We start from the raw sequence: 54762 nt of genomic DNA, 5'->3' as shown, positions 1-54762 counted from the left end.
GGGCCAGGGTCACAGGGGGTCGAACGGGCCGGGTCGCGGGGCTGTTCCGGCGGGGAACACGTCTGGGACGTCTACCCCGTTCGCGCAGGTCAGCGGCGAGCCGCGGTGCCCGGGGCCGCGTGGCACAGGGCACTATGGGGTGCGTGGACAGCGACGAACAGATCCAGCTGACGGCGGCCGACCTCGCCGTCCGGACGCTCGGCGAGCTGGCCTACCCCTCCCCCCTCGACGGCGGTCTGCTCGAGCGGGGCGAGTCGGTGCACTACGTGGGCGAGCACGACCGCGTGCTGGTCGACGGCACCCTCGGCATGGCCACCCGCCGGGGTGTCCCGGTCGAGGAGCTGCCCACCTTCGAGCCGGGCGGGCCGCGGCGCCGGCTGTTCTTCGACCCGAAGGGGACCAAGGTCGGCATCGTCACCTGCGGTGGCCTGTGCCCGGGCCTGAACAACGTCATCCGCGGGCTGGTCGGCGAGCTGGCCGAGCACTACGGCGTCCACTCGGTGCTCGGGTTCCGCGACGGCTACCTCGGGCTGACCCCCGACGGCGACGAGCCGGTGGAGCTCACGCCCGAGTCGGTGCGCTGGATCAACCAGCAGGGCGGCACGGTGCTCGGCACGTCCCGCGGCGGCCAGGACCCCAAGGTCATGGTCGAGACGCTGCGGCTGCGGCAGATCGACATCCTGTTCGTCGTCGGGGGCGACGGGTCGCTGCGCGGGGCGCAGGCCATCGCCGACGAGGCCACCCGGCAGGGGCTGCCGATCGCGGTGGTCGGCGTCCCCAAGACCATCGACAACGACATCCCCTGGATCGACCGCAGCTTCGGGTTCCAGACCGCGTTCGGCCGCGCCGCGGAGTCGATCCGCGCGGCGGCCACCGAGGCCCGGTCGCACCGCGGCGGGGTAGGCCTGGTGAAGCTGATGGGCCGGCACTCCGGGTTCATCGCCGCCTACGCCACCCTGGCCAGCGACGACGTCGACCTGGTGCTGATCCCCGAGGTGCCCATGCCGCTGGGCGGGGACCGCGGCGTGCTCGCGCACGTGGAGCGGGTGCTGGCCGAGCAGGGGCACGCGGTGGTCGTGGTCGCCGAGGGCTACGGGCAAGACATGTTCGCCGGCAGCGAGGGCGGCGCGGACGCCTCGGGCAACGCCAAGCTGTTCGACATCGGCAAGAAGCTGCGCGACGAGCTCAGCAGCCACCTGAACAGCAGCGGCATCCCGTTCCAGCTGCGCTACGTCGACCCCGGCTACGCCATCCGCAGCGTCCCGGCCAACAGCCACGACTCGGTGTACTGCACCCGGTTGGCCCAGGCCGCCGTCCACGCCGCGATGGCCGGCCGCACCGCCACGGTGGCCGGGCGGTGGCACGGCCGGTTCGTGAACCTGCCGATCCCGCTGGTCACCCGCTCGCGCAACCAGGTCGACCCGCGCGGCGACCTGTGGCTGTCGGTCCTGGAGGCCACCGGCCAGCCCGTGCACGTCTGACCCTCCCGCGTCCTCGGGGTGGCCCGACCTCCCCCACGGTGGCCGCACCGTTCATCGGCCGGCCACCGTGCAGGATGTCCGGTCACCCCTCAGCCGGGACGGCGAACGGCGTGGCGGACGGCGACGAAGCCGCCGACCTGCCGGGTGGAGAGCAGGTCCAGCGCCAGCGGGACGTCGTCCGGGAGGGCCTTGAGGCCGCGGCCGACGACAGCCGGGGCCAGCAGCAGGTGCACCTCGTCGACCAGGCCGGCACGGAAGGCGTGCGCGGCCAGCGTCGGCCCGTCGACGCTCACGTCGAGCTCGGCGTCGCGCACCAGCGCGGCCACCTCGGCGGGGTCGAACGAGCGCCGCAGCTGCGTGCGCCGGGTGCCGACGGCGTCCAGGGTGGTCGAGAAGACCACCTTGTCCACCCGCTGCCAGTGCGCAGCGAACTCGGCCGAGCCCGCGTCGCCCTCGGCCCAGGAGGGGTCGGTCTCCCAACCCTGCATGAGCTCGTACATCCGCCGGCCGTGCAGGAAGGTCCCGATGCGGGCGGTGTCGGCGTTGACCGCGGCCAACGCCTCCGGGTCGGGGAAGGCGAAGCCGAAGTCGCCGTCGGCGTCGGCGACGAAGCCGTCGAGGGAGCAGATCGCGGAGTAGATCAACCGGGCCACGGGGTGAGCATGGCGGCCGGTCAGGTCCCGGGGAAGAAGAAGGACACCCGGCGCTGGTAGTCCTGGTAGGCGGGGCGGTCACCCATGCGGTCCTCGGTGCGCTTCGCGCCCGTGGCGTAGACGAGGAACCAGCTCATCGCGGCGGGGGCGGGGAACAGCCAGGCGCCGGGGGCGGATGCCGCGCCGGCCAGCCAGGTGCCGTCCCACATGATCGAGTCGCCCAGGTAGTTCGGGTGCCGGGAGACGCTCCACAGCCCGGTGTCCAGGACATCGGGGCGGTCGTCGCGGTCGCGCTGCATGTAGGCCGACTTCTGCCGGTCGGCCACGGCCTCGACCACCGCACCGGTCACCGCGACCGCCACGCCGAGCGGGAACAGCCAGCGGCGGGCCGAGCGGGGCAGCGTGCTGGCCGCGGCCAGCTGGAGCGGGGCGGACACGAGCAGCTGGGCGGCGGCCTGGGTGCCGAACACCTTCGCGAGCACGGTCGGGGTGGAGGCGCCCTCGAGGAACTCGGTGTACCGCTCGTCCTCGGTGTCGGTGCCCCGCAACCGGCGCAGCATGAGCGACTCCAGCCGGACCGCCCAGCCGGTGGTGACGGCGGCCGTCGTCCACCGGCGCACGGGGTCGCCGGTGCCCAGCGCCGCACCGGTCAGCGCCACGGCGGCGAGACCGGGCCCCCAGACGCCGTCGGCGTAGTCCCGGCGGCCCTTCCGCAGGGCCAGCGCGGCCGTGCCCGCCTGCAGCTCGGTCACCACCGCCGCCGACGCACCGACCACCCGACGCAGGTTCGCCCTGTCCACGCTCACCGGGGCGTTCTCCCCCGCCCGGAGCCCGCTCAACCGGCACCAGGTCGAGAGATCGTCCGGGTCACGCGCCGGATGCCGGGGCAGCGGTCGAGGTCGCGGTCGTGGGAGACCTCCTCGCGCAGGACGGTCAGCAGCACCACCCACGACAGCCCGACGACGCCCGCCGCCCAGCGCGCCGGCGAGCCACGCCCTGTCCACGGGGTGGTCGCGGGAGTCCTCGACCACCGCGGAGCAGCGACCAGGAGGCCGATGACCAGCCCGGCCCTGACCCGTACGGCCACCGTCGGGACCGGTCCGCCTCTGGGTCGGAGGTGATCACTGGCGGTGGGGGGTGGGTGCGACGGCCTCCCACCGCCAGTGATCACCTCTCACCCTTCTACGCGGGTGTGGGCACGGGCGTCAGGAACCGCCCGGCGGCCGTCAGGGACGCGTCAAGGACCTGGCGCGCCGGCCGACGCCGGCGCCCACTGGGGGCATGGACTCGCTGATCGTCATCGCCTGGGGCGCTGCGGCGACCCTGGTCAACATCGGGGTCGGCTGCTGGTGCCGCGCCCACGACCAGCGCGCAGCAGGGGTGGCCCGACGTCGCTGACGGTGGCCGGCCGTTGCCCGCTGCGCACACCCGCAGGGATGTGCGGCCACCCCCTGCGGGCCCCCGGGTGGGAGCGGTCAGGGGGTCGGGGCCATGCGGGCTGGTCGGGGCCATGCGGGCTGGTCGGGGCCATGCGGGCTGGTCGGGGCCATGCGGGCCACCTGCAACACGCGACGACGTCGTACCTGGTCGCCGGCTTGGTGGGGTCGGTCACCCGACGCACGTCAGGTCCCACCCGGTCCCATCCCTCCCCGTGCAGGACCATCGCGGCATGGTGGTCACCCACGAGGAGGTGCTGGCCGCGGCCCGGGCGGTGGCGGCCGAGGACGAGGACCGGGCCGGTGTGGCGATGCTGGTCGCCCTGGTCGACCGCACCCGGCCTGCGCCGGGCGTCGTCCCGCGGCCCGCGGACGCCGAGCTGGCCGCTGAGGTCGAGCGCGCGTGGGAGGTGCTGCGTGCCGCCGACCCGGACTCGACGGTGCAGGACGCGCTGGCGGCGCTGGCCCACCTCCGCCTGCGCCCCGGCGGCCCCGGTGGACCCGGCGGCCCCGGCGGACCCGGCGGCCCCGGCATGGGAGCCCATGCACCCGGCGACGAGGCCCGGCACCGGGTGCATGGGCTCCCATGCCCGGGGCGCGGTGGGGCGCTGGCGGCGTGGCGGCCGCACGACACCGACCGGCCCGACCACGGTGCCCGCGACGCCGAGGCCGCCCGGGTCGTGGACGCGGTGCTGCACGGGCGGCACCTGCGGGTGGTCAACTGGCACAACACCCCGGCCTCCCACGCGGGCGAGCTACGCCGCGAGCTGGCCTCTTACGCCCAGCGGTTCTCCCCCGTCACCGAGGCCGACCTGCACGCCGCGCTGGACACCGGCCACTGGGCCGACCCGCGCCCGGGTGTCGTCCCGGCGTTCTTCGACGGCTTCGCCAGCGCCGCGCAGGTGGCCGCACCGCTCTGCGAGGAGCTCGGCCTGGTGGGTTGGTTCTACCCGCCGACGGAGTTCCTCGACTGCCCGCCGGACCAGCAGCGGGCCTTCGCCGCCGCCCACGACCTGGGCGTGCTCGCCGAGGACCTGCCGGGCACCGCCCCCCTCGCGATGACCTGGGACGACCTGGCCGACCTGGCCACCCGGCACGTGGTCTGCGGGCACTCGGCCACCCACGCGAGCTCGGCCTCGGTGCGCACGGCCGCGGACGTCGACCGGCAGGTGCACCGCCCACTGGCGCGGCTCACCGAGGTCATCGGCCGCCGTCCGGCCGGGTGGGCCTGGCTGGGCGGCACCCCGTTCGACCCCGCCGCCCCGGGCGACGCCGCGGTCGCCGCGTCCGGCACCCGCCTGTGGACGTCCAACGCCTCGGTGGAACGGCTGGCCTGACAGCGCAAAGACCGTTCACAAGATCGACTGGTGCCGGGGCGTACCAGGCCGCAGGGTCAGGCGGTGATCAGCGGACGGCTGTCCCGACGAGGGTTCCTGGGCGCGAGCGCGGCCGGCGCCCTGGCCCTGACCGGGTGCGGCACCGGCTTCGCCCTGCAGCGCGGCGACGGCACCGGGAGCACCGAGGGCCGGTTGAGCTTCACGCTGTGGGCCGGGGAGGCCGAGCTGGCCGCGTTCCGCACCGTGGCCGAGCGCTGGACGGCGACCAGCGGCATCCCGGTCGCGTTCAACGTCGTCCCGTTCTCCGAGGCGCTCACCGGCGTCGACGCGAACCTGGCCAGCGACCGCGGGCCGGACCTGTTCCGGGTGACCTACCAGGACATCGGCATCTACGCCGCCGGCGGCGCCCTGCTCGACCTCACCGACCTGCTGCCGGCCGGGTACGTCGACGGGTTCGGCGAGGCGTTCGTGTCGGCGGTGCAGAGCGGGGGCCGGGTGTACGGCGTCCCCCACCACACCGACACCTCCCTGGTGCTCTACGACACCGAGGCCCTGGCCGGGGCCCGCATCCCCGGCAGCCTCGACGAGGCCTGGACGTGGGAGGAGTTCCGCTCCGTCGCCGCGGGGCTGCCCACCGGCGACGCGCAGTTCGCCTTCGGCGTCAACTGGCAGCTGGCCGGGGCCTACCGGTGGCTCAACTGGGTCGACCAGCGCGGGGGCCGGCTGCTGACCGACGACCTCGACGGCCCGGCGATCGACAGCCGCGCGGGCCGCGACGCCCTCGCCTTCACCCAGGCCTTCTTCACCGACGGCCTGGTGCCGCCCACGACGTCGACCAAGGGTTCCTACGTCGACGAGCTGTTCACCACCGGCACCATCGCGATGGTCTTCGCCGGCGACTTCCTGCTGCCGACCATCGACCCGGCGTTCGTCTCGGCCGGGCGCGAGTACGGGGCCACCTTCCTGCCGGCCGACGAGCGGGCCTCGGCCGACCTGGGCGGCAACGCCGTGGTCGCCACCGCCCAGTCGGTGAACCCCGAGGCGGCCGCGGACTTCCTGGCCTTCCTGGCCGACGACGAGCAGCAGGCGCTGTTCTGCGCGCAGGCCACCGTGCTGCCCACCCGCACCGCCCTGCTCGGTGAGCGGCTGGACTACGCCGTGCGCCCCGACCTCATGGAGCTGTTCGTGGAGCAGGCCACCACCATCACCCCGCAGCTGTCGGCCCAGGTGACCGTGCCGCAGTTCAACGCGGTCAACGCCTCGATGGTCGACCGTCTCGAACAGGCGTTCCTGGCCGGCGACGACCCCGGCGAGGTGCTGGCCGCCCTGGCCGAGGACGTCGCCGGGCGGCTCTCGTGACGACGGCGGCGCCGGCCGCGGTCACGGCCCCCGTCCCCGGGGACCCCCCGCCCCGCAGGCGCAGGATCTCCCGCGACACGGTCGCCGCGTGGGGCCTGCTCTCCCCCAACCTCGTCGTCTTCGGCGTCTTCCTCTTCATCCCCCTGCTGGCCACCGTGTGGCTGTCGCTCTACTCGTCCTCGGGCTTCGGCCCGCGCGAGTTCGTCGGCGCCGACAACTACACCGAGCTGTTCGGCGACTCGACCTTCTGGCGCGCCACCGCGAACACCGGCCTGTACGCGCTGCTCACCGTCCCGGTCTCGCTGGCCCTCGGGCTGGGCATCGCGCTGGCGATGAACCGCCCGCTGCGCGGACGAGGGGTGCTGCGGGGCATCTACTACGTGCCCTACGTCATCAGCGGCGTCGTCGTCGCCGTGGCCGGCCGGTGGATCTTCAACGAGAACGTGGGCGTGGTGAACCGGCTGCTGCGCTCGGCCGGCCTGGACGGCGTCCCGTGGCAGAGCGACGCCGTGGGCGCCATGGGCTCGCTGGTGCTCATCAGCATCTGGACCAAGGTCGGCTTCGTCATGGTGGTCTACCTCGCCGGCCTGCAGTCGATCCCCAAGGAGTACCTGGAGGCCGCCCAGACCGACGGCGCCGGCCGGTGGCAGCGGCTGCGGTACGTCGTCGTCCCGCTGCTCAAGCCGACGACGATCTTCCTGGTCGTGCTCGGGGTGATCGAGAGCTTCCAGGTGTTCGACGTCGTCTACGTGCTCACCGGCGGTGGGCCCGGCAACGCCACCGAGATGCTCGTGACCTACGCCTACGCCGAGGGCTTCGACGCCCGACGACAGGGCTACGCGGCGACCATCGGCGTCGTCACCTACCTGTTCATCGCCGTGCTCACCGCACTCTGGTACCGCCGGCAGCGCGCCCAGGAGGCCGACCTGTGAGCACCGCCGTCCGCACCCCGTCGAGGGGTGCCCGCCGATCGCCGCGGGGCGGGGCCGGGTGGGCCTCGTGGCGGGCCGTGGCGCTCGTCGCCGGCGCGCTCGTGATGGTCTTCCCGCTCTACTGGATGGTCATCACCGCGTTCAGCGACCAGGGCGCGCTGACCAGCGGACCGCTGCGGTTCTTCCCGGAGAACCCGACGCTCGACGGCTTCCGGCGGGCCTTCACCCTGCTGCCGTTCGGCCAGTTCTTCGTGAACTCCACCGCGATCGCGCTGGTGGCCATGGCGCTCTCGGTGACGCTCAACCTGCTGGCCGGGTACGTGCTGGCCAAGTACCGGTTCCGCGGCCAGCAGGTCGTGTTCATCATGATCGTGTCGACCCTGATGATCCCGGTGCAGGTCGTCATGGTGCCGCAGTTCCAGCTGGTCGCCGGGCTGGGCTGGATCAACTCGTATTGGGCGGTGATCATCCCGCGGGCGGCCGAGGCGTTCGGCATCTTCCTGTGCCGGCAGTTCATGCTGGGCATCCCCGACGAGGTGCTCGAGGCCGCCCGGCTCGACGGCGCCGGCCACCTGCGCATCTTCTGGTCGGTCGTGCTGCCGATGAGCCGGCCGCTGATCGCCGTCCTGGTGATCCTGACCTTCATGTACCGGTGGAACGAGTTCGCCTGGCCGCTGATCGTCCTCAACGACCAGCAGCTGTTCACCGTGCCGATCGGGCTGTCGTTCCTGCAGGGCGAGTACGGCACCGACTACCCGGCCCTGATGGGCATGGCGCTGCTGTCGACCCTCCCGGTGCTGGTGGTGTTCGCGGTCTTCCAGCGGCAGTTCGTGGAGGGCGTGGCCCGCAGCGGCCTGCGCTGATCAGCGCAGGCGCTCGGGCGCGTGCCGGGTCGGTTCGCGGTACAGCGGGTAGAGCCGGCCGACCGTGCGGTCGACGGCGGCGACGTCGAGCCAGACGGGCCCGCCCAGCCGCTCCGTCGCGTCCGCCGTGAGCCGCACCTGCCGGCGGTGGGGCCCCTCCGCGGGCCCGCGGCCCACGAGCGGTGAGCCCCGGTCGAGCAGCCGGCGGGCCACCCGCTCGCCGATCCGCCCGTAGGACAGCGTCTCCACCTCAAGCCCGGGTACCAGCACCTTCGCCACGTGCACGTCGCCGGCCCGCGCCGGGGCGACGAGCAGGTCGAACCCGGCCAGCCGGTCCCGGTACAGCGCGAGGGTGTCCGCGGGGCCGGCGGCGTCCGAGGTCGGCAGCTCCGCGTAGGGCACCGGGGAGCTGCACCGCCACAGCGGGGCCAGCAGGTCGTCGAGCTCGGGGGTCGTGAGGTCGGCCCAGGACGTCATCGCGGCCAGCGCGCGGGGCTCCTGCGGGCCGAGCGGGGCGGCCAGCTCGGCGGCCAGGTAGCCGGGGTGCAGCTCGCGGACCCGGTCCAGCGGGCCGAAGGCGAACGCCCGCCGGGCGCGCGAGGACGCCAGCTCCAGCACCGCCTTGCGCACCGCCTCGGCCCGGTCGGGGGCGGCGGCCTCGCCGATCGCGCTGAGCACGACCGGCGGGTCGGCCGCCGCGTCGCGGGCCACGGCGTGCACGACGACGGCGAACTCCGTGCTGTCGAGCTTGACCAGGACCTCCAGCCCCGCGGCGGCCAGCTCGGCGAGCAGGGTGGCGGTCTGCGGGTCGTCGATGCCCGTGATGACCCGCCCGGTGTCCAGCGCCCGGAAGTCCACGGTGTCGCCGTCGCGCTGCAGCAGCTCACCGATCCCGTGGGCCACCGCCCGTTCGAGGGTGTCCCCGGCGCCCATGCCGTTGGTGATCGGGGTGACCAGCCAGCCGCCGCCCGGCGGGGGTGCGGCGATGCCGCCGGCGTGCGGGGCGACGAACTCGGCCGGCACCAGCACCTCCTCGCCCGTCGCCCACCGGGTGGTGGGCAGCCAGCGCAGCGGCCGGTCGGGGTCGGCACCGGCCGGCAGCACGAGGGTCAGCGGGTCGGCCACCCGGTCGACGCCCCGCTCGCGCACCAGTTCGGCGTGGGTGGCCGTGCGCGGTTCCACGTGCAGCAACGCGTCGTCGAGCAGCACCTGCTCGGCCAGCTCGCCCCAGGCGCCGGTCGCCGCCGCGCCGACCGAGGCGCCGTACCCCACCCCGTGGCCCGAGCGGGTGCCGTCGGTCGAGCGCCACACCGTGGCGGTGACCGGGACGCCGGTGCGGTCGTACGGGCGCAGGTCGAGCTCGGTGGTCCACCCGGTGGGCAGGGCGGACCGGTAGGCGGCGGACGGGTCGGTCACGACGCCACTGTGCCCGTTGCCGGGGCCACCCGCAGTGGTCCCGGCAACCGGGGGTCAGCGCCGGCGGACCCGGGTGGGGTGGCGGTCGCGCGGGGTGGCCACCGTCGCCGCACAGCTCACTCATCCCGGTGATGTCTCAGCGCTGAGGTATGTCCGCGCGACGAACAGGGCATGGTGGTGTCGGCACTGCACCGAGCGGTGGCCCCCCGGGTCGCCCCGGACGTCGACACGAGCGAAGAGACCAGGAGTTCCGTTGCCCACGTACGTGACCTGCACCGTCGTCGAGACCGACGCGGCGCACGCCTTCGAGCTGGGCATCTCGCTGCGGGTGGACGGCCCGACCGGGACGGCGGTGCGCGAGGACCCCCACGTCCCCGAGGTCTTCTACGTCGAGGGCTGCACCGAGGGACCCGACCTCCCCACCGCGCTCGTCGAGACCGGCACGGCAATCGCCCGCACGGTGGCCGGGTCCGGCCTGCCCGGGGTGGTCGTGGAGGTCACCGTCCTCGACGCCGACGGGGCGCTGACCTGGGTCCCGTCCGCCGACGTCCCCGCCCTCGACGGCACCGGACCCGGCGTCCCCGCGCCCGACGCGCCGGCGGGGGGCACCCCGACGCGCTGACCGCCGTCCGGCCGGCCGTCAGCGGCCGCGCTCGTGCTCGAAGATCAGGCTGGTGTTCGTCGCCGCGACCATCGGCTGGGTCGAGATGCGGTCGGTGACGAAGTCGCGCAGGTGGGCGGTGTCCCGGGCGCGCACGTGCACCACGAAGTCCTCGGCCCCGGCGACGTAGAAGAACTGCGCCACCTCGGGGAGCGCCCGCAGGCCGTCGGCGAACGTGGTCAGCTGATGGCGGGCGCCCGGCCGCAGCCGTACCGACACCAGCGCCTGCAGGGGCGCCCCCAGCACGTCGGGGTCGACCTCGACGGTGAACCGCGTGATCACCCCGTCGGCCACCAGGGCCCGCACCCGGGCCAGGCACGTCGACGGCGACAGGCCCACCGCGGCGGCCAGCTGGTTGTTCGGACGGCGCCCGTCGGCCCGGAGCAGCTCGAGCAGCCGGCGGTCGATGTCGTCGAGCGTTCGGCGACCAGACCCCGTCACGACCGTCCACCGCACACCGTGCGGCTCGGGCGTCGATCTGTGCGCACTTGTTCGTCCCCTCTGGCGGTCTGCCGCAGCCGGTGGCTGGATGGTGCCACCCATCACAGCAGGAGGTCCCCGTGCGCGTCGGCATCCCCACCGAGATCAAGGACAACGAGCAGCGGGTCTCCCTGCAGCCCGACGGCGCCGCCGAGCTGGTGCACCACGGCCACGAGGTGCTGGTGCAGCGGGGCGCCGGAACCGGCTCGCGGTTCGCCGACGAGGAGTACGAGGCCGCCGGCGCGCGCGTCGTCGACGACGTCTTCGACGCGGACCTGGTCGTGAAGGTCAAGGAGCCGGTGCCCGAGGAGTACCACCGCTTCCGGCCCGGCCAGCAGCTGTTCACCTACCTGCACGCCGCCGCCGACCGCTCGCTCACCGACTTCCTCCTCGAGCGACGCATCGACTCCATCGCCTACGAGACCGTGCAGACCGCCGACGGCCGGCTCCCGCTGCTCACGCCGATGAGCGAGGTCGCCGGCCGGATGGCCGTGCAGGCCGCCGCGCACCACCTCGAGAGCCCGGCCGGGGGCGCCGGCGTCCTCCTGGGCGGCGTGCCCGGCACCCCGGCCGCCAAGGTCACCATCATCGGCGGCGGCGTCTCCGGTACCGAGGCGGCCAAGATCGCCGTCGGCATGCGGGCCATCGTGCGGGTCTTCGACACCAACCCCTCGCGGCTGGCGTACCTCTCCGACGTCTTCGACGGCCGGCTGGACCTCGTGCAGCCCAACCGCGCCCGGCTGGCGGCCTACGTCGCCGACTCCGACGTGCTGATCGGCGCCGTGCTCGTCCCGGGCACCAGGGCCCCGAAGCTGGTCAGCCGCCAGATGATCGCCTCGATGCGTCCGGGCAGCGTCGCGGTCGACATCGCCATCGACCAGGGCGGCTGCTTCGAGACCAGCCGGGCCACGACGCACTCGGAGCCCACCTACGTCGAGGAGGGCGTCGTGCACTACTGCGTGGCCAACATCCCCGGCGCGGTCGCCCGCACCTCCACCCTCGCGCTGACCTCGGCGACCCTGCCGTACCTGGTCACCGTCGCCGACCACGGGGTGCGTGGGGCGGCCGCGGCGTCGCCGGTGCTGGCCAGGGGCCTCACCAGCCTGGACGGCGTCCTCACCAGCGAGCCGGTCGCCGCCGCGCACGACCTGCCCTGGACCCCGGTGGCCGACCTACTCGGCTGAGGGCACCCGGCCGAGCGCGACGAGGAAACGGCGCAGCAGCTCGGCCAGCTGCTCGCGCTCGGCCGGGCTCAGCCCGTCGAGCATCCCGTGCTCGGTGTCCAGGTGGTCGGGCAGCGCCGCGTCCAGCGCCGCCCGGCCCGCCGCGGTCAGGGTGACCACCACGGCCCGGCCGTCGGCCTCGCTGCGCTCGCGGGTGATCAGGCCCTTCTCCTCCAGCCGGTCCAGCCGCTGGGTGATCGCACCGCTGGTGACCAGCGCGGTGCGCATGAGCGCGGTCGGCGTCAGCTGGTAGGGCTCCCCCGCCCGGCGCAGGGCGGCCAGGACGTCGAAGGACGGGGCGTCCAGCCCGTGCTTGGCGAAGGTGGCCCGCTGGGCCAGGAACACCTCGCGCTGCAGCTGCGAGATGCGGCCGATGATGCCCATCGGGGAGCAGTCCAGGTCGGGGCGCTCGCGGGCCCACTGGGCCAGGATGACGTCCATGGCGTCGCCGGTCATCGCGTCGCCGGTCACCGCATCGCCGCTCATCGGGGCAGCTGGGCGAGGTGCTGGGCGAGGTGCTGGGCGTAGGTGCGCGGCGCCCGGCCGAGCAGGTCGGTGAGGACCCGCGGGCTGCCGGTGAACCCGTGCGCCCGGTAGTGCTCGAACATGGTGCGCAGGCACCGCCCGGCGTAGCTGTCCTGCTCGGGGGCCCGGGTGTCGACGGCGCGCACCGGCCGGCCCAGGTGCTCGGCCATGGCCGCGGCGACGTCGACCGCGGTGAGCGGCTGCGGTCCGACCGCCTCGAAGGTGCCGCCGTCCAGCCCGTCCGCGGTCAGCAGGACGGCGGCCGCGGCGGCGACGTCGCGCAGGTCGACCAGCGACTGCGCCTGCCGGGTCCCCCAGGCGCTGCGCAGCTCCCCGGTCTCGGCGGCCGTGGCCAGCGCGGCGTCGAGGTTGTCGGCGTAGGCACAGGGCTGCAGCACCCGCCACGGGACCCCGGCGGCGTCGAGCGCCTCCTCGGCCCGGTCCTTGGCCGCGTGGTGGGGCATCGCGCGCAGCTGCGGCCGCAGCACCGAGTGGTAGACCACCCGGCCCACCCCCGCCTCGCGGGCGGCACGGAAGGCGGCCGGCGCGCCGGCGGCCTCGGTGGGCTCGAAGTTGGGCCAGATCAGGTACAGCGCGTCGGCGCCGGCCAGCGGCAACCCCGCCGGGTCACCCACGAGGTCGCCGACCACCACCTCGGCCCCCAGCCCGTCGAGCTCGGGTCGGGGGCGGGCGCTGCCCACCACGGCCCGCACCTGCTCCCCCCGCGCGCGCAGCTCGCGCACCACCGCCGTCCCCGTGCTGCCCCCGGCCGCCGTCACCACGATCACGGCACTACCTCAGCGGTGAGGGACCCTCCCGTCAAGCCTGGTGGCGGACGGCGGTGGTCAGCCGGACGGTCAGGCCCCGCTCGGTCTGCTCGAGGTCGACGTGGTCGCACAGCTTGCGGGCCAACCACAGGCCCATGCCGCCGCGGGACAGGTCGTCGCCGTGCGCAGGCCGGTAGCCCGACAGCGGCCCGGCGAACGTGTGCCCGCCGTCGGAGATCGAGACCACGACCCGCTGGGCCGACGCCCACACCCGGGCCGACACCGGGCGCACCCCGTGCCGGAAGGCGTTGGCGGCGATCTCGCTGGCCGCCATGTGGACGTCCTCGTCGGCGTCCCGGTCACCGAGCCGCCCCTGGAGCGCGGCGCGGAGCGCGTGCCGCAGGGCGGGGAGCGAGGTCGCGTCGTCGACGACCAGGACGGGTTGCTCCTGCTGCACCGGCTCGACCGGGACCCCGAGCGAGGTCACCAGCGCGGCCGGGTCGACGTGACCGGCATTGCCGACCACCTGTCCGTCGACCACCTGCTGGGGGTGGGCCCGCAACGCGGCGTCCAGGAGGTCGGCCGGGGTGCGCCGACGGTCGTAGAGGCACAGGGTGGCCACGGGCGCCTGGCCGAGCACGTGCTCGTAGGCGGCCTCGCTGCGGACCAGCTCGTCCCAGCTCCGCCGGTCGTCGCAGAGGACCTGGCCGACCACCCGCAACCGGCGGCCCTCGGCCTGGGCCCGGGCGACCATGCCCAGCTGCCAGGCGATGCCCTCGGGCCCGCGCGGGGTGGGGCTCCCGACCTCGCAGACCTCGACGCCCGGCAGCGCGGCCCGGACGTGCTCGGCGAACCGGGGCAGGACCGCGGCGACGGTCAGGTCGCCCGCGTCCTCGCCGAGCCGGGCCCAGCCGAGCACGGCGGCGAGGACCGCGTCGTCGTCGACAGGGGTGGCCAGCGCGTGCACCCGCCCGGGAGCCACCGCGCCCACCCGACCTCCTCCGTCCGACCGTGTCCCATGATGGCTCACCCGGTCGGGCACGACGGTTCCGACTCGTGGGGGCGCCGATCGGTCATGCTAGCCCGACCGGTGCGGCAGGTCAGGTCGGACGACGCCCCGCGAGCCGGTCCAGCGCGACGCGGTCCAGCCCGGCGGCCGCCTCGACCTCGGCGACGTCGAGCGCGCCGCAGTCCAGGCCGCGCAGCACCACCGTGGCCAGCGCCTTGGCGGTGGCCGGCTCGTCGAGGACCCCGCCGTCCACGCGGGAGACGTAGGCCGCCAGCCGCGCGCCCGCAGCCGGCAGGGCAGCCCGGAAGAAGGCGTAGGTGGCGGTGTAGCGGGTGACCAGCTGCGCGGGGTGCAGGTCCCAGCCCTGGTAGAAGCCGCGCTGGAGCGCCCGGCGCACCAGCCCGGCGTGCAGCTGCCACGCCGTGTGCACCTGCTCGCGCGAGCCGACCGGCAGCACGTTGGTCGAGCCGTCGACCGCCCGCGCACCGGTGCCGGCGACGGCCACCTGCATCGTCGCCTTGGCGTGGTCGGCGGCCGGGTGGTCGCTGGCCTGGTGCGCGGCGGCGATGCCGAGCGAGGCCGAGTAGTCGTAGGTCCCGTAGTGCAGCCCGCTCACCCGGCCGCGGCCGGCGTGCAGCATCGCGGCGAGGGTGGCTGCACCGTCGGGGCCCAGCACCGCCTGCGGGGTCTCCACCTGCAGCTCGAGGTCCAGGGCCAGGCCGTGCGCCTGCTCGAGGGCGTCGAGCACGGGCAGGAACGCGGCGACCTGCTCGACGGCGGTGACCTTGGGCAGCGTGACCACGGCGCGGCCCCGGCCGGCCAGGCCGCCGAGGAACAGGTCGAGGGAGCGGACGCCGCGGTGGCGGGTGGGTCCTTCGAGCGACTTGGCCCGGGTGCCCCAGAACGGCGGCAGCGTGGGCTCGGCGGCGAGCACGGCGGCCGCCGTCCGCACGTCGTCGTCCTCGCGGTCGGGCGGGCCGCGGTAGCCGTCCTCGCTGTCGACGCGGAGGTCCTCGACCGGCTCGCGGGCCAGCTTCTCGCGCACCCGCGGCAGCACCTGCTCGACCAGGGCCGGGTCGAGCCCGAGGTCGGGCACGCCGTGCTCGTCGAGGGCGGCCAGCGCCTGCTCGCCCCACGCGGCCACCAGGCCGGGGACCACCGCGTCGGCCGGCACGTAGCAGGTGTGCACCGGCTGCCGGCCGGACCGCTCGCCGGGGTAGGCGGCCGTGCGGGCGTCGTCGACCGGGGCCAGCCGCCGGTCGAGCTCGGCGTAGACGTCGTCGTGGAGGCTCATCGGCTGGCATCCTCTCAACCCGTGGACCTCGCCGACTTCAACACCGCCGACGACGAGCAGCTCGCCGGGGCGCTGGTGGCCTGCAACGCGGCGGCCTCCTTCGCCCCCGCCGTCGTCGCCGGCCGGCCGTACGACTCGGTGGACGCCCTGGTCGACTGGGCCGGTGAGGTCTCCCGGGCGCTGCCCTGGGCCGAGGTCGGCGACGCCTTGGCTGCGCATCCCCGCATCGGCGACCGGGTGACCGGCGACTCGGCGGAGGCGTCGTCCTCGCGCCGCGAGCAGGCTTCGATGTCGGGGGCCGCGGACGACGTCCGCGCGGCGATCCTGGCCGGGAACCGGGACTACGAGGCGAAGTTCGACCAGGTCTTCCTCGTGCGGGCCGCCGGCCGCACCCCGGAGGAGCTGCTGGCCGAGCTGCAGCGGCGGCTGGGGCACACCCCCGACCAGGAGCGTCCCGAGGTCGTCGAGCAGCTGGCCCAGATCACCGAGCTGCGCGTGCGGGGGCTGGTCGCATGAGCGTGTCGACGCACGTGCTCGACGCGGTCGCCGGGCGGCCGGCGGCCGGGATGGTGGTGCAGCTGTTCGCCGGCGACGCGCTGCTGGCGGAGGGCGTGACCGACGCCGACGGCCGGTTCCGGCTGGCCGACCGCGACACCGACGCCGGGCCGCACCGGGTGGTGTTCGCCACCGGCGCCTGGTTCGCCGAGCAGGGGCGCGAGACCTTCTACCCCTCGGTCACGCTCGACTTCACCGTCGTCGACGGCGCCGCGCACCACCACGTGCCGCTGCTGCTCTCGCCGTTCGCGTTCTCGACCTACCGCGGCTCCTGACGAGCGGTGCGGGGGAACCTCGCCCTGCGCACTGCGCAACCGACGTTCCACGTGCAACACCACTGACATCCGCATCGGAGAGGGTGCACCCATGGCGATCGTGCTCGGACCCAACCAGTACGGGAAGGCCGAGGTGCGCGTGGTCGCGGTCGACCGCTCCACCCCCCGGCACACCCTCGTGGACCTCAACGTCAGCTCGGCGCTGCGGGGTGACTTCTCCGCGGCGCACCTGACCGGGGACAACGCGCACGTGCTCACCACCGATGCGCAGAAGAACACCGTGTTCGCCTTCGCCCGCGACGGGGTGGCCTCGCCGGAGGCGTTCGCGCTGCGGCTGGCCACCCACTTCGCCGGCTCCTACCCCTGGATCAGCGGCGCTCGGGTGGCCGTGGAGTCCTACGGGTGGGACCGCATCGCCGTCGGCGGCGCCCCGCACGACCACGCGTTCCGCCGGGCCGGTGGTGAGGTGCGCACCGCCGTGGTCACCGCCGACGACGGCGAGCTGCACGTCGTCGCCGGGCTGGCCGACCTCGTCGTGCTCAAGACCACCGGTTCGGAGTTCTGGGGCTTCCCGCGCGACGCCTACACGACCCTGGCCGAGACCCGCGACCGCATCCTGGCCACCGCGGTCACCGCCCGCTGGCGGTACGTGGGCACCGACCTCGACTGGCACGGCACGTACGACACCGTCCGGACGACGCTGCTCGAGGCCTTCGCGTCCACCCACTCGCTGGCCCTGCAGCAGACCCTGCACGCGATGGGCGCCGCCGTGCTGGAGACCGTGCCCGAGGTGGCCGAGGTGCGGCTGTCGATGCCCAACAAGCACCACTTCCTGCAGGACCTCTCCGCGTTCGGCCTCGACAACCCCGACGTCGTCTACCACGCCGACGACCGGCCCTACGGCCTCATCGAGGGCACCGTGCTGCGCGACGACGTCCCGTCCGCCGAGGTCGCCTGGCAGGGGACACCCGGCTTCGTCTGAGGCACCCTTCCCCCGCAGTTGCGATCAGCTGGGTTCACCGGACGCCGTCCTGGTTCACCGACGCCGGTGAACCAGGACGCCCATCGCTGAACCCAGTTGATCCACGCCCGGGCCGGGTGTAACGGTGCGACATGTGCGGGTGGACGTCGCACCCACGCGGCGCCGGAGCACGGAGGTCCCCGATGGACGACGAGCTGGACCGGTTGCTGCGCACCGGCACCCGCCCGGTCCCTACCGGAGACGACGCCCGCTCATTGTCGGACGACGTGTGGGTCCGTATCCGGCTCGGGGTCGCCGACGACACGCCCGCGGACGCCCCGGCCGACCGCCGACTGGTGGCCCGCGACGAGCTGGCGGCTCGACGCCGACGCCGGCCCGCCCGGGTCGCCAGCATCACCCTCGCCGTCGTCCTCGCCGGGGCCGGTACCGCAGCGGCCGCGGACTACCTCTCCACCCGCACCGGCGAGGAGCTGACGGGCTGGGAGCAGGACGCCGGGGGCCGCGGGGAGGTGCTCAACCCGGCCGGCACCGACCGCGCCGAGGTCTTCGACCAGGTGACCGGCGACATCCAGTTCCCACCCGGGTACGAGTCGGCCCGACAGTACGTCCTGGACTTCTACCCCGCCGAGGCCGACTCCCGGGTCACCGAGGGGGTGCTGCGCAGCAACGTGGCACGTGCAGCTGTCTGCTCGTGGGCCGATTCCTGGGTTGCCGCGGAGGACGCCGGTGACGCGGTAGCCCTGAGCGCGGCGACGGCGGTCCTGACCGGTGCGCCAGCGTGGCCGGACATCGTGGCCAACGACTTCCCGAACGCGGAGTACCAGCCCGACGGGAACGGCCGCTCCTACAACGGGTGGGTCCCTCCCCTCGCCGCGGCCGCCAGCGCCGGTGACCGCCAGGCCCTGCTCGACGAGGTCGCCGGCAGCTACGCGTGCAGCCACGAGGTCATCCCGGTCATCGACGCCGACCCCGATTACCCGATGGCCGGCGTCCGATGAGCGACTGGTTCGAGGACCTCTACCGCGAGACCCAGGGGCCGGTGCTGGCCTACCTCGCTCGCCGCGTACCACCGGCGGATGCCGCCGACCTCATGGCCGAGACCTACCTGGTCGCCTGGCGTCGGCGCGCCGATCTGCGATCAGCCAGCGAAGGTCGTCCGTGGTTGTTCGGGGTGGCCCGCCGATTGCTGGCTGAGCACCACCGGCTCCGCCCGGACGCCGTGGCCCTCGACGACGTCGGGGACCCGGCGGCCCCGGCCGACGGCACGTCGGTCGACCACGGGCCAGCCGTCCGTGCTGCGCTGCGGACGCTTGGCCCCGTGGGCCGGGAACTCGTCACGCTCACGGTCTGGGACGGCCTGTCCCCGGCCGAGGCCGCAGCAGTCGTCGGCCTGACCGCAGGCACGGCACGGGTGCGGTTGCACCGGGCTCGGGCCCGACTGGCACGCCACCCCCAGCTGCGCGACCTGCTCGAGGACCCCGCCCCGGCCGAGTCCTCACTCGCGGCAGCAGCGGCTCAGCCGACGTAGCGGGATTCGACGAGCGGCAGCCGGGCCTGCCGCTCGTCGGCGGTGATCAGCACCAGGCCGTGCGCGAGGGCGGTCGCGGCGATCCACAGGTCGTTGCTCGGCCCGCGGCCGGTGGAGCTGCGGATCCTCCCGTAGGCGCTGGCGACCGCGCGGTCGATGCTCAGCACCCCCCGCTCGGCCGCCACCCCGAGGAGCACCGCCAGGCGGCGCGATCGCGCGGTGGGCTCACGTGCGGACAGCACCCCGGCCTCGAGCTCGCCGAGGGTGACGCTGCTGACCGCCCAGCGCCCGCTCACGAACTCGGCGGGCACCGTCAAGGTCGCCCCAGCTACCACGACGCTGGTGTCGAACAGGGCGCTCAGCGCCATGGGTCGACCGCGGCGGCCTCGTCCTCGTCCCGCATCCGCCGCAGCTCGGCCGCCCAGTCGTCGTCCGGGCCGAGGGCGACCAGGGCGGCCCACGTGTCCGCACCGTGACCGATCTCCGCCGGGCGGGGACCGAGCTCGGCAACGGGACGTCCGTCGACCGTGATGGTGAACCGCTCGCCGGCCTCGGCGCGCCGCAGCACGTCGCTGACGTTGTTCCGCAGTTCACGCTGCGGAATGGTGGTCACGTCATCCAGCGTAGGGCTGGCGTAGACGATGCGCTACAACCCTTGGCCGCACGGATGCCGGACCAGGCGCACCCAACGCCGTCCTGGCTCGCCGACGCCGATCCACGCCGCTCAGGCCTCGTCCTGCACCCCTCCCGATCAACACCGAGCAGGTGGGTGCAGGGCGCGCTACGTTCCGGTACGCACCGAGCACCTGGTGCGACGAGCCCGGAGGACCCCGCGCGATGACCAGACCTCCCCGCCGGGCCCGGGCGGTCGACGTCGCCGCGCACGCCGGGGTCTCGGTGGCCACCGTCTCCTTCGTGGTCAACGGCAAGGCCGAGGGCCGGGTCTCCCCCGCCACCCGCCAGCGCGTGCTCGACGCCATCGCCGCGCTCGGCTACGTCACCGACGCCTCGGCCCGCGCCCTGGCCACCGGACGCCGGCGCCAGGTCGCCCTGCTCGCCCACGACATGACCAACCCGTTCACCGCGCAGGTCGCCGCGGGCGCGGCGGCCGGCATCGCCGAGGCCACCGGCGGCACCGGCCACCTGCTGCTCCTGCTGGGCTCCGACGAGAGCGGCCCGGACGTCGAACCGGTGGGTGCGGCCACCGTCGACGGCGTCCTGATCAACTACCCGGGCACCCTGCCCGCCGGCCGACCCGACCTGCCGGTGGTCCACCTCGACGACCCGGCGGCGGGGGGCCACCAGGTGTCGATGGACGTCGAGGTCGGCGCCCGCGAGCTGGCCCGGCACCTCGCCGGCCTCGGCCACCGCCGCGTGCTCCACCTGGGCACGCCGCGACCGTGGTCGACCTTCGCCCAGCGCCGCGACGCCTTCACCGCCGAGCTGCTGGCCCTTGCCCCCGGCGCCGTCGTGCTCGACGACCGCTGCGACATCGACCTGGCCGCCGGGGTGCAGCTGGCCGCCGACCACGCCCAGCGCTGGCTCGCCGACGGCGTCACCGCCGTCGTGGCCGCCACCGACCTGCAGGCCATCGGCGTGCTCGCCGGGCTGGCCGCGGCCGGGGTGCCCGTGCCCGGCCGGTTGTCGGTCGCCGCCTTCGACGACATCCCGTTCGCGGCGGTGGCCACCCCGCCGCTGACCACCGTGGCGCTGCCCGCGCGCGAGCTGGGCCGCCGGGGCGCGGTGCTGCTGGCCGGCGTGATCGCCGGCGACCGCAGCGAGCCCGGCGAGCCGGTGGTGCTGCCGGCCCGGCTCGTGGTGCGCGACAGCACCGGGCCTGCCTGCTAGCGTCCGCGTTAAGCGCTTAACGCCGACGAGGGGGACACCGTGCTGGTCTGCATCGGCGATGTCGTCGAGGACGTCGTCATCTGGACCGCCGCACCCCTGCACCACGGCACCGACAACCCCGGGCGCATCGTGCGCACCCGGGGCGGCAGCGCGGCCAACGTCGCCGTCTTCGCCGCCGCGTGCGGCGCGCCCACCCGGTTCGTCGGCCGGGTGGGCGACGACGCGCTCGGGGAGTCCCTGGCCGCGCAGCTGGCCGCCGACGGCGTCGAGCCCCGGCTGCAGCACGTGGGCCGCACCGGCAGCATCGTCGTCCTGGTGGCGCCCGACGGCGAGCGCACGATGTTCCCCGACCGGGCCGCCGCCGCCGAGCTCGCCGACGTCCCCGCCGCGTGGCTGGCCGGCGCCCGCGTCGTGCACGCCCCCGCGTACTCCCTGCTCGACGGCCCGATCGGCGCCACCACCCGCGGCCTGCTGGCGGCCGCCCGGGCCGCGGGTGCCCTGGTGAGCATCGACGTCTCGTCGGTCGACCTGGTCCGCCGGGTCGGCGCCGACGCCTTCGCCGAGCTGCTGTGCGCGATCGCCCCGGACGTGCTGTTCGCCAACGCCGACGAGGCCGCCGCGCTGGACCTGGATGCGTCGTCCGCCCTCACCGGCACCACGCTGGTGCTCAAGGCCGGGGCACGGCCCGCCGTCGTCCGCACGCCCGACGGCACCCGGCACGAGGTCGCGCCCGAACCGGTCGCCGCCGTCCGCGACACCACCGGCGCCGGCGACGCGTTCGCCGCCGGTTACCTGTCCGCCCTGCTCGACGGCGCGGCACCGCGCGCCGCAGCCCTGGCCGGCCACCGGCTGGCCGCCCGCGTGCTGGCCTCCCCCGGCGCCCGGCTCGTCTGACCCCGCACCCCCACCCCGAGGAGCACCCATGGCCCACCGCACCGAGACCGCCGAGCGCATCGGCCTGGTCGTCGCCGACGAGGTCGCCACCGCCCTGGCCGAGGGCACCCCCGTCGTGGCGATGGAGTCCACGATCTTCTCCAACCTGGGCCTGCCCGCGCCCGGCAACCGCGAGGCCTTCGACCGCTGCGAGGCCGCCGTGCGCGGTGCCGGCGCCGTCCCGGCCGTGACCGCGGTGCTCGACGGCCGGCCGCGGGTGGGCCTGTCGGCCGCCGACGTCGACCGCGTGCTCACCGGCAGCTCCAAGGTGGCTGAGCGCGACGTCCCCGTGGCCATCGCGCAGCGCTGGGCCGAGGGCATGACCACCGTGTCCGCCTCGGTCGCGCTCGCCCACGCCGCCGGCGTCGAGGTGTTCGCCACCGGCGGCATCGGCGGCGTGCACCGCGGCGTCGAGGTCACCGGCGACGTGTCGGCCGACCTCGACGCGCTGGCCAAGCACCCAGTGGTCACCGTGTGCGCCGGCGCCAAGGCCTTCCTCGACCTGCCCCGCACGCTGGAGCACCTCGAGGCCATCGGCGTCCCGGTGCTGGGCTGGCAGCACGACTGGTTCCCGGCCTTCTACTCCCGCTCGGTCGGCCTGGCCATGCCGCACCGCGTCGAGGACGCCGCCACCGTCGCCGGGGTGCTGCGCAACCGCCTGCGCCCCGACAACGGCGTGCTGCTCGCCGTCCCGATTCCCGAGTCGGCCGAGATCCCGGCCGAGGAGATCGAGGCGAAGATGCTGCGCGCGCTGGCCGCCGCCGACGAGGCCGGGGTGCGCGGGCCGAAGGTGACCCCGTTCGTGCTGGCCCGCATCGAGGCCGAGACCGACGGCGAGTCGATCCCCGCGAACCTCGCCCTGGCCGAGAACAACGCGGCGGTCGCCGCCCAGGTGGCGCGCGCGTTGCTGGAGGCCTGACGCCCCCCGGAGCCGCCGTGCGACGCCGAGGACCCGGGATCGGCTGGTTCCGGGTCACCAGCGTCATGCGACGGCCCCGGCGCGCTGGGGGCCAGGATGAGCGGCGTGACCGAGCAGCAGACGGCCCCGCGCGAAGTCCTGACCTACGAGATGTTCGGGACGGCGGGGCGCGACCTCGCCCAGCAGGTGGCCGACGACGGCTTCGAGCCTGACCTCATCCTGGCCATCGCCCGCGGCGGCCTCTTCCTGGGCGGGGCACTGGGCTACGCCCTCGACGTGAAGAACCTGTTCGTCATGAACGTCGAGTTCTACACCGGCGTCGACGAGCGGCTCGAGCTCCCGGTGATGCTGCCGCCCAACCTCGACCGGGTCGACCTCACCGGCGCGAACGTGCTCATCGCCGACGACGTCGCCGACACCGGGAAGACCCTCGAGCTGGTGCGCGACTTCTGCGCCGGCTACGTCGCCGAGGTCCGCTCGGCCGTCGTGTACGAGAAGCCCCGCTCGGTCGTGAAGTGCGACTACGTCTGGAAGCGCACCGACGCCTGGATCGACTTCCCCTGGTCGGTGCAGCCCCCGGTGGTCAACCGCCGCGGCGGCCTCGCGCACTGAACCCTCGCCGGACGTCGACCGTTCTACCGTGTGGTACATGGACTCCGTCGGCATCCGCGAGCTGAAGCAGAACGCGTCCGCGGTCGTGGCCCGGACGGCGAGGGGCGAGTCGGTGACCGTCACCGACCGCGGGCGACCGGTCGCCGCCCTGTCGCCCGTGCCGACCTCGCGGCTCGCCGGGCTGGTGGCCGCCGGGCTCGCCCGTCCCGCTGTCGGTGACCTCGGAGACCTCACCCCGCCGTCCGGGCCGGTGACCACGGCGCTGTCCCGGGCCTTGACCGAGGACCGGTCGGACCGCGCCTACGGCGTCGAGGTGTTCGCCCCGCGCTGACCCCTAGCGGGCCCGCGAGGCCGTCACGGTGAACTTGGGGTCGCGGGAGAGCTGCCGGGTCGGCCCCACCAGCCGCTGCAGGGCGGCGCGGTGCGTCAGGTGCGAGTTGTAGACGGTGATCAGCTCGCCACCCGGGCGCAGCACCCGCCCCGCGGCCTGGAACAACCGCTCGGCGATGCCGGCGTGCACCGTCGTCCCCTGGTGGAAGGGCGGGTTGCACACGACGAGGTCGACGCTGGCCGGCTCGACGCCGGCCAGGGCGTCGTCCCGGGTGACGGTCACGCGGTCGGCGACCCCGTTGCGGACGGCGGTCTCGCGCGCCGAGGCCACGGCGGCCGCCGAGGCGTCCGACGCCAGGACGGCGAACCCCGCGCGGGCGAGCGCGACGGCCAGCACACCGGTGCCGCAGCCGAGGTCGACCGCCGTGCCGGTGCCCTCCTCGGGGAGCTGGCGCAGCAGCGCGCGGGTCCCGATGTCGACCTTGGTGCCGGCGAACGCGGCGCCGTGCGCGGCGACGGTGATGCCGAGGTCGGGGTGCTCGGCGACCCGGGGGAAGGACGACGGGCCCGGGCGCGGCCCGGTGGCCACCAGCACCCGCGACTTCTGCCGGGCCAGCGTCGCGTGCACGTGGTCGAAGAAGTCGGCGAGCACGTCGTTCATGGCGCGGGTCATGTGTTTGACCCGCCCGCCGACGAACAGCGTGACGGAGGGGTCCGCCGCGGCGGCCACGGTCTCGGCGATCTCGCGCAGCGCGTCCAGCGACTTCGGTGCCTGCACCAGCACGACCCGGGCGCCGGTGGCGTCGAGCCCGGGCAGGACCTCGAAGCCCTCGACCCCGGTGCGCTCGGCGTTGGCGGCCAGCGCCAGCTCGGCGACCCGCAGGTCGGTGTGCGCGCGCACCCCGGTGGCCCCGTGCAGCGCGATGGCGCCCAGGGTCAGCGCACCGTGGGTGTCGTCGACGGTCAGGACGCCGTCGGGGTGGACGGCGATGGCCGCGGCGGCCTCGTCCAGCAGCAACCGGTAGGTGGCGTCGACGGCGACCAGGTCGGGTGCCTCGACGTCGGGGAACCGGGTCAGCTGGTCGAAGAAGGGGTCGGGCACCCGACCCACTCTGCCCCACTCCTCCCGGGCTCGGTCGTGAGGAGTGGGGCCCGGAGGGTCCCGCGATCGATCGACGGACGTGCTCGTCGACGCGGGGGGACGGCTCGTGGCCGCGGTGCGGCCCGAAGGGTCACGGTGTGCTCAGACCCCGGTGAGGCCGACCGGGCAGCTCACGCCGGTGCCGTTGACCGGGCAGTAGCCGTTCGGCACCTTGTACAGGTACTGCTGGTGGTAGTCCTCGGCGTAGAAGAACTCGCCCAGCGGCAGGATCTCGGTGGTGATCTCGCCGTAGCCCGCTGCGGTCAGCCGCTGCTGGTAGGCGTCGCGCGAGGCCTCGGCCGCCGTCTTCTGCTCCTCGTCGGCGTAGTAGACCGCCGAGCGGTACTGGGTGCCGACGTCGTTGCCCTGCCGCATGCCCTGGGTGGGGTCGTGCTCCTCCCAGAACTCCTTGAGCAGGACGTCGTAGGAGACGACCGCGGGGTCGAAGACCACCAGCACCACCTCGGTGTGCCCGGTGCGCGCCGAGCAGACCTCCTCGTAGGTGGGGTTGGGGGTGTGGCCGCCCGCGTAGCCCACGGCGGTGGAGTAGACGCCCGCGTGCTGCCAGAAGACCTTCTCCACGCCCCAGAAGCAGCCGGCGCCGAACACCGCGGTCTGCAGGCCCTCGGGGAACGGCGGCCGGATGCGGTTGCCGTTGACCGCGTGCAGCTCGGGGATGTGCGGCAGCTCCTGGGCACGCCCCGGCAGGGCGTCGTCCGCGGTCACCGGCTGGGTCTTGGCGCGGGAGAAGAACATGCCCCGAATGTAGGACCGGTCCGCAACCGCGGGGGTCAGCTGCGCGCGGGGGTGGCCGCCGGCAGCGGCGCGGGCCGGCCGAGCAGGTAGCCCTGGGCGTAGGTGCAGCCCAGCTCGACGAGGGTGGCCAGCTGCTCGGGGGTCTCCACCCCCTCGGCGACGACGTCGAGGGCGAGGCTGCGGGCCAGCTCGACGACGGAGGCCACCAGCGTGGTGGCCGCGCCGCCGCGGGCGAGGTCGGCCACGAAGCTGCGGTCGACCTTGACGACGTCGACCGGCAGGCGGCGCAGGTAGGAGAGGCTGGAGTAGCCGGTGCCGAAGTCGTCGATGGCGATGCGCACGCCGAGGTCGCGCAGCTCCTGCAGCCGGGCGGAGGCGGTGTCCAGGTCGTCGGCGAGCAGGCTCTCGGTCACCTCCAGGACCAACCGGCGGGCCGGCAGCCCGCTGTCGGCCAGCGCGTCGCGCACCGACTGCACGAACCCGGCGTCGGCCAGCTGGACGGCGGAGACGTTGACCGCCACCCGGCTGGGCCCCGGCTGCCCGGCCAGCCCGGCCGCGGCGTCCCGGGTGGCCCGGCGCAGCACCCAGGCGCCGAGCGCGACCACGGTGCCGGTCTGCTCGGCGATGGGCACGAACTGCAGGGGTGCGACGGGGCCGCGGGTGGGGTGCTGCCACCGCACCAGCGCCTCGTACCCGTGCACGTCACCGCCGGGCAGGGTCACGACCGGTTGGTAGTGCACGTGCAGCTGGTCGCCGGCGGCCAGGGCGACGGTCAGGTCCTCGGCGAGGGAGGCCCGGTCGGACGCCGCCTGGGCCATGCCCGGGACGAAGGTCACCACCTTGTCCCGCCCGGTCGCCTTCGCCTGGTACATCGCCAGGTCGGCGTTGCGCAGCAGCAGGTCGGCGTCGCGACGGGCCGCCGAGGAGGTGCTCGCGACCCCGACGCTCGCGGTCACCGTCGCCGGGCGGCCGGTCAGCTGCACCGGGTAGCGGACCGCGGACTGCAGCCGGCGGGCGACCTCGACGGCGCGTTCGACCGGACCGGGCACGAGGACGGCGAACTCGTCGCCGCCCACCCGCACGACCAGGTCGTCGGCGCGCACCCCGGCCCGCAGCCGAGCGGCGACCTCGACCAGCAGGGCGTCGCCCACGACGTGGCCGCGGCTGTCGTTGACCGCCTTGAACCCGTCGAGGTCGACGAAGAGGACGCTCACCGGCGTGCCGGTGCCCAGCACCCGGGCCGTGGCCTCGGCCAGCCGCCGCCGGTTGCCCAACCCGGTGAGGGGGTCGGTGCGGGCGCCGTCCTCGGCCAGCTGCCACGTGCGGTGGTGCACCAGGCAGACCAGCAGGGTCGCCGCGACCGGCAGCAGGTCGTAGAGGTCGAGGTCCCCGGGTCCGAACAGCACGACGCCGAAGTCGACCAAGGCGACGAGGACGGCGGTGGGCACGATGGCCCAGTCCTGGTAGAGCGCGCAGACGGCGATGGCCAGCAGCATCCAGCTGAAGGCCTCCCCCTGCCCGGTGACCGGCACGAGCACCGCGGCGCCCGCGGTGAGCGACAGCGTGGCCAGCACGGTGCGCAGCCGGGCCGGCCAGCTCGCCCGGGTCGCCAGGGCGGCGGGCAGCCCGACGCCGACCAGCACCAGGGAGGCCGCGCCCCGGCCGTGGCCCAGCGCGCCGGTCGCCAGCGCGAGGACGGCGGCCTGCCAGAGGGCGCCGAGCACGATCCAGCGGTGCCGGGCCTCCCACTCCGCCGCGGTCAGCGACGTACCGCTGCGCCATCGGCCGGTGCCCCAGGTCATGGCACCCCATCGGCAACGCCCCGCGCACGTCCGAGCCCAGCCGGTGCTGGTTCACCCCTTGGGGTGCGGGCGAACCGCGCGGCGCCCACCATCGAACGGTGCAGGTGACCGAACCCCAGCTCGAGCGCCACCCCGTCGAGGGCGACACCCGCGGTGTCGCCCTGTTCTGCCACGGCGGCACGGCCGCCAGCCAGGCCCCGCCCAAGGACCGCGCGCTGTCGCTGGTCCGCATGCGGGCCTTCGAGAAGTTCGTGCGGGACGACCTCGCCGGCCGGGGCGTCGAGACCGCGCTGGTGCGCTACCGGGTGGCCGGGTGGAACGGCGACGCCGCCGACGCCTACCAGGACGTGCAGTGGTCGATCGAGCAGCTGCGCGCCGAGCTCGGCAAGGACGTCCCGGTCGTGCTCGTGGGGCACTCGATGGGCGGCCGGGCCGCGCTCAAGGCCGGCGGCGACCCGCAGGTGACGGCGGTGTGCGCGCTGGCCCCGTGGACGCCGCCCGGGGAGCCGGTCATGCAGCTGCGCGGGCAGACGGTGGCGGTCCTGCACGGTTCGGGCGACCGGTGGGTGCCGGCGCGGCTGTCGGCCGACTTCGCCGTCCGCGCCCGGCGAGCCGGGGCGCGGGTGGCCCGGTTCACGATCCCGGGCGGTCACTCGATGCTGCGCCGGGCGCACACCTGGCACACCTTCGCCCGGGACGTCGTGCTCGCCGGCACCGGCCTCGAACCGATGCGGGCCGACGTGGCGAACGCTCTCCAGCTGCCGAGCCCGGAGGGCCTCGCGGTCCCGCTCTGACCCTTCTCAGCGGTACCGGGGGGCGCCCCGACTGCCGAGGAGAAGAAGATGTCCGCCGTGCGCAACCGACCGACCGCCGCCGTCGTGGGATCCGGGGTCTCCGGGCTGACCGCCGCGCACCTGCTGCAGCGCACCCACGACGTCACCCTGTTCGAGACCGACAGCCGGCTGGGCGGGCACGCGCACACCCACGACGTGGAGACCCCGGACCACCGGGTCATCCCGATCGACACCGGGTTCATCGTGCACAACGAGCGCACCTACCCGAACCTGCTCAAGCTCTTCGCCGAGCTCGGGGTGGCCACCCAGCCGACCGAGATGAGCATGTCGATCGTCTGCGAGGGCTGCGGGCTGGAGTACGCCGGTGCCCGCGGGCTGCCCGGGGTCTTCGTCCAGCGCAAGCAGCTGGCCAACCCGGCCTACCTGCGGATGCTCGTCGAGGTGAAGAAGTTCCACCGCCAGGCCCAGCGGCTGGTGGACCTCGCCGGGGGCGACCAGCGGGGCGGCGGCAGCACCGAGTTCGACGGGCTGACCCTCGGGGCGTTCCTGACCCTGGGCGGGTACTCGGAGTACTTCGTCCGGCACTTCATGGTGCCGGTCGTGTCGTGCGTGTGGTCCTCGGGCACCGGCACGTCGTTGCAGTACCCGGCGCTCTACCTGTTCCGGTTCCTGGCCAACCACGGGATGCTCTCGGTCACCGGTTCCCCCCAGTGGCGCACCGTCACCGGCGGCTCCCGCGCCTACGTCGAGAAGGCGGCCAAGGGGCTGTCGGCGGTGCAGACCGCGACCGGCATCCGGTCGCTGACCCGGCACGTCGACGGCGTCGAGCTGGTCGACGTCGACGGCGAGCGGCACGCCGCGGACGTCGTCGTGGTGGCCACCCACCCCGACCAGGCGCTGGCGCTGCTGGCCGACCCGACCGACGACGAGCGCGCCGTCCTGGGTGCCTTCACGTACTCGCGCAACGAGACGCTGCTGCACACCGACGCCTCGATCATGCCGACGGCCGCCCAGGCCAGGGCGTCCTGGAACTACCGCATGCCCGGTTGCTCGACCGACACCTCCGCCGTCCAGGTGACGTACTGGATGAACAAGCTGCACGCGGTCGACGAGCCGGTCGACTACCTGGTGTCGCTCAACGCCACCGACCGCATCGAGCCGGCGACCGTGCTGCGCCGGATGGTCTACGACCACCCGGAGTACACCCCGGCCTCGGTCGCCGCCCAGCGCCGGCTGCCGGCCCTCAACACCGGGCGCACGGCCTTCGCCGGGGCCTACCACGGCTGGGGGTTCCACGAGGACGGCTGCGCCTCCGGCGTCCGCGCGGCCGAGTCCCTCGGCAGCGGGTGGTGACCGCGGCGGACGTCGTCGACTGGACGCCGACGACGCTGCCGGCGCTCTACGACGTCCGGGTCGGGCACCGCCGCACGCACCCGCTGCACAACGCGTTCGAGTACGGCGGCTACCTGTGGCTGGTCGACCTCGACGACCTGCCCCGGCTGCCGGGGGGGCTGCAGTGGGCGGCCCGGTTCGACGCCGCCGACCACCTGGGTGACCCGACGTCCTCCATCAAGGAGAACGTCGTGCGGTTCGCCGCGCTGCACGGCGTGGACGACGTCGCCCGGGTCGTGATGATGGCCAACGCCCGCAGCGGGCCGCACGTGTTCAACCCGCTGTCGACGCACTGGTGCTACCGGGCCGACGGCTCGTTGGCCTGCTTGGTCGCCGAGGTGCACAACACCTACGGCGAGCGGCACGCCTACCTGCTGCACCCCGACGAGGCCGGCCGGGCGGAGGCGGTCAAGGACTTCTACGTCTCGCCGTTCAACACCGTCGACGGCCGGTACCTCATGCGGTTCTCCGCACCCGGTGCGCAGCTGCACGTGACGATGGCCCTGCAGGTCGACGGGCGCACCCCGTTCGTGGCCACCCTCCGCGGCCGGGCGCGCCCGGCGACCACGGGGGCCGTCGTCCGTACGATCTCGCGCTGGCCGCTGATGAGCCTGTGGGTGGCCGCCCTCATCCGGTGGCAGGGCATCCGGTTGTGGGCACGCAGGTTGCCGGTGGTGCCCCGCACACCGCACGATCCACCAGCCGGGGTCGTTGCGAACGCTCCCCGGCAGCAGTTCACGGACACGATCGAGGGCAGGTCATGACCACGGTGCACCACAACCCCAGCCGGTCGGAGGACGCCCGCTTCCCCGTGCCGCGCCCCGACGAGGCGCACTGGCCCGGTCTGGCCACGCCCCCGCACGACCCGTTCCGGGCGCGCATCGCCGAGGGCCTGTTCCGCCGCGCGGTGGCCGGCCTCGCCGTCCGGGTGACCTACCCCGACGGCACGGTCATCGGCGCCGGCGGTGCCGACGCCCCGGTCATGCAGCTGGTCCGGCCGGCCAACGTGTTCCACCGGCTGGGCGCCGACGCCAAGATCGGCTTCGGCGAGGCCTACATGACCGGCGACTGGACGACGGGGCCGGGCACCGACCTGGCCGAGCTGCTCACGGTGTTCGCCGCGCAGATGTCGCGCCTGGTGCACCCGCTGCTGCAGCGCCTGCGGCACGTCGTCGAGCGCACCCAGCCGGTCGGCGAGGAGAACACCAAGGAGAACAGCCGGCACAACATCAGCCGGCACTACGACCTGTCCAACCAGCTGTTCGAGGCCTTCCTCGACGAGACGATGAGCTACTCCTCGGCCTGGTTCGAACCGGGTGACTCCCTCGAGGACGCCCAGCTGCGCAAGGTCGACGGCGTGCTCGACCTCGCGCGGGTGCGCGAGGGCATGCACGTGCTGGAGATCGGCTCCGGCTGGGGCGCGCTGGCGATCCGGGCGGCGCAGCGCGGGGCGCGGGTGACCACCCTGACGCTGTCGTCGGAGCAGCAGGCCCTGGCGCGGGTGCGGGCGGCCGAGGCGGGTGTCGACCACCTGGTCGACGTCCAGCTCTGCGACTACCGCGACGCCCGCGGCCAGTACGACGCCGTGGTCTCGGTGGAGATGATCGAGGCGGTCGGCGAGAAGTTCTGGGCCACCTACTTCACGTCGCTGGACACCTTGCTGGCGCCGGGCGGACGGGTCGGCCTGCAGTCGATCACCATGCCGCACGACCGCATGATGGCCACCCGGCGCAGCTACACCTGGATCCACAAGTACGTGTTCCCGGGCGGCATCATCCCCTCGATCCGCTCCATCGAGGACAACCTGGCCGGGCACACCGCCCTGTCGGTGGTCGAGCGGCGCGACCTGGGCCCGCACTACGCGCACACGCTGCGGTTGTGGCGCGAGCGGTTCCTGGACGCCTGGCCCTCGCTGTCCGGGGACTTCGACGGCACCTTCCGGGCGGTGTGGGAGTTCTACCTGGCCTACTGCGAGGCCGGGTTCCGCTCGGGCTACCTCGGCGTCAGCCAGCTCGGCCTGGCCCGCAACCCCTTCCCCGCGTAGTCCCCTCGCCGTCTCCCCGTCTCGCCGCCTCGCCGTCCGGGCGTGGTGGCTGCGCACTCCTGCCGGGGAGTGCGCAGCGACCAGGCCGAGACGCGTGGCCGGGGGCCGCGGGGTCAGGCCGCGACGGCGGGGGTGGTGGCCTTGGGGCCGTGGCACTCGACGGAGTAGTAGGTCTGCACGTCCTGGGGCTGCATGCTGATCTCGCAGGCCGCGCTCATCGACCGCTCGATGCCCCGGCTGAGGTGGCGCACCGTGTCGTTGTGCGCGCAGATGTCGAAGGCGACGACACCGCGGGCGGCCACCATGCGGTCGATGATCGGCTGCAGCGTGGCGCGGAAGACCCGCCCCCGCTGCGCCCGCGGGTCGGTCAGCGTGAAGCCCAGGTAGAAGATCGCGTCGCGCGCCGCGTGCTCGGGGTGCCGGGCGGCGAAGTAGGCGGGCTCGATCCACGGCACCGACGAGAGGTCGCCGGTGAACGTGGTGAGCCCGACCGCCGTCCCGTCGTCGTCGAAGGCGACGTACTTGTCGATGCGCTCGTCGGCCATCTCCTCGGCGAACTCCACGGGCGAGAGCACGTGCCGCGCGGCGGCGAGCACGCGCAGCGGCTCGAAGGCGTCGGCGTAGAGGGCGTAGAAGCCGTCGACCAGCTCGGCGGGGACCGTCTGCAGCCGCTCGACCCTCATCGGGCGAACCCCCAGCCGGCGGTCTCGTAGGCCGCGACGACCAGCGCGCAGACCGGCTCCTCGGTGCAGGTCACGCCGGTGCGCACCTGCTGCGCGGGACCGAACTCCTCGGGCCGGCCGGCGACGAGGTCGGCCAGGCTCAGGTCGATGAGCTTGGTGACGATCTCCTCGGAGTCGCCCTCGTGCTCGACGAACAGACCGCCCGCGCCGTCGACGCGCTGCACCCAGCCGACGCCGGCCCACGCCTGCTCGCCCGGCACGGAGGCCCGCTGCTCGGCGTAGACGCAGTAGAGCCGGTCGCCCCACGCCCCGGCCGGGACCGGCGTGGCGCCCGTCGTGTCGACGGCGGTGTGCGGCGGGACCACCGACGAGAGCCGGACGAGGTTGAAGTTCGCCACGCCCGCGTCGCGCAGGGCGGCGTCGAACGCCGAGAGCTCCGTGCTGCCGGAACCGGTGCCGGTGACCACCGGGATGGTCGGGGACTGCCGCTGGTTCATGACGCTCCGTACTGGCTCGTGCCGCTGCGGACCCCCGGGCGGGGTGCTGGCTGCTCCTGCGGTGACCGAACGTAGCGAGACCTCGGGTTCTCGCCCAGAGCTGCCCCCGATGGTGTGAACGCCGTCCGCCGTCCGGGTCGGCCACGCGACGCGGACGGCGGCGGCGCGCCCACGGACGAGCGGGACGTGCATCACCCCGCCCCCCTGACGGAACGTGACCGTTCGGTTCACCCCATCGGGCGACGCCGGAGCGCTGGCCAGAACCGCCCGGTGTCGTTGTACTGAGAGTCAATGTTTCGTCACTCAGGGTGGAGGTGGACGCCATGGCCGCAGCAGGCCGCCGTGTCCGCCTGCGCCGCTGGGCCGGCCGCGCCGTCACCGTGGCGGGCCTCGGCGCCGGGGTGTGGCTGACCGGCCAGGCCGCCGCCCAGGCCGACGAACCGACCCCCGCGCCCGACCTGCTGTCCGCCGTCACCGCTCCGGTCACCGCCGTGGTCGGCGCCCCCGTCGTGGACCAGGTGGTCACCCCGGTGACCACGGCCGCGGCTGACGTGGTGCAGCCGGTGGCCGCCGCGGTCGCCCCGGTGGTGCAGCCGGTGACCGTCGCCGTCCCCCCGGTGGTGCAGCCGGTCGCCGGCACGGCCGCCCCGGTGGTGGGCCAGGTGGCCGCGCCGCCCGCGGACGTCGTCGCGCCGGTCATCGCCCCGGTCGTCGCCCCGGTGGTCCAGGCCGCCGTCCCCGTGGTGCTGGCCACCGTCCAGCCCGTGCAGGACGCCGTCTCCCCGGTCGCCGAGGGCCTCGCACCGGTCGTCGGGGCGGTGGCCCCGGTCGCCGAGGCACTCGCGCCCGCCGTCGATGCCCTGGCCCCCGTGGTCGGTGCCCTGTCCCCCGTCGTCGACGCCGTGGCCCCCGTGGTCGGTGTCCTGGCCCCGGTCGTCGACGCGCTGTCGCCGGTGACCGGGCCGGTGGTGGGTCCGCTGCGGCCCGCGCTCGGCCTGGTGGTGCACCCGTCGCTCCCCGCACCCGGGGTGCCGGTGGCGGTGGCCCCGCTCGTCGGCACCGTGCCGGACGTGCTCCTTCGCGCCGCGGACGCCTCGACCGCCCCCGGCTCCGCGACGATGGCCGTCGTCCGGGCAGGTGCGGAGGCGCCGCAGACGCCCCCGGTGCCGTCGGACGGGCCGGCGCCCACCACCCCCGCCGTCCCCGGCGCCCTGCCCACCGGCGGGACCGCGGGCGGCGCGCCCCAGCACGACCAGTCCGCCGGCGACCTCGCGGCCGCGGCCCCCGTCCTCGGCACCGCAGGGTCCCTCGCGGCTGCCGACACCGCCCGTGACGCCACGGGCGGCCCTGCGTTCGACCTCTCCTCCTCGCCCGACTGAGCAGCCCGCCCTCGGCACCGCGCCGAGGCCCGGCTCGACCCGGCCCACGTGGCCGGCTCCCCTCATTCGGTACTCCTCGAGGAGGAACCCTCCATAAACGTGTGGTTGAAGCGCGGCCTGCAGACGGCGCTGCTCACCGGTGGCCTGCTGGCCGTCGGCAGCGGCATCGCCTCCGCCGACGACGGCATCGACGTGACCGTCCCGGTCACCGTCAGCGACAACGCGATCGCCCTGCTCGGCGACGCGGGGGCGAGCGCCGCCCCCGCACCCGCCGCGGACCTGACGGTCGACGCGGGCGCGATCACCCTCTCGGTCCCCATCACCGTCGGCGGCAACGCGGTCGGCGTGCTCGGGGACGCCGGGACGACGGCCGCCCCTGCCGCCGTCCCGGCCCCGGCTCCGGCTCCCGCCGACGTGCCGGACGGCGTCCCCACCGCTGACGTCGGCGGTGTCGACCTGGCCGTCCCGGTGACGGTCACCGGGAACGCGGTCGGCGTCCTGGGTGACGCCACGACCCAGGGCAGCGCCCCCGGCTCCGCGGGCGGGTCCACCGGGGCACCGTCCGACGGCGGCATCGACGTCGACGTCCCCGTGACCGTCTGCGGCAACGGCGTCGGCGTCCTCGGCGACGCGGCCGGCACCTGCTCCCAGCCGGCCCCGGCCGACGACGCGGACGGCGGCGGCCTCGACGTCGACGTGCCGGTCCTCGTCGGCGGCAACGGGGTCGGGGCCGTCGGCGGCACCGGCACCGGCTCCACCACCGGTGGGACCGGCGGCAGCGGCACCGGCGGGAGCGGGGGCGGCATCGACGTCGACGTGCCCGTCACCGCCTGCGGCAACGGCGTCGGCGTCCTCGGCGACGCGGCCGGCACCTGCACCCAGCCGGCCGGCGCCGGCACCACCCCGGACACCGGTGGTGGCCTGGACGTCGACGTCCCGGTGACCGTCTGCGGCAACGGCGTCGGTCTGCTGGGCTCGGCCGCGGTCGACTGCGGGACGACCACCCCGCCGGCCACCCCGGGTGACCCGGTCGAGCCGGAGACCCCCGGGACGCCGGAGACGCCCGGGACGCCGGGGACCCCGGATCGCGACCACCCGCAGGGCATCACCCCGGTGACCCTGCAGGGCGCTCCCGTGCCCACCGGCGCCTCGGTCGGGGACGGTTCGCTGGCCTACACCGGCACCGAGCTCGGCACCGCCCTGCTGGCCGGGCTGCTCGCCCTGGTGTCGGGCCTCGGCCTGCTGTCGGCGGCTCGCCGGTCCACCCGGTAGGTCACCACGCCCCGGCCCGGCCGTCCTCGCGACGGTCGGGCCGTCGGCGTGCCCCCATGTTCCACGTGGATCCGCCACCGTCGTGGCGTGCTGGCTGCGCAGCCGGGGTGGGGAGTGCGAAGCCACCATGCCCGGTTCCGGTCAGGCCGCCCGCCACCCGCCGTGATCGAGGCGGGCATGGAAGGCCGCAGCGACGTCGGCGCGACAGACGTCGGGCTCCGCGTGGCCGCGACGGTGCCCGATGCGCATGATCAACCACCCCTCGGCGGCCGCTGCTGCGTCCCGCCGGATGTCGGCCTCCCGTCTGTCGGGGGCGCCGTGGAAGGCGGCACCGTCGAGCTCGACGCCCAACCGCACCTCGCGCCACCTGCCCCCGACCAGCACCCGCCGCCAGCCGCCGTCCAGGTGCACGGTGCCGATCCTGGTCTCCACCGCGATCTGCTGCTCGACCGGCGGCAGGCCCGGGATGTCGAGCAGGTGCTGCAACCCCCAGATCTCGAACTCGCTCTGGCACCCGCCCTCCACGAGGTCCAGCAGCACGCAGAGGTCGGCCCGACCCGGCAGCCTCGGACGACGGAGGAGTTCGCTGCGCAGCTGGCGCATCGTGACCATCCGCCGTCGCACCGCACCGATGACCGCGGCGCGCGCGAGCTCGACGTCACGCGGCCCGGCTCCCCGGACGTGCGCATGACCCCAGGCCTCCACCACCGACCGGGCCGGCATCGTCACCCGCAACCCGTCCCGCTCGCCCCACTCGGTGACCTCGACCCGGTGCGGCCGCAGCCACTCGGGCACCGGCGCGACGTTGCGGCGGCGGCCGACGGCGACGTGCACCAGTGCACCGGGGGAGGCGACGACGTCCCACAGCGCGAGCGCCGACCGGCCGCTGAGGTGCCCGCCGCTCCACTGCTCGGCCGCACGCGCCCGGCCGGTCCACGTCCCGACGGCGTCGGGCAGCGCCAGCACCCCGGGCAACGGACGGAGCAGTCGCCCCGTCGCCACCCACCTGCTCACGCTGCTCGGGTGGGCGTCGCGGACGACGTCGGCGGAGGGCCGCACACCGCCGGGGCCCAGGAGCCGGCGCAGATCGGTGGTCATGCCGAGACCGTGCCGCCGCCGGGCCGGCCGCGGGGGCGATCCGGCGCATCTGTGGACGACGCACCCGCCTGTGGACACGGTCTCGGCGTGGTGGCTGCGCAGTCCTCGACCAGACCGCGCAGCCACCATGCCCAGACGCGCAGAACAAGCGCGCGGGCGGCGTCAGCTGAAGAGCGCGCTGTACCCGTTCAGGGCGGGCTGGCCGCCGAGGTGGGCGTACAGCACCGTCGCGTCGCGGGCGATCTCGCCCGAGCGCACCAGCTCGATGGTCGCGGCCATCGACTTCCCCTCGTAGACGGGGTCGGTGACCATGCCCTCGGTGCGGGCGGCGGTCTCCATCGCGCGCAGGGTGGTGTCGTCGGGGATGCCGTAGGTGCCGGCGTGGAAGCGCTCGTCGAGCTCCACGTCCTCCAGCGTCAGCTCGCGCTGCAGCCCGATGGCCGCCGCCGTGCGCTGGGCGATGCGCAGCACCTGGTCGCGGGTCTCGGCGGGCTTGGCCGAGGCGTCGACGCCGAGCACGCGCCGGGGCCGCCCGCCGTCCTCCTCGAGCTTGGCGAACCCGGCCACCATGCCGGCCTGGGTCGAGCCGGTCACGGAGCACACCACGACGGTGTCGAAGAAGACGCCGAGCGCCTCCTCCTGCTCGGCGACCTCGTAGGCCCAGCCGGCGAAGCCGTGGCCGCCGAGCGGGTGGTCCGACGCCCCGGCGGGGATGGCGTAGGGCTTGCCGCCGCGCGCCTCGATCTCGGCGAGCGCGGACTCCCACGACTCCTTGAACCCGATGCCGAACCCGGCCTTGACCAGCCGGACGTCGGCGCCGGCCAGCCGGCTGATGAGGATGTTGCCGACCTTGTCGTAGACCGCGTCGGGCCACTCGACCCAGCTCTCCTGCACCAGCACGCACTTCAGGCCGAGGTGGGCGGCGACCGCGGCGACCTGGCGGGTGTGGTTGCTCTGCACGCCACCGATCGAGACGAGCGTGTCGCAGCCCTGGGCGAGCGCGTCGGCGACGAGGTACTCCAGCTTGCGGGTCTTGTTGCCGCCGTAGGCGATGCCGGAGTTGCAGTCCTCGCGCTTGGCCCAGACCGCGGCGCCGCCGAGGTGGTCGGTGAGGCGGTCGAGCCGGTGCACGGGCGAGGGTCCGAAGAGCAGGTTCGTGCGGGGGAAGTCGGCGAGCGCGGTCGGGGCGGTGGTCATGGGTTCTCCTCGGTCAGCTCGGACAGCAGCGCCGTCCAGATCTCGGTGGTGGTGGCGACGGCGGCCTCGACGTCCCCGGACGAGCAGGCGGTGATCAGCTGGTCGTGCAGGGCGACGGAGTCCGCGGCGTGCGCGGCGGCGAACCGCAGCCGCTCGAGCCGGCGGACCAGCGGCGCGAACCGGTCGACGGTGGCCCGCACCGCCCCGTTCCCGGCCCGGTCGACCAGCACGTCGTGCAGCTCGTCGTCGCAGGCCAGCGCGGTGTCGACGTCACCGGCCGCCACCGCGGCGGCGAACCGGGTGTTCGCGGCGCGCATCGCCGCGACGTCGGCGTCGGTCACCTGCGGCACGGCCGTGCGGACGGCGAGCTCGTGCATCGCCCGGACGACGACGGCCGCGTCCCGCACCACCGCGGGCACCAGCGGCGTCACCCGGGTGTGGCTCTGCGGCTTGGACTCGACCAGGCCCTCGTCGGCCAACCGGGCCAGCGCACTGCGCACGGGAGCCACCGACAGACCCAGGCGACCGGCGAGCGCGGCGTCCTTGACCACGGCGCCGGGTGGCAGGTCGCCACTGACGATGGCCTCGCGCAGCACCGCCAGGGCCTGGTCGCGCAGCAGCACCCGAGGCGTCGTCACGACTGACATCTAACATTTCAATGCGGCGGGTGTCGAGAAGGCCAGGTGTTCGTGTCGATCACCCACGGCGGTTCATGCCGACGGCGCGTCGAGCAGAACTGGACGTTACCGGTGAGTAATGTGCAGTTCCGAGTGGCGGAGACCCCCTCCCCCGCGCCTACCGTCGGCTGCGATGGCGATCACACGGGGGTGCGAGAGCGATCAGCCGGCTGAGCGCCGCTGGTCGTGGACCCGCCGTGTCCTCACCACTCTCGGTCTGGGCCTCGGCGCCAGTGCCGCGCTCGTCCTCGGGGCAGGCGCAGCCTCCGCCGACGACGGCCAGTCGGGCGTCCTCGGCCAGGTCGTCGCGGGCGTCGGCGACACCGCCGGGGACCTGCTCGATCCCGTCGGCGATGCGGTGGGTGCGCCAGCGGTGGACGACGTCGTGGCACCCGTGGTCGATGCGGTCGAGCCGGTGACGGCACCGGTGGCTGACGCAGCCGAGCCGCTGGTCGAGCCGGTGACCCACGCCGTCGAGCACGCCGCCGCACCGGTGGCCGAGGCCGTGGCCCCCGTGGCCGAGGCCGCCGCACCGGTGGCCGAGGCCGCCGCACCGGTGGCCGAGGTCGTGGCCCCGGTGGCCGAGGTCGTGGCCCCGGTGGCCGAGGCCGTGGCCCCGGTGGCCGAGGCCGTGGCCCCGGTGGCCGAGGCCGTGGCCCCGGTGGTCGAGGGCGCGGTCGCACCGGTCGCCGCGGTCGCCGCTCCCGTCGTCGACGACGTGGTCGTACCGGTCGTGACCGACGTCGTGCAGCCCGTCGTGACCGACCTCGTGGAGCCGGTGGTGACCGGCGTCGTGGAGCCGGTGGTGACCGGCGTCGTCGTCCCGGTCGTCGAGGACGTCGTCACCCCCACGGTCGACCGTGTCGTCGCCCCGGTCGTCGACGCCGTCCGCCCCGTGGTCGACGACGTCGCGCTTCCCGCCACCCCCCGGCCCGTCCCGGCCGAGTCGACCACCCGGGCCGTCGCACCCACCGCCCCGGCCGCCACGCCCACCCCGCAGGTCACCACCCCGCAGACCGCCACCTCGCAGGCCGCTGGACCGCGGGCAACCGAGCAGGTCGGCGCACCCACGGGCACCGACGTGGGCGCGACGGACACCGACGCACCGGCCGCTCCGGCCGCCCCGTTCGGCGTCCCGCTGCCGGCCGTGCCCGGCGCGCCGGCCGGCCAGGGCGGGTCCGCGGCGGGCATCGGCAGCCCCGGGCCCTCCCTCGTCGCCGACGCCACCTCGGCGGCCGGCCTCCAGCTCCCGGCCACGGCCGGCTCCCCGGCCACCGCGCCGGTGGCCCTGCTCGTCGACGGCACCGTCGTCGAGCCCTCGTTCTCCCCCGACTGACCTCCCGCGCGGCCAGGCTCCGGTGTCCACCAGGACCCGACCCGGTCGTGATCCGTCCGCACGAACGCACCCGGCCACCGACGGCCGGTTGCGACCTCACGGACACCGCGCAGCAGCGCGGACGGAAGGACAGATCGTGAACCGACACATCCGCAACGGGTTGACCGTCGCGACCATGACCGGCGGGATGTTCCTGCTCGGCCAGGCAGTCGCCAGCGCCGACGACGACACCCACCCGCTCTCCCCCGTCACCGACACGGTCACCTCGGTGGTCACCGGCGGCGAGGCCACCGCGAACTCCGGCAACGACGTCGACTCCGGGGACGCCACGGCCACCTCGCACGACGACGCCCCGGGCACCGGCGGCGACGCCTCCGCCCAGGGAGGCGACGCCACGAACAGCGGTGCGGCCACCGCCGGCGACGGCGGCACCGCGACGAACAACGGGTCGACCGGGGGCAACCAGGCCACCGCCGAGGCCCCGCAGCAGGAGCAGCCCGCAACCGTCAGCAGCACCGGTGGCCAGCAGGGCGGCGGGGACTCCACCGCGACCGCCGCCGGTTCCTCCGGTGACGTCCACCAGGGCGCCAGCGGCGGCCAGGGTGGCTCGGTCACGGGGTCGAACAACCCGACCGGCGGCTCCCCGGCCGGCGGCGACGCCTCCGGCACCGGCGGTGCGAACGACTCGGTGACCGGGGCCGGCACCGGCAACGTCACCGGGTCGACCGCCGGCGCCCACGGCGGCTCGGCCGACGGCGGCGCGTCGTCCCGGGGCGAGTCCGCCCAGGGTCACGGCGGCGGCTCGGACGGTGACGGCGTCGACAGCACCGCCACCGGCGGCGACGGCACCGCGACCTCCGGCAACGACGTCACCTCCGGCGCGGCCACCGCCACCTCCGACGACGACGCCTCGGGTCAGGGCGGCGACGCCTCGGCCACCGGCGGCGACGCCACCAACCGCGGCGACGCCACCGCCGGGGAGGGCGGGTCGGCCACCAACAACGGGAGCACCGGCGGCAACGAGTCCCACGCCTACGCCCTCTCGCTGTTCGGCGACTCGAACGCCTCGTCCGACGCCTCCTCCGGCGACGTCCACCAGCACGCCACCGGCGGGGACGGCGGCAGCGTCGAGCACTCCAACAACCCGGCGGGTGGCTCGCCGCAGGGCGGGGACGCCTCGGGCAGCGGCGGGGCCAACCACTCCGCCACCGGGTCGAACTCCGGCAACGCCACCGGGTCGGGTGCGCACGCCTCCGGCGGTGACGCCACCGGCTCCGCGCAGTCCGCCGCCGGCTACGGGCAGCACGCCGCCGACGGGACCGGTTCGGTCGCCACCGGTGGCGACGGGACGGCGAACTCCGGCAACGACGTCGACTCCGGGCAGGCCACGGCCACCTCCGGCAACGACGCCTCGGGCACCGGCGGGGACGCCTCGGCCACCGGCGGCGACGCCACCAACACCGGTGCGGCCACGGCCGGGGACGCCGGCAGCGCGACCAACAACGGCAGCACCGGGGGCAACCGCTCCTACTCGTTCTCCATCGCGGTGTTCGGCGACTCCGACGCGAGCTCCGACGCCTCCTCCGGCGACCTCCACCAGGACGCCACCGGCGGGGACGGCGGCAGCGTCGAGCACTCCAACAACCCGACGGGTGGCTCGCCGCACGGCGGGGACGCCTCGGGCACGGGGGGCCACAACTCCTCGGCCACCGGCGCGAACAGCGGCAACGCCACCGGGTCGTCCGCCGACGCCCAGGGTGGGGACGCCACCGGCACCGCCAGCTCGCACCCCCGCGGGTGGGACAGCTGGGAGGCGCTCGGCGGCGGCGGTGCCCACGACTGGTTCACCGGCAGCTGGACGTCCGGTGGTGACACCTCCAGCACCGTGACCGGGGGCGACGCCACGGCGGACGCCGGCAGCGACGTCGACTCCGGCAGCGCGACCGCCACCTCCGAGGACGACGCCTCCGGTCGGGGCGGCGACGCCTCGGCCACCGGTGGCGACGCCAGGAACAGCGGCGACGCCACCGGGGGCACCGCGGGGGACGCCACGAACAACGGCAGCAGCGGCGGCAACGACGCCGACGCCCGCAGCGACGCCGACCAGGGCACCGGTTCGGGCACCGTGCACAGCTGGGGCCACGGTGGGTGGAGCTCCGACGCCGGCGACGGCACCGCCACCGCGGACGGCTCCTCCGGCAGCGTCCACCAGGACGCCACCGGTGGGCAGGGCGGCAGCGTCGAGCACAGCAACGACCCGACCGGCGGGTCCCCGCAGGGTGGGGACGCCTCCGGCACCGGCGGCAGCAACCACTCCGCCACCGGTGCGAACTCGGGCAACCTGACCGGCTCGCAGGCCGACGCCGAGGGCGGCTCCGCCCACGGCTCGGCCACGAGCTGGCTCGTCGAGCTGGTCGGGTCGCACCGCTGACCTGCTGACCAGCCACGCCGGCCGGGGCCCGTCACGGGGCGGGCCCCGGCCTCCGGCGTGCGCTGGGCTAGCTTCGCCGGCATGACCGGAGAGCCGACCCGTGCGCGCAGCTACACCTGGGGCGACCCGATGGAGTCCGCCGCCGAGGTGCGCACCAGCGCCGGCATCGACGTGCTGCGCGGCATCGCCGAGGGCCGGTTGCCCGCGGCCCCGATCGCGTCGACCCTGGGCATGGGCCTGGAGTCCGTCGAGCCGGGCAAGGTCGTGTTCACGCTCGAACCGGCCGAGTTCCACTACAACCCGATCGGTTCGGTGCACGGCGGCGTCTACGCGACCATCCTCGACTCCGCCACCGGCTGCGCCGTGCACTCGATGCTCCCGGCCGGCGTCGGCTACACGAGCCTCGACCTCACCGTGAAGTTCCTGCGCGCCATGACCACCCGCACCGGCCTGGCCCGCTGCACCGGCACGGTCACCCACCTCGGCGGGCGCACCGCGCTGGCCGAGGCCCGCCTGACCGACGCCGACGACCGGCTGCTGGCCACCGCCACCAGCTCGATCCTGGTCCTGCGGCCGTGACCGACGTCCGCCCGGCGCAGCGCCCCGACGTCCCGCGGGTCTCGGCCACGCTGGCCCGCGCCTGGGCCGACTACCGCTGGTCCGGCTGGGCCCTCCCCGAGGACGGCCGAGCCCAGCGGCTGCACCGCTGGTGCGAGCTCGCCGTGCTGCAGGGGCTGGACACCGACTCGGTCTGGACGACGGACGACGGCGCCTGCGTGGCCGTGTGGACGCCGCCGTCCCCGCCGCCGGTGGCCGACGACCTGCAGGCCGTGCTCGACCGCGACCTGCCCCGGATGCTGGGCAGCCGGCAGCCGGTGGTGCTGGCCAGCGAACGGCTCGGCGCGCTCGGCCTGCCCCCGGAGCCGCACTGGCGGCTGGTCGCCCTGGGCACCCTGGCCGACCGCCGGCACGCCGGCCTGGCCGCTGCGGTGTGCCGGCCGGTGCTGGACCGGTGCGACGCCGAGGGGACGCCGGCCGCCCTGACCGTCCACACCCGGCTGGCCCTCACCTGGGCGCAGCGGCACGGCTTCGCGGTCACCCACGCCACCCGCACCGCCGTCGACCACGAGCTGCCGGTCTGGACGATGGTCCGCCGGCCGGCGTCCCCCTCAGGCGGCGGCGAGGGCCGGGACGACCGGTAGCTGCAGGGCGCCGGCCAGCTCGGCCGAGCGGTCACCGGGCAGCAGCGGCGACCGGGTGAACAGCGCCACGGCCACCATGTAGGAGTCCTCGTCGGCCCAGCCCCGGCCGGCGTCCACCAGCTCGCGGATGCGGTGCAGCACCTTGGGCTCGCGGCTGTAGTGACCGAGCTCCAGCGGCATCGCCAGGAAGCTGGTCACCCGGTACCCGGCGTCGGCGGCGGCCGCGAGGGTGCCCACCGGGTCGGCGTAGCTGGCGACGGCGGCCACCACGTGCTCCCACGGGCCGTCGAGCAGCCGCACCAGCAACGCGTTGCCGTCCTCCCCGCCCCAGAGCCCGGGCAGCTCGAGGTCGCCGTCGGGCGCGGGCAGGTAGGGCGGGTTGGTGACCACGGTGCGGGCCGGGCTGCCAGCGCTGCCGGCGAAGAAGTCGCCGTGCTCGACGGTGTAGCGGTCGGCCACCCCGTGCTCGGCGATGGTGCCGCGGGCGGCGACCACCGACTCGCCGTCGACGTCCCACGACCGCACCCGCAGGCCCGGCATGCCGGCGACCACGCCGGCCACCGCAGAGGCGTCCCCGGTGCCCAGCTCCACCACGCCGTCGCGGGCCCAGTCGAGCTCCTGGGCGTACTGGCGCAGGACCAGGCCCAGGGAGCACCCGAAGTGCTGGGACTCGGCGGTGCAGTCGAACGGCATGGGCAGCTCCCCGGTCGGGTTCCGCCGGCCCTGCTGGCCTGGCGGTGACGTCCCGGCCGTGGTCTCCAGCCCGAATTCTCTGCGACGCCGGTACCCGCGGGGGGACGGCGCCCAACCATCCGCAGGTGGGAGCGGGTCCCACCTGCGGACGAGGAGGTCAGGCGCGCGGGCCGCCGGCGACGTAGATGACCTGGCCCGAGACGAAGCCCGCGCCCTCGCTGGTCAGGAACGACACGGTGTGCGCGATGTCCTCGGGCTGGCCGACCCGGGCGACCGGGATCTCCTTGGCGGCCATCTTCTTGAAGTCCTCGAAGGGCACGCCCACCCGCTCGGCGGTGGCCGCGGTCATCTCGGTCTCGATGAAACCGGGGGCGATCGCGTTCGCGGTGACGTTGTAGCGGCCCAGCTCGATGGCCAGGGTCTTGGTGAAGCCCTGCATGCCGGCCTTGGCCGCCGAGTAGTTGACCTGGCCGCGGTTGCCCAGCGCCGAGACGCTGGACAGGTTGACGATGCGGCCCCACTCGGCGCTGACCATGTGCTTCTGGGCGGCCTTGCTCATGAGGAAGGCGCCGCGCAGGTGCACGCCCAGGACCGCGTCCCAGTCGTCGACGCTCATCTTGAACAGCAGGTTGTCCCGGGTGATGCCGGCGTTGTTCACCAGCACGGTGGGGCCGCCCAGCTCCTCGGCGACCCGGTCGACGGCGGCGGTCACGCTGGCCTCGTCGGCCACGTTCGCGCCCACCGCGATCGCGTCACCACCGGCGGCCTTGATCTTCTCGACGGTGCCGCCACAGGCGCCCTCGTCGAGGTCGAGCACCGCTACCGACATGCCGTCGGCGGCCAGCCGGGTGGCGATCGCCGCCCCGATGCCCCGGGCCGCACCCGTCACGATCGCCGTCCGCTGCGCCTGCGCCATTGCCTGCTCCTCCACTACCGGTGAGTACGTCTTACGAGATCTCTACCAGGCAGCCCCGGTCGTGCATCTTGATGCGTTGATCGTGCAGACCTAGCATCATGATGTGCGTACCACGTTGACCCTGGACGACGACGTCGCGGCTGCCCTGGCGCAGCGACTGTCCCGTCGGGGCACGAAGCTCCGTCAGGAGGTCAACGACCTGCTGCGGGCCGGACTCGGGGCGATCGATGCCGCCCCTCCAGGTGGGGACGACTACCAGGCGCCGACCTGGGACTCCGGCCCACCGGCAGTGCCCGACCCGAGCACCTGGTCCGACATCCTGGACGACGAGGACGACCGTCGCGCCCTTCCGCCGTCGTGAACCTGGTCGACGTGAACCTGCTCGTGGAGGCGACCATGAGCCAGGCACCGCGTCACGACGCGGCCCGTGCGTGGTGGCAGGGCCAGTTGGTCGGCGCGGGACGGGTCGCACTCCCGTGGGTGTCGCTCACCGGTTTCGTCCGCGTCGTCGGTCAGGCGCGCATCTGGACGCGCCCCATGCCGGTCGGTCCCGCGCTGGCGGCCGTGCGGTCCTGGCTGTCCAGGCCCAACGTGTGGATCCCCGAGGCCGGACCGCGACACCTCGACCTGCTCGACCAGCTCCTGGGCGCCGACTCGTCTGTTCGCCTCGTGACCGACGCGCACCTCGCGGCCCTGGCCATGGAGCACGGGCTCACCGTGTGCAGCCGCGACGGCGACTTCGCCCGGTGGTCCGACCTCGGGGTCCGGCACCACGACCCGCTGCGCTGACCGGGCCCGTCCTGTCGTCCTGCGGGCCCGAGCACGGCAGCACGCGGTCGTGCGTACGATCGGCCGCACAACCGAACACACGACAGGGGAGCGCCTCGGCGCTGAGAGTGCGGGCAACCGCAGACCCTCGAACCTGAACCGGGTCATGCCGGCGTAGGGAGTCTGGAGCAGCACCGTGTCCGTGCAGGACCGCACCGTGAGCACCACCCGTTGGCGCACCGTCGACATCGTCACCACCGCCGTCCTCGGCGTGGCCTTCGGCGTCGTCTTCATCGTCTGGAACCTGCTGAACTCCGCGGTGGCCCTGGTGCCCCCGGTGAGCGGCATCATGAACGGCGTCTACCTGCTCCCGGGCGTGGTCGCCGGGTTGCTGGTCCGCAAGCCGGGGGCGGCCACGTTCGCCTCCACCCTGGCCGCCGCCGTGAGCCTGCTGGCCTCGCCCTACGGCGGGATCATCGTGGTCTACGGGCTGGTGCAGGGCCTGGGCGCCGAGCTGGGCTTCGCGCTCACCCGCTACCGCACCTTCGGCTGGGCCACCGCCGTGCTGGCCGGGGTCACCGCGGGCCTGTCCACCTCGGTGCTGGACATGACGATCTACTACCCCGAGGTGGGGTTCTGGTCGGTCAAGGTGCCCTACACCCTGCTCACCGTGGTCAGCAGCGTGCTGATCGCCGGGGTCCTCGGGCTGCTGCTGGTGCGAGCCCTGGCCCGCACCGGTGCGCTGAGCGCCTTCGCCGCCGGGCGCAGCCGCGTCTGAGCACGGCCCGGCGCACGGCGGCCGGCCGGCCCGGGTCCTGGCCCGCGGGCTGGCGGTGCGGCACGCCTCCCGGCTGGCCTGGGCGCTGACCGACGTCGACCTGCGGGTCGAGCCCGGTGAGCGCGTGCTGGTCACCGGGGCGTCGGGTGCCGGGAAGTCCACGTTGTTCGCCGCGCTCGCCGGGCTGCTGGACCCCGAGGCCGCCGAGGTCACCGGCGAGCTCACGGTGGACGGCGCACCCCCGCGCGCGGCCCGCGACCGGTTCGGGTTGCTCATGCAGGACCCCGACGCGCAGCTGGTCATGACCCGCGCCGGGGACGACGTCGCGTTCGGGCTGGAGAACGCCGGGCTCCCGCCGGCCGAGATCTGGCCGCGGGTCGACGCCGCGCTGGCCGCGGTCGGCTGGCGCCACGACCGGGACCGGGCCACCCAGGCGCTGTCGGGCGGGGAGAAGCAGCGGCTGGTGCTCGCCGGGGCGCTGGCCCGCCGTCCGGGCCTCCTGCTGCTCGACGAGCCGACCGCCCAGCTCGACCCGGACGGCGCCGTCGTCGTCCGGGAGGCGGTCGGGCGGGCCGTCGCCGACCGGGCGACGACGCTGCTGGTGGTCGACCACGACGCCGCCCCCTGGCTGCCGCTGGTGGACCGGGTGGTCGAGGTGCACGCCGGCGGGCTGGTCGAGCACGCGGCCGACTGGGCGCCGGCCCCCCGCGCCGCCGGCCTGTCGCTGCCCCCTCCCCCCGCCGTGACGGGGACCGGTGCGGACGGTGGGGTGCTGGTCGCCGAGCGTGCCGGGTTCACCTACCGGGGGACGACGACGCCCGCCCTGGCACCGGTCGACGTCGGCCTCCCCGCCGGGCGGGTCACCGCGGTCACCGGCCCGAACGGCACGGGCAAGTCCACCCTGGCGTTGCTGCTGGCCGGTCTGCGGGCACCCACCACGGGGGCGGTGCTGGCGTCGGCGGCGTTGGCCGTGCGCGGCGAGCGTCGTCCGCACCGCTGGCGGGCCGGGGACCTGGTGACCCGCATCGGCACCGTCTTCCAGCAGCCCGAGCACCAGTTCCTGACCGGCCGGCTGCGCGACGAGCTCGAGCTGGGCCCGTTGCGCAGCGGGTCGGGGTCGGCCACCGCGCGGGCCCGGGCGCAGGAGCTGCTCGAGCGGCTCGGTCTCGCCCCGTTCGCCGAGGTCAACCCCTACACGCTGTCGGGCGGGCAGCAACGCCGGCTGTCCGTGGCCACCGCCCTGGCCACCGCCCCGCACGTGCTGGTGCTCGACGAGCCCACCTTCGGGCAGGACGCCGCCACCTGGCGGGAGCTGGTCACCCTGCTGGCCGAGCAGCGGGCCGCCGGGTGCGCGGTGTGCACGGTGACCCACGACCGCGACCTGGTCGCCGTGCTGGCCGACGGCGAGGTGGCGCTGTGACGGCCTCGCTCGCCCTCGGCCCGGCCCCCGACGTCCCGCTCTCGCGGATCAACCCGTGCGCCCAGATCCTCGCGTCGGTGGCGGTCAGCCTGGTGCTGCTGGCCACCCTCGACGTCGTGACACCGGCCGTCGTGGTGACCACCGAGCTGTGCCTGCTGCCGGCCGCCGGGTTGACCCACCCCCGCACGCTGCTGCTGCGCACCTGGCCGCTGCTGCTGGGCGCCGGCACGCTGGCCGTGGTCAACGTGGTGCTGGGCGACGCCGGGGCGGTCGGCGCGCTGGGCATCGCGCTGCGGGTCGTCGGGCTGGCCCTGCCCGGTGTGCTGCTGGTGGCCTCGACCGACCCGGTGCGGCTGGCCGACGCCCTCACCGTGCACTGGCGCTTCCCGCCCCGGTTCGCCGTCGGCTCGCTGGCCGCCCTGCGCCTGGCGCCGCTGCTGGTCACCGAGTTCGAGACCGTGCGGCTGGCCCGGCGCACCCGGGGCGTGGAGGCCGGCCGCAACCCGGTGGCCCGCGCCCGGCTGCTGGCCGGGGTCGCCTTCACGCTGCTGGTCGGTGCGGTCCGCCGGGCCGGACGCCTGGCGACCGCCATGGACGCCCGGGGCTTCGACTCCGGCATCCCGCGCACCAACGCCCGCGGCTCGGTGCTGCACCCGCGCGACCACCTGTTCGTGGCCGGCGCGGTGCTGGTCGCGGCGGCGGCGGTGACCGCCAGCGTGCTGGCCGGCACCTGGGCCCCGCTCTTCGTCGGGGGGTGACCCTCAGGGCTTCTTCTGCGCGGTCTCGACCGCGACCAGCGCGAGCAGCAGCGACCAGCCCAGGGCGACCGCCAGCAGCAGGTCGGGCACCTCGCCCAGCAGCAGCCCGATGACCAGCGGCACGGTGCCGAGGACACCGAGGTCCACCCCCCGCACCAGCGTCACCGTCACGCTGGTGGGCACCGCCCCCATCGGCGAGGACAGCACCGGCCCCGACCAGTCCAGCTCGGGCCGGTAGCCCCCGCGCACGACGGCGCCGGCCCACGCCGGCGCGGTGGCCGCGCCCAGCGCGGCCCACTGCCAGCCCAGCCCGGCGACGCCGGCCGACACCGCGCAGACCACCACGAGCACGGCCAGCGGCAGCAGCGCGCGGGCCCGGACGACGTCCCGGGCGCCCAGCGGCAGCGCCCGGTCGGCGGCGGGCGCGGCGTGCGCGCTGCGCGACGGCTCGCCCAGGGCGACCGCGGCGGTGGACCAGCCGACGACGACGGCGATCGCCACCAGGGCCGGCACCCCGCCCAGGCCGTCGGTGCGGGCGGCCAGCACCGGCAACGCGGCGCCGATGGCCAGCTGGCCCCAGCGCCACGGCGAGCGGGCCAGCACCGCGAGGTCACCGGCCACGACCGCCTGCCAGGGCTGGCGCACCCAGGCCCAGCGGCGCGGGCGCCGGGGCGGGTGCACCGGCGTGCCCAGGGCGCGGCCCAGCTCCCGGGTGTCGAGCGACAAGGCCGACGCCGAGGCCACGAACACCGCAGCCCCCCGGTCGCGCAGGGCCCCGGCCCGCAGCCGGCCGGTCACCCGGTCGGCGGCCAGCAGCGCGGCCGCGGCGAGCAGGACCGGCACGCCGGCCAGCACGGGGAGGGGGACGTCGGGGCCGGCCGGCACCCAGGCCCAGCTGCCCAGGGTGCCGGCCACCGCCGGGACGATGACGGCCACGGTCGCCACGGCCCCGGCTGCGGGCGCCACCCAGCCGGTGAGCTCGCGGGTCTGCAGCACCACCAGCACCCCGACGGCGACCAGGGCCAGCAGCACCGCCGCCAGCACGCCGACCGCCACCTCGGGCACGGTGGGGGCGGCCGGTGCGGCGAGCACGACGGGGAGGGCCACCACCACGGCGGCGACCGCGGCGACCCCGCAGGTGCGCACCAGCTCCCCGCGCAGCAGGCCGCGCCGGTCGGCCGGCAGCGGCAGCCACCACGCCGCGGTGGCCGGGGTGGCGCTCACCGGGCCCAGCCGCGAGAGCAGCGCCACCACGGCGGCGGTGACCAGCAGCGCGGCGACCAGCGCGGTCAGCTCGCCGGGCAGGTGGGTGGCCGGGGCCGCGGGCCGGGCGGCGATGCGTTCGCGCAGCGCGGAGAAGGCGCCGCCGAACACCGCCACCACCACCCCGGCCGTGGTGAGCGCGCTGAGCAGGTCACCGCCCAGGGTCACCCAGCTGGTGTCGGCGCGGGCCGCCGTGGCGTGTCGGGTGGCCCGGCGGACGCCGGCACCGGTGAGCTCGCGGGTCGGGTCCGCGTTCATCCCTCGTGCAGCGCCGCGACGGCGGCCCGGGGCGACACGACCGTGCACTCGTCGTCGTCGACCACCAGCACGCGGCGGGCGACGGTGGACAGGAACTCGGCGTCGTGGCTGGCGAACACCACGGTCAGCCCGTCGGCCACGTCGGCGGCGATGCGCGCGGCCAGCCGGCGGCGCATCTGCGCGTCCAGCCGTCGCTCGGGCTCGTCGAGCACCATCAACCGCGCCGGGCGGACGAACGCCGCGGCCAGGGCCAGCCGGCGCCGCTGTCCCGAGGACAGGGCCGAGGGCAGCGCGTGCGCACGCTCGACGAGCCCGAACTCCTCGACCTCCTCGGCCACCACGTCGTCGGCGTCGGCGACCCCGTGCCCGCGGGCGGTGAGCAGCAGGTGCTCGGCGCCGGTGAGCGAAGGGAAGAAGGCGTCGTCGTCGAGCACGGTGACGACGTCCCGGCGGAAGGCGGCCTCGCGCTCGTCGACGTCGCGGCCGTCGAACCGCACCGTGCCGCCGATCGCCGGCAGCAGCCCGACGAGGGTCTGCAGCACCGTCGACTTGCCCGCCCCGTTGGGTCCGATGACCCCCAGCGCGGTGCCCGCCTGGACGCTCACCGTCACGGGGGCGCACACGGTTTCGCCGGCGTAGCCGACGGAGAGGTCGTGCGCCTCGAGCAGCCCGGTCGTCGCCATCGCCGGCAGCGTAGGACCTCCGGCTGTACGCCCTACCGGTCGGTGGGCTCGTCGCGCGCGGCCTCGACGAGCGGCTCGCCCGGCGGCGGCACCGGGGGCGCCCAGTCGACGGCGGCCAGCAGCTCGGCCAGCCGCTGCCCGCGGGCCGGGTGCACCTGGGTGACCCACGCGACCCGGCCGGCCAGGTGCCGGCGCAGGGCGTGCGGGTCACCGTCGAACGCGGCCAGGTCCCCGGCCGAGGGACCGCGTCGGGCGGCGTTGGTCAGCCGGGCCCGCAGCGCGTCGAGCTCGGCCCGGGGCAGCGACGTCCGGTCGTTCACGACGATGCCGGTCACGGTCTGCCGGGCACCCCGGCCGCGGATGCGGGTCTTGCTGCGCTGCACCGCGAAGCCCTCCTCGGCGACGACGGCCGCGACCCGGTCGCGCAGCCCCGCGGTGCCCCGGCGCCCGGAGAACGTGAGGTCGTCGGCGTAGCGGGTGTAGACCGCCCCGGCCGCCCCGGCCAGCCCGGCCAGCCGCCGGTCGAGCCGGTGGGCGGCGAGGTTGGCCAGCTGCGGCGAGGTGGGCGCCCCCTGCGGCAGGTGCGGGAGCGCGAGCGCGGCGCGCAGGTGGTCGCGGGCCGCGGGGGTGCCGCCGGCCGGCATGGTGGCCAGGTCGTCACGGGTGGCCCGGGTGGTGCACAGGCCGGTGAGCAGCGCGGCGACGGGCTCGGGGTAGCCGGCGCTGCGCAGCGTGGCGAAGACCCGGCCGGAGCGGACCGTCGCGAAGAACGCGGCCAGGTCCATCGTGAGGACCTGGTCGGCGCCCACGTGCTGCCGGGCGCCGGTCAGCGCCGAGCGGCCGGCCACGAAGCCGTGCGCCGCCGGGTGCGGAGGCACGGGGGCGAGCACCGCGTCCAGCAGCACCCGCTGCACCCGGCGCAGCCGCGGGGTGGGCACCTCGACCAGGCGGGGCACCCGGCCGGGCCGGGTCAGCCAGTGCCGGCGGTACAGCTGGAGGTGGCCCGAGGGCTCGGTGCGCTGGCGGTCGAGGGGGTCGGCGTACCAGCGCAGGTGGTCCAGGTCGGTGCTCAGCAGCTCGGCGACGTCGGCCAGGTCGTGCAGCGGGTGCACCGGCCAGCGGGTGCGCCCCATGCGGGTCGCGGTCGGCAGCCACGCACGCACCCGGGGCTCGGGGACGGCGGGGGGCACGTCCTCCTCGTCGTCGTACCCCGGCGCCTCGACGGGCAGCGCGTCCCGGGCGGCACGCAGGTAGCGGGCGAACTCGCCCGGGGAGTCACGGGGCGGCTCGCGCCAGGCGGCGAGCGCGGCGGCGACCAGGGCGGGCAGCCAGTCGGGCGCGGGGTCGAGCGCGCGGCGGCCCCGGGCGGTGAGGCCCTCGACCGTCCACGGCCCGTCGGCCAGGAAGGCGGTGGCCAGCGCGCGGGCGGTGCGCTGCTCGGGCGGCTGCTTCACGTGGAACACGGGGATGCGGTGGTGGGCGTCGACCCGTCTCGTCGTCCCTGCGTGGGCGTGCGCGGAGCGCGCCGACACGCCGGAGGCGTGGTGGTGGAGGCTGCGTGCCGTCCCCGGGGCATCCCCGGAGCTGCCGTGCCGACGTGCGGAGCGGCACCCTCGACCGCCCACCACCGCATGCCGCTCACCCTCCCAGAAACCCCTTCCGGAGCGCTACGGTGCCGGACGTGGCCCGTTCCGTCGTCCTGCTGCGCGGCATCAACGTGGGCCGAGCCAAGCGCATCGCCATGGGCCCGCTGCGCGAGGCGCTCACCGAGCGCGGGCACCGCGGGGTGGCCACCCACCTGCAGAGCGGCAACGTGCTGCTCGACACCGACCTGGACGACGCCGCGCTGGCCGCCGACGTGCACGCCTGCGTCCGCGAGCGGTTCGGGCACGAGGTCGACGTCGTCGTCCGCTCCGCCGCCGAGCTGGCCGCCGTCGTCGCCGCCGGCCCGGTGGCTCTGCCGCCGGGCGTCGAGCTCGACCCGAAGCGCTACCTGGTCACCTTCCTCCCCGCGGTGCCCGACCCCACCGCGGTGGCCGCCGTCCCGGAGCCGGGCCCGGACGACGGGGCCTGGGCCCTGGTCGGTCGCGACCTGCACCTCTGGCTCCCCGACGGGGTGCTCGACACCCCGGTCGGGGGCTGGCGGTGGGACCGCCTGCTGGGGTCGCCCGGCACGGGCCGCAACTGGACGACGGTCGAGCGGGTCGCCGCGTTGGCCGGCGACCGGTGAGGGGGCCGGTGACAACGGGACCTTCCGCGTGCCGCAACCTCGTTCCCGTGGTCGACTGTCCGGGGTCCGGGCGCGCCCGTACCCGTCCCCGGCGACCCGGACGACGACCAGCACGACGACCAGGACGACGACCAGGAGTGCCCGCGTGAACCGCGAACCGGCGAGCCCCGTGTGGCCGTCGGCACCCCCGCCCGCCGCCGAGCAGGGACTCACCTGGTCCCTCGACCACGTCTCCCAGCTGCCGCGCGTGCGCGCCCAGCTCCGCCGCCACCTCGCCGAGGCAGGCGGAGCCGGGCGCTCGCCCCACGCCGACGAGCTCGACGACCAGGTGGTGCTGGCCTTCGACGAGATGGCCTCGAACGCGCTGCGCCACGGCGGTGGCGGGGTCGTCGCCCGGCTGGCCCCGCACCGGGACGCCTGGCTGGTCGAGGTCTGCGACGACGCCGGCGGCACACCGCCCACCCCGGCCGTCGACCGCGACCCCAGCCAGGGCGGCCTCGGCTTGCACCTCATCGCCGAGCTGGCGACCGCGCACGGCTGGCAGGCGAGCGGCCGCGCGAAGAGCGTCTGGGCGCTGCTGCCCCGGTGAGCGGGGTCGACGACGTCCTCGCCCGGGCCCGGTCAGGTGTGGTCCGGTTGGATCCCGCGGCGACCGCGGCGGCGATGGCGCGCGGGGCGCTGGTGGTCGACACCCGCACCGAGACCCAGCGGGCCGAGCAGGGCGAGCTGCCCGGTGCGCTGGTCATCGACCGCACGGTGCTCGAGTGGCGACTGGACCCCACCGGCAGCCACCGCATCCCGGAGGCCACCGGCTGGGACCTCGAGGTGGTCGTCGTGTGCCACCAGGGCTACAGCTCCTCCCTCGCCGCGGCCAGCCTGCGCGCGGTCGGGCTGCACCGGGCCACCGACCTGGCCGGCGGGTTCGCCGCCTGGCGGGACGCCGGCTTCCCGGTCGGTCGCGGGCCCGCCGACGTGCGTCGCTAGCGTCGCGGCACGGCCGCCGGGGGGACGACGGTGCTGCGCGGCACCTGGGCCGACCAACCGGAGCCGGGGTCAGCCAGCGGCAGCCTCGGTGGCCGAGATCGCCAGTCCGGCCGCCAGCAAGGCCCGGTCGGCGCTCACCAGCGGGACGTCGAGAGCCTGGGCCGCGCCGGCCCAGCTCGCGTCGTAGAAGGTCAACCGGTGCTGCTCCCCCAGTGCCGCCGCCGCTGTGTGCCACGACGGAGCCGGGTGGGCGAACGGCCCGCACAGGCGGTGCAGGAGGTCGAGCTGGTCAGCGACGACCGTTGCCGGACGCCGGAGCGGGCGGAGCAGCACGTTGCCCAGCTCGTAGGCCACGAGGTCGAGCAGCAGCACCTGCCGCCGTCCGGCCCTGTGGTCGGCGAGCAGCGCGCGAGCGGCCTCGACCTCGGACTCGCCCTCGTCGTGGAACCACTTGAGCACGACGGACGTGTCGACGAGCAGGGTCACCGGTCGCGCTCGGCGCGCACCACGTCGCCGGACTCGAACGCGCCCGCAGACCGCATGGCCGCCCGAGCGCGGTCGAGCAGCGCGTCGAGCTCAGCGGGGTCCTGCTGCTCGAGCTCCCGGCGGGCCGCGGTGGCCAGGAGCGCACTGCGGCTGCTGCCCCGGCGGGCGGCCTCGCGATCGAGGTCGAGCAGCAGCTGCTCGGGCAGGCTCACCATCACCTTCGGCATGCCGGAAGGATATACCCGGGTATGTCTCCGTGGTCCTCCGGCGAGCAGTCCCCGCCGCACCGCACCGCACCGCACCGCACCGCACCGCCGAATTGATCACGGACTCCCGGACGCCCCGGGGCGGCGTGTCGCGCACACAGGTCCGTGATCAACTGCGGGGGCGGGGCGGGGGTGGGGGT

The 54762-nt window shown here is 75.5% G+C and carries 61 protein-coding genes and 1 riboswitch (1 of these 62 only partly in view); of the genes, 35 read left to right on the top strand and 26 right to left on the bottom strand.

Going from position 1 to position 54762, the window contains the following annotated elements:
* Positions 1–13: the start of an SGNH/GDSL hydrolase family protein gene (locus TEK04_RS17835; protein WP_336405704.1), read on the bottom strand. Its footprint begins 584 nt before the window's first position; the window shows 13 of its 597 coding nt (coding positions 1–13); its start codon is at positions 11–13; its stop codon lies off the left edge, out of view.
* A gap of 130 nt (positions 14–143) precedes the next feature.
* Between TEK04_RS17835 and TEK04_RS17830 the strand changes: the two genes are divergently transcribed.
* Positions 144–1481: an ATP-dependent 6-phosphofructokinase gene (locus tag TEK04_RS17830; RefSeq protein ID WP_336405703.1), complete on the top strand. Its 1338-nt coding sequence runs from the start codon at positions 144–146 to the stop codon at positions 1479–1481.
* Positions 1482–1570: 89 nt separating this feature from the next.
* Here TEK04_RS17830 and TEK04_RS17825 read toward each other — a convergent pair whose 3' ends face one another.
* Together TEK04_RS17825 and TEK04_RS17820 are read right to left on the bottom strand one after the other, a co-directional pair.
* Positions 1571–2134: a dihydrofolate reductase family protein gene (locus tag TEK04_RS17825; protein ID WP_336405702.1), complete on the bottom strand. Its 564-nt coding sequence runs from the start codon at positions 2132–2134 to the stop codon at positions 1571–1573.
* Positions 2135–2154: 20 nt separating this feature from the next.
* The gene (locus TEK04_RS17820) at positions 2155–2940 is read right to left on the bottom strand and encodes a DUF1295 domain-containing protein (RefSeq protein WP_336405701.1); all 786 of its coding nucleotides are present in this window, start codon (positions 2938–2940) and stop codon (positions 2155–2157) included.
* Between the two features lie 863 nt (positions 2941–3803).
* Between TEK04_RS17820 and TEK04_RS17815 the strand changes: the two genes are divergently transcribed.
* From TEK04_RS17815 to TEK04_RS17800, 4 genes are all read left to right on the top strand, one after another.
* A complete protein-coding gene (locus tag TEK04_RS17815) occupies positions 3804–4907 on the top strand; it encodes a polysaccharide deacetylase family protein (RefSeq protein ID WP_336405700.1) in 1104 nt (367 codons plus the stop codon).
* Positions 4908–4970: 63 nt separating this feature from the next.
* Positions 4971–6266, top strand: a complete 1296-nt coding sequence (locus TEK04_RS17810) for an extracellular solute-binding protein (RefSeq protein ID WP_336405699.1) — start codon at positions 4971–4973, stop codon at positions 6264–6266.
* Positions 6263–7198 (top strand): carbohydrate ABC transporter permease, encoded by a 936-nt coding sequence (locus tag TEK04_RS17805; protein WP_336405698.1) that lies wholly within the window; start codon positions 6263–6265, stop codon positions 7196–7198. Before TEK04_RS17810 ends, TEK04_RS17805 begins: the two co-directional genes overlap by 4 nt.
* Positions 7195–8061, top strand: a complete 867-nt coding sequence (locus TEK04_RS17800; RefSeq protein WP_336405697.1) for a carbohydrate ABC transporter permease — start codon at positions 7195–7197, stop codon at positions 8059–8061. The genes TEK04_RS17805 and TEK04_RS17800 overlap by 4 nt, the downstream gene beginning before the upstream one ends.
* Here TEK04_RS17800 and TEK04_RS17795 read toward each other — a convergent pair whose 3' ends face one another.
* Positions 8062–9477 carry a YcaO-like family protein gene (locus TEK04_RS17795; RefSeq protein WP_336405696.1) on the bottom strand — a complete coding sequence of 472 codons (1416 nt, stop codon included), beginning with the start codon at positions 9475–9477 and terminating at the stop codon, positions 8062–8064.
* 253 nt (positions 9478–9730) lie between these two features.
* Here TEK04_RS17795 and TEK04_RS17790 point away from each other — a divergent pair, with 253 nt between their 5' ends.
* Positions 9731–10099, top strand: a complete 369-nt coding sequence (locus tag TEK04_RS17790; protein WP_336405695.1) for a hypothetical protein — start codon at positions 9731–9733, stop codon at positions 10097–10099.
* A gap of 18 nt (positions 10100–10117) precedes the next feature.
* Here TEK04_RS17790 and TEK04_RS17785 read toward each other — a convergent pair whose 3' ends face one another.
* Positions 10118–10579, bottom strand: coding sequence for an Lrp/AsnC family transcriptional regulator (locus TEK04_RS17785; RefSeq protein WP_336405694.1), 462 nt, complete (start codon positions 10577–10579; stop codon positions 10118–10120).
* Between the two features lie 119 nt (positions 10580–10698).
* On the opposite strand from TEK04_RS17785, the gene ald reads away from it, so the two are divergent.
* On the top strand, positions 10699–11802 hold the full coding sequence (ald, locus tag TEK04_RS17780) for an alanine dehydrogenase (protein ID WP_336405693.1): 1104 nt from the start codon (positions 10699–10701) through the stop codon (positions 11800–11802).
* On the opposite strand, the gene TEK04_RS17775 is transcribed toward ald, so the two are convergent.
* The 4 genes from TEK04_RS17775 to TEK04_RS17760 form a co-directional block, all read right to left on the bottom strand.
* Positions 11791–12327 carry a MarR family winged helix-turn-helix transcriptional regulator gene (locus TEK04_RS17775; RefSeq protein ID WP_336405692.1) on the bottom strand — a complete coding sequence of 179 codons (537 nt, stop codon included), beginning with the start codon at positions 12325–12327 and terminating at the stop codon, positions 11791–11793. The genes ald and TEK04_RS17775 overlap by 12 nt on opposite strands.
* On the bottom strand, positions 12324–13154 hold the full coding sequence (locus TEK04_RS17770; protein ID WP_336405691.1) for an SDR family oxidoreductase: 831 nt from the start codon (positions 13152–13154) through the stop codon (positions 12324–12326). The genes TEK04_RS17775 and TEK04_RS17770 overlap by 4 nt, the downstream gene beginning before the upstream one ends.
* A 31-nt stretch (positions 13155–13185) precedes the next feature.
* On the bottom strand, positions 13186–14124 hold the full coding sequence (locus TEK04_RS17765; RefSeq protein WP_336405690.1) for an ATP-binding protein: 939 nt from the start codon (positions 14122–14124) through the stop codon (positions 13186–13188).
* A gap of 109 nt (positions 14125–14233) precedes the next feature.
* On the bottom strand, positions 14234–15436 hold the full coding sequence (locus TEK04_RS17760; protein ID WP_336405689.1) for a DUF6986 family protein: 1203 nt from the start codon (positions 15434–15436) through the stop codon (positions 14234–14236).
* A 21-nt stretch (positions 15437–15457) separates the two neighbouring features.
* On the opposite strand from TEK04_RS17760, the gene uraD reads away from it, so the two are divergent.
* The 5 genes from uraD to TEK04_RS17735 all read left to right on the top strand — a co-directional run bounded on the left by uraD (position 15458) and on the right by TEK04_RS17735 (position 18776).
* A complete protein-coding gene (uraD, locus tag TEK04_RS17755) occupies positions 15458–15952 on the top strand; it encodes a 2-oxo-4-hydroxy-4-carboxy-5-ureidoimidazoline decarboxylase (protein WP_336405688.1) in 495 nt (164 codons plus the stop codon).
* Positions 15949–16266, top strand: coding sequence for a hydroxyisourate hydrolase (gene uraH / locus TEK04_RS17750; RefSeq protein WP_336405687.1), 318 nt, complete (start codon positions 15949–15951; stop codon positions 16264–16266). The genes uraD and uraH overlap by 4 nt, the downstream gene beginning before the upstream one ends.
* Before the next feature lie 91 nt (positions 16267–16357).
* On the top strand, positions 16358–17248 hold the full coding sequence (gene pucL / locus TEK04_RS17745) for a factor-independent urate hydroxylase (protein ID WP_336405686.1): 891 nt from the start codon (positions 16358–16360) through the stop codon (positions 17246–17248).
* A gap of 182 nt (positions 17249–17430) precedes the next feature.
* Positions 17431–18246: a hypothetical protein gene (locus tag TEK04_RS17740; protein WP_336405685.1), complete on the top strand. Its 816-nt coding sequence runs from the start codon at positions 17431–17433 to the stop codon at positions 18244–18246.
* Entirely contained in the window at positions 18243–18776 is a 534-nt protein-coding gene (locus TEK04_RS17735; protein WP_336405684.1) for an RNA polymerase sigma factor, read from the top strand. Before TEK04_RS17740 ends, TEK04_RS17735 begins: the two co-directional genes overlap by 4 nt.
* Here the strand turns inward: TEK04_RS17735 and TEK04_RS17730 are convergent.
* Complete coding sequence (locus tag TEK04_RS17730) at positions 18764–19144, bottom strand: PIN domain-containing protein (protein ID WP_336405683.1); 381 nt, start codon at positions 19142–19144, stop codon at positions 18764–18766. The two genes, TEK04_RS17735 and TEK04_RS17730, sit on opposite strands and share 13 nt — an antisense overlap.
* Positions 19135–19389 carry a type II toxin-antitoxin system Phd/YefM family antitoxin gene (locus TEK04_RS17725; protein WP_336405682.1) on the bottom strand — a complete coding sequence of 85 codons (255 nt, stop codon included), beginning with the start codon at positions 19387–19389 and terminating at the stop codon, positions 19135–19137. The genes TEK04_RS17730 and TEK04_RS17725 overlap by 10 nt, the downstream gene beginning before the upstream one ends.
* A gap of 224 nt (positions 19390–19613) precedes the next feature.
* Here TEK04_RS17725 and TEK04_RS17720 point away from each other — a divergent pair, with 224 nt between their 5' ends.
* The 5 genes from TEK04_RS17720 (at position 19614) to TEK04_RS17700 (ending at position 23419) form a co-directional block, all read left to right on the top strand.
* On the top strand, positions 19614–20624 hold the full coding sequence (locus tag TEK04_RS17720; RefSeq protein WP_336405681.1) for a LacI family DNA-binding transcriptional regulator: 1011 nt from the start codon (positions 19614–19616) through the stop codon (positions 20622–20624).
* A 39-nt stretch (positions 20625–20663) separates the two neighbouring features.
* Positions 20664–21518, top strand: coding sequence for a carbohydrate kinase family protein (locus TEK04_RS17715; protein ID WP_336405680.1), 855 nt, complete (start codon positions 20664–20666; stop codon positions 21516–21518).
* A 28-nt stretch (positions 21519–21546) separates the two neighbouring features.
* Positions 21547–22476 carry a pseudouridine-5'-phosphate glycosidase gene (locus TEK04_RS17710; RefSeq protein WP_336405679.1) on the top strand — a complete coding sequence of 310 codons (930 nt, stop codon included), beginning with the start codon at positions 21547–21549 and terminating at the stop codon, positions 22474–22476.
* Between the two features lie 105 nt (positions 22477–22581).
* Complete coding sequence (locus tag TEK04_RS17705; RefSeq protein ID WP_432277354.1) at positions 22582–23088, top strand: phosphoribosyltransferase; 507 nt, start codon at positions 22582–22584, stop codon at positions 23086–23088.
* A gap of 37 nt (positions 23089–23125) precedes the next feature.
* The gene (locus TEK04_RS17700; protein WP_336405678.1) at positions 23126–23419 is read left to right on the top strand and encodes a type II toxin-antitoxin system Phd/YefM family antitoxin; all 294 of its coding nucleotides are present in this window, start codon (positions 23126–23128) and stop codon (positions 23417–23419) included.
* A 3-nt stretch (positions 23420–23422) separates the two neighbouring features.
* On the opposite strand, the gene TEK04_RS17695 is transcribed toward TEK04_RS17700, so the two are convergent.
* The 3 genes from TEK04_RS17695 to TEK04_RS17685 form a co-directional block, all read right to left on the bottom strand.
* Positions 23423–24520, bottom strand: coding sequence for a class I SAM-dependent methyltransferase (locus tag TEK04_RS17695; protein ID WP_336405677.1), 1098 nt, complete (start codon positions 24518–24520; stop codon positions 23423–23425).
* Positions 24521–24661: 141 nt separating this feature from the next.
* Positions 24662–25315: a peptide-methionine (S)-S-oxide reductase MsrA gene (msrA, locus tag TEK04_RS17690; protein ID WP_336405676.1), complete on the bottom strand. Its 654-nt coding sequence runs from the start codon at positions 25313–25315 to the stop codon at positions 24662–24664.
* Between the two features lie 35 nt (positions 25316–25350).
* Entirely contained in the window at positions 25351–27117 is a 1767-nt protein-coding gene (locus tag TEK04_RS17685; protein ID WP_336405675.1) for a putative bifunctional diguanylate cyclase/phosphodiesterase, read from the bottom strand.
* Positions 27118–27215: 98 nt separating this feature from the next.
* On the opposite strand from TEK04_RS17685, the gene TEK04_RS17680 reads away from it, so the two are divergent.
* From TEK04_RS17680 to TEK04_RS17665, 4 genes are read left to right on the top strand one after another with little or no spacing between them, the layout of a single operon-like run.
* The gene (locus TEK04_RS17680; RefSeq protein ID WP_336405674.1) at positions 27216–27911 is read left to right on the top strand and encodes an alpha/beta hydrolase; all 696 of its coding nucleotides are present in this window, start codon (positions 27216–27218) and stop codon (positions 27909–27911) included.
* 48 nt (positions 27912–27959) lie between these two features.
* Positions 27960–29264 carry an NAD(P)/FAD-dependent oxidoreductase gene (locus tag TEK04_RS17675; RefSeq protein ID WP_336405673.1) on the top strand — a complete coding sequence of 435 codons (1305 nt, stop codon included), beginning with the start codon at positions 27960–27962 and terminating at the stop codon, positions 29262–29264.
* Positions 29261–30067 carry a DUF1365 domain-containing protein gene (locus TEK04_RS17670; protein ID WP_336405672.1) on the top strand — a complete coding sequence of 269 codons (807 nt, stop codon included), beginning with the start codon at positions 29261–29263 and terminating at the stop codon, positions 30065–30067. The genes TEK04_RS17675 and TEK04_RS17670 overlap by 4 nt, the downstream gene beginning before the upstream one ends.
* Positions 30064–31347 (top strand): class I SAM-dependent methyltransferase, encoded by a 1284-nt coding sequence (locus TEK04_RS17665; RefSeq protein ID WP_336405671.1) that lies wholly within the window; start codon positions 30064–30066, stop codon positions 31345–31347. The genes TEK04_RS17670 and TEK04_RS17665 overlap by 4 nt, the downstream gene beginning before the upstream one ends.
* A gap of 113 nt (positions 31348–31460) precedes the next feature.
* Here the strand turns inward: TEK04_RS17665 and TEK04_RS17660 are convergent, their stop codons facing one another.
* Both TEK04_RS17660 and TEK04_RS17655 read right to left on the bottom strand, forming a co-directional pair.
* Positions 31461–32030: a hypothetical protein gene (locus TEK04_RS17660; protein WP_336405670.1), complete on the bottom strand. Its 570-nt coding sequence runs from the start codon at positions 32028–32030 to the stop codon at positions 31461–31463.
* Positions 32027–32527, bottom strand: coding sequence for a pyruvoyl-dependent arginine decarboxylase (locus tag TEK04_RS17655; RefSeq protein ID WP_336405669.1), 501 nt, complete (start codon positions 32525–32527; stop codon positions 32027–32029). Before TEK04_RS17655 ends, TEK04_RS17660 begins: the two co-directional genes overlap by 4 nt.
* A 323-nt stretch (positions 32528–32850) precedes the next feature.
* On the opposite strand from TEK04_RS17655, the gene TEK04_RS17650 reads away from it, so the two are divergent.
* Together TEK04_RS17650 and TEK04_RS17645 are read left to right on the top strand one after the other, a co-directional pair.
* The gene (locus tag TEK04_RS17650) at positions 32851–33906 is read left to right on the top strand and encodes a hypothetical protein (RefSeq protein ID WP_336405668.1); all 1056 of its coding nucleotides are present in this window, start codon (positions 32851–32853) and stop codon (positions 33904–33906) included.
* Positions 33907–34005: 99 nt separating this feature from the next.
* Entirely contained in the window at positions 34006–35178 is a 1173-nt protein-coding gene (locus TEK04_RS17645; RefSeq protein ID WP_336405667.1) for a hypothetical protein, read from the top strand.
* A gap of 141 nt (positions 35179–35319) precedes the next feature.
* On the opposite strand, the gene TEK04_RS17640 is transcribed toward TEK04_RS17645, so the two are convergent.
* The 3 genes from TEK04_RS17640 to TEK04_RS17630 form a co-directional block, all read right to left on the bottom strand.
* A complete protein-coding gene (locus tag TEK04_RS17640; protein WP_336405666.1) occupies positions 35320–36276 on the bottom strand; it encodes a hypothetical protein in 957 nt (318 codons plus the stop codon).
* Between the two features lie 162 nt (positions 36277–36438).
* Positions 36439–37473 (bottom strand): 1-aminocyclopropane-1-carboxylate deaminase, encoded by a 1035-nt coding sequence (locus TEK04_RS17635; protein ID WP_336405665.1) that lies wholly within the window; start codon positions 37471–37473, stop codon positions 36439–36441.
* A complete protein-coding gene (locus TEK04_RS17630) occupies positions 37470–38120 on the bottom strand; it encodes a GntR family transcriptional regulator (RefSeq protein ID WP_336405664.1) in 651 nt (216 codons plus the stop codon). Before TEK04_RS17630 ends, TEK04_RS17635 begins: the two co-directional genes overlap by 4 nt.
* Before the next feature lie 163 nt (positions 38121–38283).
* Between TEK04_RS17630 and TEK04_RS17625 the strand changes: the two genes are divergently transcribed.
* From TEK04_RS17625 to TEK04_RS17610, 4 genes are all read left to right on the top strand, one after another.
* Positions 38284–39486 (top strand): hypothetical protein, encoded by a 1203-nt coding sequence (locus TEK04_RS17625; protein WP_336405663.1) that lies wholly within the window; start codon positions 38284–38286, stop codon positions 39484–39486.
* Between the two features lie 136 nt (positions 39487–39622).
* A complete protein-coding gene (locus TEK04_RS17620) occupies positions 39623–41917 on the top strand; it encodes a beta strand repeat-containing protein (RefSeq protein WP_336405662.1) in 2295 nt (764 codons plus the stop codon).
* Between the two features lie 81 nt (positions 41918–41998).
* Entirely contained in the window at positions 41999–42496 is a 498-nt protein-coding gene (locus tag TEK04_RS17615) for a PaaI family thioesterase (protein ID WP_336405661.1), read from the top strand.
* Positions 42493–43119, top strand: coding sequence for an N-acetyltransferase (locus TEK04_RS17610; RefSeq protein WP_336405660.1), 627 nt, complete (start codon positions 42493–42495; stop codon positions 43117–43119). The genes TEK04_RS17615 and TEK04_RS17610 overlap by 4 nt, the downstream gene beginning before the upstream one ends.
* Here the strand turns inward: TEK04_RS17610 and TEK04_RS17605 are convergent.
* Both TEK04_RS17605 and fabG read right to left on the bottom strand, forming a co-directional pair.
* A complete protein-coding gene (locus tag TEK04_RS17605) occupies positions 43087–43812 on the bottom strand; it encodes a class I SAM-dependent methyltransferase (protein ID WP_336405659.1) in 726 nt (241 codons plus the stop codon). The genes TEK04_RS17610 and TEK04_RS17605 overlap by 33 nt on opposite strands.
* A 157-nt stretch (positions 43813–43969) precedes the next feature.
* Positions 43970–44728: a 3-oxoacyl-ACP reductase FabG gene (gene fabG, locus TEK04_RS17600; protein WP_336405658.1), complete on the bottom strand. Its 759-nt coding sequence runs from the start codon at positions 44726–44728 to the stop codon at positions 43970–43972.
* Between the two features lie 103 nt (positions 44729–44831).
* Here fabG and TEK04_RS17595 point away from each other — a divergent pair, with 103 nt between their 5' ends.
* The 5 genes from TEK04_RS17595 to TEK04_RS17575 all read left to right on the top strand — a co-directional run bounded on the left by TEK04_RS17595 (position 44832) and on the right by TEK04_RS17575 (position 48452).
* Entirely contained in the window at positions 44832–45089 is a 258-nt protein-coding gene (locus tag TEK04_RS17595; protein ID WP_336405657.1) for a hypothetical protein, read from the top strand.
* An 11-nt stretch (positions 45090–45100) separates the two neighbouring features.
* Positions 45101–45517, top strand: a complete 417-nt coding sequence (locus tag TEK04_RS17590; RefSeq protein ID WP_336405656.1) for a TA system VapC family ribonuclease toxin — start codon at positions 45101–45103, stop codon at positions 45515–45517.
* Positions 45518–45591: 74 nt separating this feature from the next.
* Positions 45592–45694: riboswitch (TPP riboswitch) on the top strand.
* Positions 45695–45713: 19 nt separating this feature from the next.
* Complete coding sequence (locus TEK04_RS17585; RefSeq protein ID WP_336405655.1) at positions 45714–46274, top strand: ECF transporter S component; 561 nt, start codon at positions 45714–45716, stop codon at positions 46272–46274.
* 55 nt (positions 46275–46329) lie between these two features.
* Positions 46330–47694: an ABC transporter ATP-binding protein gene (locus tag TEK04_RS17580; RefSeq protein WP_336405654.1), complete on the top strand. Its 1365-nt coding sequence runs from the start codon at positions 46330–46332 to the stop codon at positions 47692–47694.
* Positions 47691–48452: an energy-coupling factor transporter transmembrane component T family protein gene (locus TEK04_RS17575; RefSeq protein ID WP_336405653.1), complete on the top strand. Its 762-nt coding sequence runs from the start codon at positions 47691–47693 to the stop codon at positions 48450–48452. Before TEK04_RS17580 ends, TEK04_RS17575 begins: the two co-directional genes overlap by 4 nt.
* Positions 48453–48455: 3 nt before the next feature.
* Here the strand turns inward: TEK04_RS17575 and TEK04_RS17570 are convergent, their stop codons facing one another.
* From TEK04_RS17570 to TEK04_RS17560, 3 genes are read right to left on the bottom strand one after another with little or no spacing between them, the layout of a single operon-like run.
* Positions 48456–49973, bottom strand: coding sequence for a DUF6297 family protein (locus tag TEK04_RS17570; RefSeq protein ID WP_336405652.1), 1518 nt, complete (start codon positions 49971–49973; stop codon positions 48456–48458).
* Positions 49970–50656, bottom strand: a complete 687-nt coding sequence (locus TEK04_RS17565; RefSeq protein ID WP_336405651.1) for an ABC transporter ATP-binding protein — start codon at positions 50654–50656, stop codon at positions 49970–49972. The genes TEK04_RS17570 and TEK04_RS17565 overlap by 4 nt, the downstream gene beginning before the upstream one ends.
* A 32-nt stretch (positions 50657–50688) precedes the next feature.
* Positions 50689–52110, bottom strand: coding sequence for a reverse transcriptase family protein (locus TEK04_RS17560; RefSeq protein WP_336405650.1), 1422 nt, complete (start codon positions 52108–52110; stop codon positions 50689–50691).
* A gap of 227 nt (positions 52111–52337) precedes the next feature.
* Here TEK04_RS17560 and TEK04_RS17555 point away from each other — a divergent pair, with 227 nt between their 5' ends.
* The 3 genes from TEK04_RS17555 (at position 52338) to TEK04_RS17545 (ending at position 53870) form a co-directional block, all read left to right on the top strand.
* Positions 52338–52886 carry a DUF1697 domain-containing protein gene (locus TEK04_RS17555; RefSeq protein WP_336405649.1) on the top strand — a complete coding sequence of 183 codons (549 nt, stop codon included), beginning with the start codon at positions 52338–52340 and terminating at the stop codon, positions 52884–52886.
* A 145-nt stretch (positions 52887–53031) separates the two neighbouring features.
* Entirely contained in the window at positions 53032–53475 is a 444-nt protein-coding gene (locus tag TEK04_RS17550; RefSeq protein WP_336405648.1) for an ATP-binding protein, read from the top strand.
* Positions 53472–53870: a rhodanese-like domain-containing protein gene (locus TEK04_RS17545; protein ID WP_336405647.1), complete on the top strand. Its 399-nt coding sequence runs from the start codon at positions 53472–53474 to the stop codon at positions 53868–53870. Before TEK04_RS17550 ends, TEK04_RS17545 begins: the two co-directional genes overlap by 4 nt.
* A gap of 69 nt (positions 53871–53939) precedes the next feature.
* Here TEK04_RS17545 and TEK04_RS17540 read toward each other — a convergent pair whose 3' ends face one another.
* Both TEK04_RS17540 and TEK04_RS17535 read right to left on the bottom strand, forming a co-directional pair.
* A complete protein-coding gene (locus TEK04_RS17540) occupies positions 53940–54356 on the bottom strand; it encodes a type II toxin-antitoxin system VapC family toxin (RefSeq protein WP_336405646.1) in 417 nt (138 codons plus the stop codon).
* On the bottom strand, positions 54353–54583 hold the full coding sequence (locus tag TEK04_RS17535) for a CopG family ribbon-helix-helix protein (protein WP_336405645.1): 231 nt from the start codon (positions 54581–54583) through the stop codon (positions 54353–54355). The genes TEK04_RS17540 and TEK04_RS17535 overlap by 4 nt, the downstream gene beginning before the upstream one ends.
* Positions 54584–54762 lie beyond the last annotated feature (179 nt).

It is taken from the genome of Klenkia sesuvii (assembly GCF_037083825.1).
GTDB classification, from domain to species: Bacteria; Actinomycetota; Actinomycetes; order Mycobacteriales; family Geodermatophilaceae; genus Klenkia; species Klenkia sesuvii.
This window is presented reverse-complemented; position numbering and strand designations above follow the sequence as displayed.

Bases quoted from the DNA above. Each gene is read 5' to 3' on its own strand.
- TEK04_RS17815 (WP_336405700.1), top strand. From the start codon at position 3,804: ATGGTGGTCACCCACGAGGAGGTGCTGGCCGCGGCCCGGGCGGTGGCG.
- TEK04_RS17775 (WP_336405692.1), bottom strand. From the start codon at position 12,327: ATGAGCGGCGATGCGGTGACCGGCGACGCGATGACCGGCGACGCCATG.
- TEK04_RS17760 (WP_336405689.1), bottom strand. From the start codon at position 15,436: ATGAGCCTCCACGACGACGTCTACGCCGAGCTCGACCGGCGGCTGGCC.
- uraH (WP_336405687.1), top strand. From the start codon at position 15,949: ATGAGCGTGTCGACGCACGTGCTCGACGCGGTCGCCGGGCGGCCGGCG.
- pucL (WP_336405686.1), top strand. From the start codon at position 16,358: ATGGCGATCGTGCTCGGACCCAACCAGTACGGGAAGGCCGAGGTGCGC.
- TEK04_RS17740 (WP_336405685.1), top strand. From the start codon at position 17,431: ATGGACGACGAGCTGGACCGGTTGCTGCGCACCGGCACCCGCCCGGTC.
- TEK04_RS17735 (WP_336405684.1), top strand. From the start codon at position 18,243: ATGAGCGACTGGTTCGAGGACCTCTACCGCGAGACCCAGGGGCCGGTG.
- TEK04_RS17730 (WP_336405683.1), bottom strand. From the start codon at position 19,144: ATGGCGCTGAGCGCCCTGTTCGACACCAGCGTCGTGGTAGCTGGGGCG.
- TEK04_RS17720 (WP_336405681.1), top strand. From the start codon at position 19,614: ATGACCAGACCTCCCCGCCGGGCCCGGGCGGTCGACGTCGCCGCGCAC.
- TEK04_RS17710 (WP_336405679.1), top strand. From the start codon at position 21,547: ATGGCCCACCGCACCGAGACCGCCGAGCGCATCGGCCTGGTCGTCGCC.
- TEK04_RS17700 (WP_336405678.1), top strand. From the start codon at position 23,126: ATGGACTCCGTCGGCATCCGCGAGCTGAAGCAGAACGCGTCCGCGGTC.
- msrA (WP_336405676.1), bottom strand. From the start codon at position 25,315: ATGTTCTTCTCCCGCGCCAAGACCCAGCCGGTGACCGCGGACGACGCC.
- TEK04_RS17685 (WP_336405675.1), bottom strand. From the start codon at position 27,117: ATGACCTGGGGCACCGGCCGATGGCGCAGCGGTACGTCGCTGACCGCG.
- TEK04_RS17675 (WP_336405673.1), top strand. From the start codon at position 27,960: ATGTCCGCCGTGCGCAACCGACCGACCGCCGCCGTCGTGGGATCCGGG.
- TEK04_RS17665 (WP_336405671.1), top strand. From the start codon at position 30,064: ATGACCACGGTGCACCACAACCCCAGCCGGTCGGAGGACGCCCGCTTC.
- TEK04_RS17660 (WP_336405670.1), bottom strand. From the start codon at position 32,030: ATGAGGGTCGAGCGGCTGCAGACGGTCCCCGCCGAGCTGGTCGACGGC.
- TEK04_RS17655 (WP_336405669.1), bottom strand. From the start codon at position 32,527: ATGAACCAGCGGCAGTCCCCGACCATCCCGGTGGTCACCGGCACCGGT.
- TEK04_RS17650 (WP_336405668.1), top strand. From the start codon at position 32,851: ATGGCCGCAGCAGGCCGCCGTGTCCGCCTGCGCCGCTGGGCCGGCCGC.
- TEK04_RS17640 (WP_336405666.1), bottom strand. From the start codon at position 36,276: ATGACCACCGATCTGCGCCGGCTCCTGGGCCCCGGCGGTGTGCGGCCC.
- TEK04_RS17635 (WP_336405665.1), bottom strand. From the start codon at position 37,473: ATGACCACCGCCCCGACCGCGCTCGCCGACTTCCCCCGCACGAACCTG.
- TEK04_RS17630 (WP_336405664.1), bottom strand. From the start codon at position 38,120: ATGTCAGTCGTGACGACGCCTCGGGTGCTGCTGCGCGACCAGGCCCTG.
- TEK04_RS17625 (WP_336405663.1), top strand. From the start codon at position 38,284: ATGGCGATCACACGGGGGTGCGAGAGCGATCAGCCGGCTGAGCGCCGC.
- TEK04_RS17615 (WP_336405661.1), top strand. From the start codon at position 41,999: ATGACCGGAGAGCCGACCCGTGCGCGCAGCTACACCTGGGGCGACCCG.
- TEK04_RS17605 (WP_336405659.1), bottom strand. From the start codon at position 43,812: ATGCCGTTCGACTGCACCGCCGAGTCCCAGCACTTCGGGTGCTCCCTG.
- fabG (WP_336405658.1), bottom strand. From the start codon at position 44,728: ATGGCGCAGGCGCAGCGGACGGCGATCGTGACGGGTGCGGCCCGGGGC.
- TEK04_RS17570 (WP_336405652.1), bottom strand. From the start codon at position 49,973: ATGAACGCGGACCCGACCCGCGAGCTCACCGGTGCCGGCGTCCGCCGG.
- TEK04_RS17565 (WP_336405651.1), bottom strand. From the start codon at position 50,656: ATGGCGACGACCGGGCTGCTCGAGGCGCACGACCTCTCCGTCGGCTAC.
- TEK04_RS17535 (WP_336405645.1), bottom strand. From the start codon at position 54,583: ATGCCGAAGGTGATGGTGAGCCTGCCCGAGCAGCTGCTGCTCGACCTC.